This window comes from Mycobacterium sp. P2_H7 (genome assembly GCF_056403275.1).
On record NZ_JBFUFU010000024.1, the window covers coordinates 1 to 51768 of the forward strand.

Sequence of the window (51768 nt, forward strand, 5' to 3'; positions counted from 1 at the left end):
CGGCTGCGCCGGTGGCAGCGGTCGGCGGTGGGGAAGGTGCCGGTGGCGGAGGCGCCGCGGGTGCCGGTGGAGCGGGTGGAGCAGGTGGCGGCGGCGCTGCAGGCGGAGCCGGTGCGGTCGGCGGGGAAGCCGCGGGCGGCGGCGCGGTCGGCGGCGGCGGAGTGGAAGGTGCCGCGGTGCCCGCGGCCGCTGTCGTCGAAGGCGGCGGAGGCGGTGGTGGTGGAGGCGTTGCCGGGGGTGGCGCCGCTGGTGGTGGCACCGCCGGTGCCGTTGCGGTTCCGGCGGAGATCGCGGTGGCGGCCCCGCCCGTCGAGGTGGCTCTGCCGCCGGTAGAGGTGTCGGCGCCCCCCGTAGAGGTGGGCGCGCCGGGTGTGGCAATCGGTGGCGGTGCCCCCGGTGCTGCGGCCGCCGCCATTCCGGCGGCCATCGCCGTGGCCGTGCCCGGCGCCATCGCCGGTGGTGCGGCCGGCGGTGCTGCCGGTGCTGCCGGTGGCGCGGTGGCAGGTGGCGCGGCCGGTGCGGGTACCGGTGCCGCGATCGCGGCGGCGCCCCTGGCGGCTGCGGCCGCCGGAGCGGCAGGCGCAGGAGTTCCCGCGGTCGCGGTGGGAGGTGAGTCCGCTGCGATTGCGGCTCCGGTCGAGGCTGCTGCCTTGGTCCCGGCCTCAGGCGTGGTCGGTGGTGAAGGCGCCGTCGGCGGTGGCGGTGGCGCGGCCGGTGGTGGTGGCGCGGCCGGTGGTGGTGCAGGCGGCGCCGGTGCCGAAGGTGCTGCCGCGGGTGGCGCCGGTGGAGCGGGCGGCGCAGGTGCAGGAGCAGGTGCCGAAGGTGCGGGCGGCGGCGGTGGTGCGGGTGCCGGTGGTGCGGGCGGCGCTGGTGGTGCCGGAGCAGGTGGCGCGGGTGCGGGCGGTGCGGGAGCCGGCGGCGCGGGCGGTGCCGGTGGCGAAGGTGCGGGTGGCGCAGGTGGTGCGGGTGGCGGTGCCCCGGTCGCGACCGCAGCCGGCGCACCGGCCGGTGCAGGTGCCCCGATCGTCGGCGACATGCCTGCCGGGGCTGCCGCTCCGGCTGATGCGGGCGCGCCGGTGATGCTGGACTCGGGCTCGTTCGGCCCGTTGATGGCGACGACAGGACTCAACTCGGCGATGGTGCCCGAAGCAGCCGTGGGTGCACCCGGTGCCGGAGCGGGAGCACCCGCGATCGGCGGCCCGCCGGCAGCGGTCATCGATCCCGCCGCGGCCGTCGTGCCCGGTGTGGGTGCGGTCGGCCCGGTGCCGGACGCCGCCGCGGTGGTGCCCGCCGCAGGCGCGGGTGGTGCGCCCGCGGCAGCGGTCGGAGGCGGTGAGGCGGTGCCTGCCGCGGCGATCGTCGGTGGCGACGGTGCCGGCGGTGGCGGTGGTGCCGCAGGCGGTGGAGCCGGTGGTGGCGGCGGTGGTGCCGGAGCGGGTGGCGGTGGTGGTGCCGGAGCGGGTGGCGCTGCCGGTGGTGCAGAGGCAGGCGGAGCCGGCGGTGGTGGCGCGGGCGGTGCCGGAGCCGGTGGCGCCGGTGCGGGCGGCGCGGGCGGCGCAGGTGCCGGAGGCGGTGCGGCCGGTGGCGGCGGTGGTGGTGCCGGAGCAGGCGGCGGCGGTGCCGCGGGTGCGGCCGGTGGTGGCGGTGCCGGTGGTGGTGGCGCATCCGGTGGCCTGACCACCGGCGCGGTCGGGCCACTGATGGCCAGCACCGGTGCCCTGGGTATCGCCCAGACGGTGACGGCCCCCGCCGTGAACGTCGGCGGCGGTTCCGCTGCGGCGGGTGCCCCGGCCGGAGCGCTGGCGGCGCTGCCGGGCGCCATGGTTGCCGGTGCGGTACCGGGTGCCATCGCGGGTGCGGTGCCCGGCGCGGTCGCCGGTGCGATCCCCGGTGCGATAGCGGGCGCGGTGCCCGGACTGCTGATGGCTCCGATGGCCGGAGCCGCAGGCCTGATGGCCGACTTCATTCCGCAGCCGTCGCTCGCCCCGCCGACCGGAACCGGCGGCCTGACCGGATTCCTGCCGACACCGCAACTGACCATGCCCGGTCTCAGTGGACTCGGGGTGCCTGTTCCGACTCAGGTGTCCATGCCCACCGATCTGGTCTGCGAAGGTCTCGGTTGGTCGGCGTCCACGCCGGGCACCACGGGTACGAGCGGGCTGAGCCTGATGCCCGACGCGGCAGGCATCATCCGTCACGACCGCTGGTGAATGCGGGTCAGGCGTTGGACCACCGCAGCAGATAGCGGTAGTAGAGGCCGCGGCGGATGGACGCGCCCGGCAGAATCTGCGCGGCGGTGCGCCGGATCTCGCTCAGCGGTTCGCGGGGTTCGGCGACCGTCACGCCGATGTCACGGGTCTCGTGGCGCACCATGCCTGCCGCACGGACCAGCGGCAGCCGCAAGCCGGAGGCGACCCAGTCACCGAGGCTGTGATTCGGGGCCAGCCCCACCACGGCGAGGGTGCCGTTGGGGGCCAGCAGGGCGCGCGCCTTGGTCAGCGACGCGCGCAGGTCCATGTGGTGCAGGGTGGCGACGAAGGTGATGACGCCGAACCGCGACGGGCCGGGATCGAAGTCCTGGAACGAGGTTTCGGTCACGGTGACGTTCGGCAGCGACCCGACTCGTTCCCGGGCCCGCCGGATTGCGTCGGGGTCGGGATCGATGGCGGTGACCGAACGGGCCACCGGAGCCAACCGCTGTGCCAGCAGGCCCTCCCCGCAACCGACGTCGAGCACACCGCCGGCGTGTTCGGAGGCGATCCGGACCAACCACTTGTGATAGGCCGAGTTGTGGTTCCAATAGCTCTGTTCAGGCATGGGCCAACCGATCCGGTGGGACCGCCGCCAGCAGCGCACGAGTGTATTCGTGCTCGGGTGCGGCGAAAAGTTCTGCGGCCGGCCGGTATTCGACTTTCTCGCCGTCACGCAGCACCAGCACATCGTGGCTCACCCGCTCGATGACCGCGAGGTCGTGCCCGATGAACAGATAGGTCAGCCCCAGATCGCGCTGTAGTTCCAGCAGCAGGTCCAGCACCTTGGCCTGTACCGAGACATCCAAGGCCGCGGTGGCCTCGTCGAGGATCAGCAGTTCGGGCTGCACCGCCAGCGCCCGGGCGATGTTCACCCGCTGGCGTTGCCCGCCGGAGAGCTCGTGCGGGTAGCGGGAGGCGAACGATGCCGCCAGCCCGACGGAATCGAGCAGTTCACCGACCCGGCCGGCCCGTTTCGCCCGGTCGGGGACCAGGCCGTGGACCAGCAGCGGCTCCCCGATCGAAATGCCCACCGGCATACGCGGATTGAGTGAGGCGAACGGGTCTTGCATCACCAGACTGATGCGCCGCCGGACAGACTTCTGCGTCGCGCCCTTCACGTGCACCACGTCGGTGCCGCCCAGCAGCGCGCTCCCGGCGTCGAGGGCTACCAGACCGGTCAGCGCGGCGGCGACGGTGGACTTCCCCGAACCCGATTCGCCGACCAGTCCGAGGGTGTGGCCCCGGTTGATCCGGAACGACAGATCCCGCACCGCGTGCACGACGGACCGCCCGGCCGGTGTGGTGACCGGGAACCGGACGTCCAGGCCGTCGACCGCGAGCAGCACCTCGGACTCCGTCGCGGCCGGGGGTGGAATGCCGCCACCCAATACCGGACGGGCGCTGAGTAATTCGCGGGTGTAGGGCTCCCGGGGGTGGGCGAAGATGTCGTCGACGGTGGCCTGTTCCACCACTGTCCCGTCGCGCAACACGGTGACGGTGTCGGCGACTTCGCCGATGACCCCGAGGTCGTGGCTGATCCACACCACCGCGGTGCCGAAGTCGCGCTGCAGATCCCGGACCAGCGCGATGATCTGTGCCTGCGTCGTGACGTCCAGCGCGGTGGTGGGTTCATCGGCAACCAGCAGTTCCGGATCGCAGGCCAGGGCGATGGCCACCATCACCCGCTGGCGCTGCCCACCGGAGAGTTGGTGCGGATAGTTGTGCAAGCGCTGGTGCGGCTCGGGCAGGCCGACGGCTTCGAGCAGTTCGAGTGCCCGTGCGCGGGCCTGCCTGCGGGTCTGATGTTTGTGTGTCTCCAGTGATTCGGTGATCTGGCGTTCGATGGTCAGCAGTGGGTTAAGGGAGGTGCCGGGATCCTGGAAGACGAAACCGATCCGGCCGCCGTGCACGTGTCGCAGTGTCCGCGCCGACGCCCCGACCAACTCCTGCTCGCCGAGGGCACTGGATCCGCTGACCACCGCACCGGGTGCGTCGAGCAGGCCGGTGGCCGCCAGCACGGTCATCGATTTGCCAGACCCGGACTCGCCGACGATGCCGAGGGTCTGCTCGCGCTCGACCGACATCGACACCCCCCGCACGATCTCCCGGCGGCCGATTCGCACGGCGAGTTCGCTGATCGACAGCACCGATTCGCTCACCGCGCTCTCCGTGCTTCGATCATGGTGCGCTGCTTGGGATCCAGCACGTCACGCAGGCCGTCCCCCAGCAGGTTGAAGGCCAGCACGATGACGAAGATGGCCGCCCCGGGAAACACGGCCATCCACCACGCCAGCGTGACGAACCCCTGTGAGTCGAAGATCATCCGGCCCAGGGAGGGGTCCGGCGGCTGCAGACCCAACCCCAGGAAGGACAAGGCCGCCTCGGACAGAATGGCGAAGGCCAGGGACAACGACGTCTGCACGATGAGCGGGCCGGTGATGTTGGGCAGGATGTGCCGCGTCAGGATGTAGCCCGTGCCGGTCCCCATGGTGCGTGACATCGCCACGTAGGGCTCAACCCGCACGGACAGCGCACTCGCCCGTGCGACGCGGGCGAAGATCGGGGTGTAGACGACTCCGATCGCCAAAATCGTTGTGGTGAGCCCCGGTCCGAGAACGGCGACGATCGCCAGGGCGAGCAGCAGCACCGGGAACGCGAACATCACGTCGACAACGCGCATCACGACGGTGTCCAGCCAGCCACCGCGATACCCGGCGACCACCCCGAGCGTGACACCGACCGCGGCGGCGAAGGCCACGCTGATCACCGCGACCTTCATCGACGCCTGCACGGCGACCAGTACCCGGGACAGGACATCGCGGCCCAATTCGTCGGTGCCGAACCAATGAGCCCCGCTGGGTGGCCGAAGTGCCGACGGGACATCGACGTCGTTGATGCCGTACGGCGCGATCCACGGTGCGGTCAGGGCGATCACGACGACGACCACCAGCACGGCCGCGCTGACGACGGTGACGGGGTTGCCGGCCAGCAGGCGCCAGGCCTTGACCCTTTCGTCGTCGATTGTGTGGTCGGTCATGACAGCCGGATCCTCGGATCGACGACGGCGTACAGCATGTCGACCAGCAGGTTGACCGCGAGGAACAGGACTGCGATCAACAACACCGCTCCCTGGATCACCGGGTAGTCGCGCGCGGCCACCGAGTTGTAGACCAACCGGCCCAGGCCCGGCCAGGCGAATACCACCTCGACGACGATGACACCGCCAAGAATGGTGGCCAACTGGATGCCGGTGATGGTGAGGATGGGAACCAGCGCGTTGCGCACGGTGTGACGCATCGTCACGACCCGTGGCGCAAGACCTTTTGACCGCGCGGTGCGGACGTAGCCCATGGCGGTCACCTCCAGTACGGCGGACCGGACGTAGCGGGTCATGATCGCCGCGGCGACCAGTCCCACGGTGAGCCCGGGCAGGATCACGTGCCGCAGCCAGCCGCCGGGGTCCTCGAACAGCGGCCGGTACCCCGATGTCGGCAGCCAGCCCAGCACTAAGGAGAACAGCGAGATCAGCAGGATGCCCAGCCAGAAATCGGGGACCGACACCCCGAATTGACTCGTCACGCGCACGATGGCGTCGCTGAGGCGGCCCTCGCGCAGGGCGGCGTAGATACCGGCGGGCAGCGCGATCACCATGGCCACGACGATGCCGACGACGGCGAGTGACACCGTGGCGGGTAACCGTTGCAGCAGCACCTCGGTCACCGGGTCGCCGTTGCGGAAGCTCACCCCGAGATCGCCGGTGGCGGCATGCCCGAGATAGCCGAGGAATTGGCGCAGCAGCGGCTGATCAAGTCCGCTGGCCCGCCGCAGTGCGTCGTAAGCCTCTGGTGTGTAACGGGTTCCGAGCGCGATGCGGACCGGGTCGCCGGGCACCAGATGCACCAGCGCGAAGACCACGATCAGCACGCCGATCAGCACCACCAGGGAGTACGCGAGCCGGCGGGCCAGGAACTTGACGGTCGTCATCGGCTGTCCCCGCCGGTCTCCATGACGGCATCGCGGAACCGGATCGCCTTGTCACGGCGAGCCTCACACCCGGTCAGGTTCGGCGACCAGGCCTGGATGACCGCCGGGTTGTACAGGTAGATGTAGCTCACCTCGTCGGCGATCAGCGTGGCCGCCTGGGCGTAATCATCTTTGCGCCGTTGCTTATCCGTCTCGGTGCGGCCCGCGTCGAGAAGGGTGTCGACGCGCGGGTCGGAGAACTTCTGCGCGTTGCTGGTGCCGCCGGTGTGGTGCTGGGCGTAGTAGAAGTCGTCGGGGTCGATGTTGCCCAGCCAGCCCATCATCAGCATGTCGAAGTGCCCGCTGTTCTGCTCGTCGAGCCAGGTGGCGAAGTCGACGGTGCGGATGGTCGCAGTGATGCCCAGGGGCGCAAGGTTGTCGGCGATCACCTGGGCGGCCGTCACCGTCTGCGGGTACTCGCTGGTGACCAGCAGGTCCATCGTCTTCGGCGCGGTGCCGGCCTCCTGCAGCAACTGTTTGGCCTTCGCCAGGTCCTGTCCGTATCGGTCGTACGGCACGAACCACGGGTTGCCCTCGGGAATGGCGAGCTGATTCGCCTGTGCCGTGCCGTAACTGGTGGCCTGCACAATCGAGGGTCGATCCAGGGCGTAGGCCACCGCCTGGCGCACCCGCACGTCGTTCCACGGTGGTCGGGCCTGGTTGAGGGCCAGGTACCAGTAGTCGTTGCTCGGCGTCACGGCCAGATGTACCGAGTCGTCGTTGCGCAATTGGCTGACGCGCTGGGCGGGAACCGCGTCGGTCCAATCGATTTCACCGGCCTGCAGCGCGGACAACGCGGTCGACGGCTCGTTGATGAACCGGAACGTCACGCCCGGGATCTTCGCCGGTGTTCCCCAGTATCGGGGGTTGGCGCGCAGGGTGATCGAGTCGCCGCTCTTCTGACCGACGAAGGCGAATGGACCGGTGCCGATGGGGTGGGTGGCGATCTGGCCGTCCTCGACGTTGCGGCGCTGCACGATGGCCATGCCCTTGAAGCCGCCGAGGTTGGTCAGCAGGTTGGGTGTCGGGTGCGCGACGGTGATACGCACCGTCTGCTCGTCGGGGGCGCTGACATCGGTGACGGCGCTGAACTTGTCGGCGTTGGCCAGCTTGCCGTCGATGATGCGCCGGTAGGAGTAGACGACGTCGGCGGCGGTCAGCGGACTCCCGTCGTGGAAGGTCACACCAGGGCGTAGTCGAAAGGTCCAGACGAGTTGGTCAGGCGAGGTCTCCCAGGACTGGGCCAGCGCCGGGCGCATGGTGAGGTCGGCGCCGGGTTCCACCAGGGTGTCGAAGACGTTCTCCAGCACCTCGAACGAAAAGTAGGCACTGGTCTTCTGGGGGTCCAACTGATCGGGCTCCCCGGAGATCGCGGCGATGAGGTTGCCGGCATCTTGACCCAGGTCGACCCGACGGCCGGGTGAACACGCGGTGGACGCGAACACGACGACAGCGGCGAGCACGGCCGCAACCAGTCGCATATCCATCACTTTCCGCGGGGCCGTCCCGGGATGGGCATCGGCACACAGTTCCGTGGCGGGTACCCACGTCGGGCAGTGTCTACACCTCGGATCGATCCGGCCAGGTGCGACAGCTGCTGACCTGGTGCGAGGATGCTGTCAGGCAGGTAACACAGTGGGGGAGAACGCTAGCCTGCTGGGGATGAATGTCCACAGCGGTCCGCCGGCGGTGCGCCGTCGGCTCGAGGACCGCTACCGCAGGCTGGCCGAGGTGCGGCAGCTGCGTCTGGTCGCCGCGGTGATCGCCCGGTTCAACGAGATCGACGGTGGCACCTTGGGTGCGGTGGTGTCGGTGCAGCTGTTCACCACGGTCATTCCGTTGATGATCCTGGGGTTCAGTTATCTCACCGGGTTCGCCGACAACGCGAGCCCGGGCACCGCCGTCAGCCGGCAACTGGGTCTGGTGTCGCCGATGACCGAGCATGTGCGCGCCGTGTTCGGCCGGGCGTCGGGTCTGCGGTCGAGTTGGACGTTCCTGGGCGTCGCGGGATTCCTGGTGTGGGGCATCCCGATGTCGATGACCATCGCCGGGATCTTCGCGAAGGCGTGGCGCCGTGCGCAGTTGGGTTGGCTGGCCAAGCTGGGCCGCGGCGTGCTGTGGTTCGCGCTGTACCTGGCCATGATGATCGTCCGCGAACGGATCGCGTTCGGCGGCCACCACCACATGGGTTTGCGCACACTGCGGTTCGTGGCCTCGCTGGTGCCGGTGTGGATCTTCTGGACGGTCACCCCGGCGCTGCTGGTGCGGGACGGGTGGCGGGGACGCAAGTACCTACTCCTGGCAGGCCTGGCCGGGGTGTTGATCGACGGCACCGTGGTGCCGCTGGCCGCGCGGACGTTCTTCCCGCCCTTGCTCGACGGCTGGGACGAATTCGGCCCGATCGGCATCGCGATGGCGTTGCTCACCTGGTGCGGCGTCATCGGCGCCGGATGGGTGCTGACCGCGTGCATCGGCGCCGTGCTGTGGGAACGCAACGCCCCCACCGAGACGGTCATCGCCTCGGAGACCGACGAGGCGTCGGCAGTCGAGTCCTGAGTGGATCACTCGTGGTGTGAACCGGTTTCGTGCGCTGAGCTGGTCCGTGAAACTTTGCCGGATGGTTGTGCGGTGACCTTCTTGACCAGGTTGTGCACGGCGTCCCGCACGGGGTGCGGACGCTTGGCCGTGGCAGGTTTTGCCACGGGGGAGTCCGTCGCCGCCGACGCCCGAACTCTCGTGGGGAACTTCGTCGTGGTGGTCTTCGGTGCCACCCGGCTGGTGCTCGCCGTCCGTGCACCGGCGGCATCGCGCACATCGTGGACGGCGGTGCCGACGGCCTGGGCGACCACCTTGCCCGCCGCCGCGACCACGCCGGCCGCGGCCTTGATCCCGGCGGCGAGTGCGCGTACCGGGTTGCCGGTCTTCGCGAGTTCCTGCGCCACCGCGTCGGGCACTTCGAAGACGCCGGCCAGGACAGCATTGAAGGCCGGAAAGATCACGGCGCCAACCACATTGATGGCGCCTACCACGGCGACCTGGAACACCCCGCGGGGAGCCACCGTCGGCGTCGGGTTCTCGACGAACGGCAGGTTGAGTGCGTCGAAGGTGTCGTGGCGGGCCTTCTGCAGTGCCGTCGCGACACCGGGCAAGCCGTTCTGGACGGCGGGCAGCACGTTGAGCAGGCCGACCACGCCGACCTCGAACGCGTTGAGCGCCCGCTGTGCGGGGATCGCGGCGTCGGCGTCGATGGCCTTCTGGGCGGCAGCTTCGGTCGGTCCCGTCACCGACGCGGCCGCGGCGCCGATCGCCTTGAGCACATCGCCCGCCGACAGGTCGTCCAGGAAGGTGCGCGGCGCCCGCAGGGCGGTGGACACCGCGGTCACGCCGGTCTGGGCGAGCAGCGGGCAGATGATCGAGCAGTACACAGTCTGGTTGTGCAGGAAGCTGGTGACCAGACCGCCCGGCGGTACCGATGTCGCCGCCAGGCGCACCTCATGGACGACGGTCATGGACGGCGATACCGCTGTGATGGTGGGGAGCGGCGTGGTCAGCACCGCGGTGACGGTGACGGCGGCCATCCCGGCGGTGGCGAGATCGGTGCGCAGGTTGATGATTCGCGACATGGTCGGCCCCCTGTGTGTCCGGTGTTGAAAAGGACACGGTGCGCGGGTGCCGCGGGTTCAATGCGCGGCAGAGCCTCAGACGTCGCTGGTGGTGTACCGCGTCTTGACCGGCGGCTCGGCCACCAACCCGGGCACCTCGGTGAGCTTGCCCTCGCCGGCCCTGAAGGCGCGGTAGGCCTCGTCGGCCTCGACCGATTCCCACAGTTCGTAGATCACCCAGTGGCCTTCGTCGGCCTCATCGACCAGCACGTCGGTGCCGAGGTTGCCGGGGAATGCCCGGGTGTCTTTGAGTGCGCGGCTGAATACCTCCCGCGCGGTTGCCACGGACTCGGGCTTGAACTTCAGTTCCAGGATCACGGTGACCGGCATGGACGACAACATACCTCCGGTGTGCGAAGCGCAAGCATCAGAGGCGGCGCAGGGTGACGACGGTGACGTCGTCCTCGGTCCCCTCTTGTCCCATCGCCGCCGAGATCCCGGCCGCCGAGATGTCGTCGAGCCCAGCAAGTGTCGTGGCCAGACGCGCCAGCCCATCGTCGATGGTCGAGCCGCGGCGCTCCACCAGGCCGTCGGAGTACATCACCAGCGCCTCGCCGGGGTCGATGGTGAACGTGCTCGGCAGATACTGCGCACCGCGGACGCCGATGGGCGGCGACAGCAGCACCGGTGCCTCGGCCACGACCGTCGCGGTGCGCAACGGCATGAGGTGCCCGGCCGACGCCGCTTCGACGTGACCGGTTCCCAACTCGATCCGCGCGGCGATCACCGTCGCGAAGGTGCGCGGCATCAGGTGCAGGCTGAAGGCGTTGAGCTGGCTCAACGCCTCCGCCGGCGCGGCGCCGGCAAACAGCAGCGACCGCAAGGCATTACGGAGTTGGGCCATGGTGCCCGCCGCGGCCAGGCCATGCCCCGCGACGTCACCGAGCAGCACGATCAGTCGCCCGTCGGGCAACCGGAATGCGTCATACCAGTCGCCGCCCACCCGGCCGCCCGCAGCGGGTTGGTAGTCGGCGGTCAGCTCCCAATCCGGCACCGTCGGGATCGAGGAGGGCAGCAGACTGCGCTGCAGCACCTCGGCGACCCGCAGGGCACTTCGGGTGCGGCGGTACAACTCTTCGACGAGGTGACGTCGCAGCGATTCGGCCGACTCGATCTCGATGGGCGCCCACGGTTCACCGCAGTTGTCGACGACTTCGCGCCACCGTTCGAACGATTTGCGCGGGCTGAGCCGAACTCCGTCGCCCTCGCGCACGGCGATGGCCTTGTTGTGCGGATCGCCGCCCCAGTCGACCGCCCGCAGGGCCTCGTGCCGGAGCCAGATCACGTACTGCCCGTCGGGCAGGTTCAGCGCGAGCGCGCCCGCCGCATCGTGCAGATCCAGTCCGGGCAGTTCGTCGGACAGGCATTCGGTGCCGGCGATGTCGTTGCCGGTGTCGCGGGCCCAGTCTGCGACGGCCGCCACCACGGCGGGCGGCGGCACCGCGCCCAGCGTCCGGTACTCGTCGCCGATCTGGACGGCCGCTCCGGCGGCGGGCAGCAGATCGAGCAGCCCAGGGGATCGCAGCAGCGCATCCGCGAGCGTTTCGCTGTCGTTGAGGGTGGCACTGGTCAGTGCGGCCAGCGTCGACTGCGCGGTCAGCCGGTCGCGCAACTGATCCTCGTCGAACCGGTCGACCAGCCGCAGCGAGAGCGTCGACCCGAGGAACTCGGCGGCGGCGCGCGCGCCGTAGGGCGGTAGGTGCGGCCCGGCGTAGTGATGGCACGCGATCAGTCCCCACAGCCGGCCGTGGCGCAGCAGCGAAATCGACATGGAGGCACGGACTCCCATGTTCTGCAGGTACTCGATGTGGATGGGCGAGACGCTGCGCAGCGTGGCGTGTGTCAGGTCCAAGGGTGTGCCGCTGTCGGGGTCCATGGCAGGAACCAGCGGGGCCGGGGTGTAGTCGACATCGGAGATCAGACGCAGCCAGCTCTTCTCGTACATGGCGCGCGCCTGGGCGGGAATGTCGCTGGCCGGATAGTGCAGCCCCAGAAAGGAATTCAGGTCGTCACGTTTGCATTCGGCCACGACCTCACCGTTGTAGTCCCGGTCGTAGCGGTACACCATCACGCGGTCGAAGCCGAGGAGGTCCCTGACCGCGCGGGCGGTGGTGTCGTAGAGCTCGGTCATCGATTCGGACCGGTTGAGCGCCTCGACCGAATTACGCACGGCCTGATAGGTGTTGGGGAACGAGAAAGGTCGCTCGCCGTACGCGATTTCGAGCTCCACCAACAGCATCCCACCGGGCACTCGGTGCAACAGCGCATCGAACGGCCGCGGTGTGCCGGCGACGGCAATCTCCAGTTCCAGCGGGTTGCGCTGGCGCAGCTCGCCGAACGCCGACGCGGCCTGCGCAATCCGTGCGGCCTGTTCGTCGCCGATCACGACGGCCAACGGGCGGCCGAGCACGTCGTCCACCTCGTGGCCCAACAGCTCGGCGACGTTCGCGCTGATGTGACGGATGTCGAGACCCGGCTCCCGGACGACGGCGAGGACCCCGCGCGGCTGGATGCTGCCCGGAATGTGGATCGGTTCGCGGGCGCAGTTGTCCAGGTCGATGGGCGTGCCGGCGGGCAACAGCCCGGCCGTGTCGACGTCGTCGGTGGGACGCGAAATGAGAAAACCCCCAGGTTGTGGTGTCGAGACTTGGCTCGAGAGTGCCAGGTCGCTCCGTCCACAATCACATGGACATGCGTCCGTGGGTTAGGCTTGCTAAGAGTTGGCGTTTTAGCTTGTTTGGTTCAGACCACAGCCCGCGAGACACAGCGCCCCGAATCGAAGCGTCCGCGAGGTGTTCGATGTCCGACCAATTTGAATCCAATCCTTCCCCCTTGATGTGCGCCCAGACGTGGCATGACACGACGGTGGTCATCAGCTGTTCCGGTGTCGTGGACATGCTGACGGTCCCCGACCTGAACCAGCTCCTCACGACGGCGCTGGACAAACAGCCGAGCGCGGTCGTCATCGACCTGACGGATACCACGTTTTTCGCCTCGTGCGGCATGTCGACGCTCGTGGAGACGCAGGACCAACTGTCGTCCGAGGTTCCGCTGATCGTCGTCGCCGACGGACCCGTGACCCGCCGCCCGCTGGAACTGGTGGGCCTGGCGGCCGTCCTCACCATCCGTCCGACGCTGGACGTCGCGTTCGCAGAACTGGCACTCGTCGACAACTGAGCCGGATGTCTTGGCGGTCAGGCGAATTCACCAGTCGCTTGGCCGGTAATCCTTCAGGAAGCAGCCGTGCAGATCCTCGCCGGCCTCCCCGCGCACGATCGGGTCGTAGACCCGCGCGGCGCCGTCGACCAGGTCCAGCGGCGCGTGGAACCCTTCCTCGGCCAGCCGCAGCTTGGTCGGATGCGGACGCTCGTCGGTGATCCACCCGGTGTCCACCGCGGTCATCAGGATGCCGTCCTGCTCCAGCATCTCCGCGGAGCTGGTGCGGGTGAGCATGTTGAGCGCGGCCTTGGCCATGTTGGTGTGCGGATGTCCCGGGCCCTTGTAGCGGCGGCCGAACTGGCCTTCCATGGCCGACACGTTCACGACGTACTTGCGCCGGGCGGGGGAGGCGGCCATCGCCGGGCGCAGGCGGCTCACCAGGATGAACGGTGCGGTCTGGTTGCACAGCTGCACTTCGAGCAGCTCCATGGCGTCGACTTCGTGCACCCGCTGGGTCCAGCTGTTGACCGACGCGGTGTCGGGCAGCAGACCGCCCGCGTCGATGGCAGTACCGGCGGCGATCCGCTCCGGTGAGGCGCTGCGGGCGGTCAGGGCGAGTTCCATGATCCCGTGCGGGGTCTGATGCTCGGCGAGACTGCCCGCCAGTGCGGCCGGATGAGCGTCGCTGACGCGGTCGAAGGTCACCACGTCGACACGGGACAACTCCGGGGGCGGGGTGCGCTCGGCCTCGACCAGCGCCGAGTAGGAGCCGGGGGCTCTCCGCACGGTCTGCGCCGCGTTGTTGATCAGGATGTCCAGCGGGCCGTGCTCGGCCACCGTGTCGGCGAGTGCGACCACCTGGGCGGGGTCGCGCAGATCGATACCGATGATCCGTAGCCGGTGCAGCCAGTCGGCGCTGTCGGGCATCGCGGCGAAGCGCCGGACGGCGTCATTGGGGAAGCGTGTGGTGATCGTGGTGTGTGCGCCGTCGCGCAACAGCCGCAGTGCGATGTACATGCCGATCTTGGCGCGGCCCCCGGTGAGGAGCGCGGTACGACCGGTGAGGTCGGTGCGGGCGTCACGTTTGGCGTGGCTGAACGCCGCGCATTCCGGACATAGCTGGTGGTAGAAGGCATCGATGACGGTGTGATGCTTCTTGCAGATGTAGCAGGCCCGCGACTTCAGCAAGGTTCCCGCGGATGCCCCGCCGGCCGTGGACACCAACGGCAGGCCCGCCGTCTCGTCGTCGATGCGTCCCGGCGCTCCGGTGGCGGTCGCGGCGATCACGGCTCTGTCGGCCGCGGCCACCTCGTCGCGCTTGGCGTGCCTGCGGGCCTTGCGTACCGACTTCCAGATACCGGCGGTGGCGCGCCGAATGGCCACCGCGTCCGGGTGCTCGGGGGGCAACGATTCGACCTCGGACAGCACCTGCAGGCAGGCGCTGAGCTTCTCCGGATCGATCGCGGTCACCGTCAAAGGGTGCCAGGTTGCGCGAAGCCGCCGCAAATTTGCGGGGTTACACCCGTCCGGCGATGAAACCGGCAGCCTGGCCGGGGTACGGCGGGGCCTCGTAGTTGTTGTGGGCCGAGCGGTCGAACACCCGCGTCGAGCAGATCGGGTCACCATCGCTGCACAGGTCGATGGCGCGGCCCGCAAACTGCCCGTTGCTGGACAGCGGGGTGCCGAAGCGCGCGCCCGGATTGCCGAAGACGGCGACCGCGGCGACATTGGACGCCAGTCCCGGATCGAGTGCCGGGGCCGACCCGATGCTGCCGATCCTGTCGCCGACGGGCTGTACGCCGGCGAGCATCGACACCGCGGACGCCCCCTGGGAGAACCCGCCGAGCACCAGGCGGGTGTTCGGGCACTGATCGGTCATCCGGGCGATGTGGCCCCGGGCGTCATCGGCGCCGGCACCGGTGTTCAAAAAGTTATAGCTGGCAGGGTAATTCACGGCGTACGCGCCCAGGCTGCGGCCGCCCAGCATGGGTTGCAGCGCGCCGAACAGGGCATCGCCCACCCGGCCCATGCCGGGCGGTTCGGCGGTGCCGCGTGCGAAGATGAGTTCGACGTCGGGGCAGCCGTCTGCGGTGGCTGTCGGAGCTCCCGAGATCAGGGCTGCGGGCAAAGCCGTCGCGGCAACCAGACGAGCCAACGATGTACGGACATTCACGTGGTCAGCGTGACACATGGAGTGCCCGCAGCGATGCCCAAACGGGTTTGTCGGACCGTCGCGTTATGGTGCGCTCAACGGGAAACGGCACAGACATTTGATCGAGATTGGTACCCCCGACAGGACTCGAACCTGCAACCGACCGGGTAGAAACCGGATGCGCTATCCATTGCGCCACGGGGGCAAAGCACAGACCTCCGTAATTTACACGTCGCCGGCGCCATTTCTCACAGCAAGGCGCCCGCTGTGCAGGGACGCGTGGAAGCCGACCGACAGGGCGATCGATGACTCGACACCACACCAAAGACAAGGGCGACCTCGGCGTCGCCAAGGCGTATGCGGACCTCGTCGTCAAGGGGTTCGACGTCTTGCTTCCCACCACCGAACATGCGCCGTTCGACCTCGTCGCATACGAGGCGGGAACGTTTTACCGCATTCAGGTGAAGTACCGGTCGGCGCGGGCGGGTGCGGTCAGACTGGATCTACGGACCACATGGTCCGACCGCCATGGTGTGCACAGTTCGCCGATCGACAAAGAAGCCGTCGACGCACTGTGCATCTATTGCCCGGAGACCGACGAGTGCTACTACATCAGGCCGGCCGACCACAATGCCTCCGTCGCCCTCCGCATCACGCCGGCCAAGAACGGTCAGCAGAAGCGAATCCTGGATGCCTCGGCATTTCGCGACCTGCCTGAACCGATCCCGCCCATCGATGCGCATCGCGCCTCGGCATGACGCCAGTGTGATGCGCCCGTCGACAGCTACGAAACCCGCGCCACGCCACCGCACCGCGGACTAGCGTGGATGCCGTATGGCGGCCGCCGGGAGAGCGTCATACAGGAGGAGTACGCGCGATGAGCAATGTGCCGTTGGATGCGGCGGGGTTGCCCCAGAAATTGAACGGCATCGACACCCTGCTGCACCGCGGGGAGGCCAATCCACGGACCCGGTCGGGCATCATGGGCGTCGAACTGCTTGACGTCACTCCTGATTGGGAGCAGTTCCGCGCGGTGTTCGAGCAGGCGTCGCGCAAGGTTCTTCGGTTACGCCAGAAAGTGGTCATGCCGACGCTGCCGACGGCGTCACCGCGTTGGGTGGTCGACCCCGACTTCAACCTGGACTTCCATGTGCGCCGGGTCCGGGCCCCCGAACCGGGCACCTTGCGGCAGGTTCTCGACCTCGCCGAGGTCGCGCTGCAGACGCCGATGGACATCACCCGGCCGCTGTGGACGGCCACCCTGGTCGAGGGTCTGGCCGACGGACGCGCCGCGACCATCCTGCACCTGAGCCATGCCGTCGCCGACGGGGTCGGCACCGTCGAGATGTTCGCCAACATCTACACCCTGGAACGGGATACCCCCGTCGGTGAGCTTGCGCCCCTGCCGATTCCGCAGGATCTCTCCGCCACCGACCTGATGAAACTGGGCATCAACCGGCTACCGATGAAGATCACCAACAGCGTGCTCGGCCTGCTCGGCGGTGCCGTGCACGCGGTCACCAACGTGGTGCGTGATCCGGCCGCCACGGTCAGCGGCGTGGTGGACTACGCGCTGTCGACCGCCCGGGTGTCCCGCCCCGTCGCCGACCACTCGCCGCTGCTGCGCCGCCGCAGCCTCAACTCGCGCAGCGAGGCCATCGACATCGTCTTCTCCGACTTCCACCGGGCCGCCAAGGCCGCGGGCGGTTCCATCAACGACGCTTACCTCGCCGGCTTGTGCGGCGCGCTGCGGCACTACCACGAGGTCAAGGGCATCCCGATCGACACCCTGCCGATGGCGGTCCCGGTGAACCTGCGCGCCGACGACGATCCCGCCGGCGGAAATCGTTTTGCCGGAATCAATCTCGCGGCGCCGGTCGGTATCGCCGATCCCGAACGTCGGATCAAGGCGATCCGCTCACAGATGACCAGCAAGCGCGAGGAACGCGCCATGGACATGGTGGGCACGCTGGCGCCGTTCGTCAGCTTCCTGCCCGACGCCGTCCTGGAATCGGCCGCCGGCTCGGTGGTCAACTCCGACGTGCAGGCCAGCAACGTGCCGGTGTATCCCGGCGACACCTTCATCGCCGGGGCAAAGGTGTTGCGGCACTACGGCCTCGGCCCGCTGCCGGGCGTGGCGATGATGACGGTGCTGGTGTCGCGCGGCGGCTTCGTCACCGTCACCACCCGCTACGACCGGGCCGCCTTCGCCGACGACGCGTTGTGGGCCGACAGCCTGCTGCGGGGTTTCGACGAGATCCTGGCCCTCGGCGGCGAGAGTCGCGCCGTGGCGGCCTCCTTCACTGCATCCGAGACCGTGTCATCGAACGGAAGTGCCGATAAATGAGTGACGCACGACTGCCCGGGACGGTCGCCGAGATCGAGGCCAGCCCACCTGGACCGGGAATCGGCGCGTTCTTCGACTTGGACGGCACCCTGGTCGCCGGGTTCACCGGCGTGCTGATGACCCAGGACCGGCTGAGGCGCGGCCAGATGAGTGTCGGCGAGTTCATCGGCATGGTGCAGGCCGGGCTCAACCACCAACTGGGCCGCTCGGAGTTCGAAGACCTGATCGGCAAGGGCGCCCGGATGCTGCACGGAAACTCGTTGTCCGATCTGGACGAACTGGGGGAGCGGCTGTTCGTGCAGCACGTCCGCGACCGCATCTATCCCGAGATGCGGGCCATGGTCAAAGCGCACATGGCCCGCGGACACACCGTGGTGCTGAGTTCGTCGGCGTTGACGGTCCAGGTCGAGCCCGTCGCCAAATTCCTCGGGATCGACAAGGTGTTGTGCAACAAGTTCGAGGTGGACGACGAAGGCCTGATCACCGGTGAGGTGCAGCAGCCGATCATCTGGGGCCCGGGCAAAGCGCATGCGGTGCAACAATTCTCAGCCGCCAACGGGGTCGATCTGACTCAGAGTTATTTCTACGCCGACGGCGACGAGGATGTTGCGCTGATGTACGTGGTGGGCAACCCGCGTCCCACCAATCCGGCGGGCAAACTGGCCGCGGTCGCGCTCAAGCGTGGCTGGCCCATCCTGAAGTTCAGCAGCCGCAGCGGCAGCAGTCCGGTGGCGCAGCTGCGCACCCTGGCCAGCCTCGCCACCATCCCGACGGTCGCGGCCGGCGCGATCGGCCTGGGGCTACTCACCCGCAACAAGCGCACGGGCGTCAACTTCTTCACCTCGAACTGGAGCAGGTTGCTCATGGCCACCACGGGCATCGAGCTCAACGTGCTGGGTGAGGAGAACCTGACCGCCCAGCGTCCCGCGGTGTTCCTCTTCAACCACCGCAATCAGGCCGACCCGTTCATCGCGGGCCGGTTGGTGAAGGACAACTTCACCAGCGTGGGAAAGAAGGAGCTCGAGAAGAACCCGTTGATGGGGCCGCTGGGCAAGGTGATGGACGCGGCGTTCATCGACCGCGACGACACCCAGGCCGCTGTCGAGGGTCTGCGTAAGGTGGAAGAACTTGCTCGCAAAGGGCTTTCCATCATGATCGCGCCGGAGGGCACCCGGCTGGACACCACCGAGGTCGGCCCCTTCAAGAAGGGGCCGTTCCGGATCGCGATGGCCGCCGGTATCCCGATCGTGCCGATCGTGATCCGCAACGCCGAGGTGATCGCCGCCCGCGACTCCAGCACGTTCAACGCAGGCACCGTCGATGTCGCGGTGTTCCCGCCCATCTCCACCGATGACTGGACCCACGACAACCTGTCCGAGCGCATCGCCGAGATTCGTCAGCTCTACCTGGACACCTTGTTGTCCTGGCCGCATGACGAGCTTCCCGACGTGCCGTTGTACAGACGCACCACGCAGACGCCTTCCCCGGAAGGCCGTCCATGACAAGGCTTTCCGGCGACATCGACAGCTTCCACCCGACCGGGGACACCCTGGTGCTCGCCTCGGTCGGTTCACCTGCCGAGCAGGGGTTGCTCAAGGATTGGCTGCAGCAGCAGCGCAGGGACCGCCCCGACGCCCGTGTCGAGGTGCTGCACCTGCCCGCCACCGACGATCCGCCGCCCACCGTGCTGGCGCAACTCGTCGAGAAGCTCTCGGCCGGCCCGGACCGGTCGGTGGTTCCGGTGCGGGTGTTCTGGGTGCCCGGCGGACTGCCCACCCGGTCCAAGGTGGTGTCCCTCATCTCCGGCCGCGACACCTACCGGCCGCCCGAATTGTTGCAGCACCGCATCCTGCGCAAGGACCCGTCGCGGGCCCGCGTGGTGGCCGGCGAGCCGGCCAAGGTGTCCGAGCTGCGTCAGCAGTGGAACGACACCACCACCGCCGAGAACCCGCGTGAATTCGCACGTTTCGTCATCCGTCGCGCCATTCTGGCGATTGAACGGGTCGAACTGCGGCTGCTGGGCCCGGAGTACAAGTCGCCGCGACTGGTCAAGCCGGAGATGTTGGCCTCGGCCCGGTTCCGTGAGGGCCTGGACAAGATTCCGGGTGCCACCGTGGAGCAGGCCGGTGAGATGCTGGATGAGCTGTCCACCGGGTGGAGCCGGTTCTCCGTCGACCTCATCCCGACCATGGGCCGCGCCATCTTCAGCCGCGGTTTCGACCCCAACATCGACTACGACCGCGCCGAGATCGAGGCCATGCGCGGCTCGCTGGAGATCCATCCGGCAGTCCTGCTGTTCTCGCACCGTTCCTATCTGGACGGGGTGATCGTCCCGGTTGCCATGCAGGAGAACCGGTTACCACCGGTACACACCTTCGCCGGGATCAATCTGTCCTTCGGCTTCATGGGTCCGATCTTCCGGCATTCCGGGGTGATCTTCCTGCGCCGCAAGCTCGACGACCCGCTGTACAAGTACGTGCTGCGCCAGTTCGTCGGGTACATCGTCGAGAAGCGCTTCAACCTGAACTGGTCCATCGAGGGCACGCGGTCGCGGACCGGAAAGATGTTGCCGCCCAAGCTCGGTCTGCTGTCCTACGTCGCGGACGCCTACCTCGACGGCCGCAGCGAGGACATCCTGCTGCAACCGGTGTCCATCAGTTTCGATCAGCTGCACGAGACCCAGGAGTACGCGGCGTACGCACGGGGCGGGGAGAAGACCCCGGAAGGGGTCAGCTGGCTCTACAACTTCGTCAAGGCCCAGGGCGAGCGGAACTACGGCAAGATCTATGTCCGCTTTCCCGAGGCTGTCTCGATGCGCCAGTACCTCGGTGAGCCGGGCGGCCCGATCACCTCCAACCCGGACACCAAACGGCTGGCCATGCAGAAGATGGCCTTCGAGGTGGCGTGGCGCATCCAGTCGGTCACCCCGGTGAACGCGACGGGGCTGGTGTCGGCGCTGCTGCTGACCACCCGCGGGGTGGCGCTGACGCTGGGCCAGTTGCACCGCACTTTCCAGGACTCGCTGGATTACCTGGAGCGCAAGGGAACTCCGATGACCAACAGCCTGCTCCGGTTGCGCACCTCCGACGGGGTGCGGGCGGCGGTCGACGCGCTCTCCGGTGGGCACCCGGTCACCCGGATCGACAGTGGCCGCGAGCCGGTGTGGCTGATCGAACCGCAGAACGAGCACGAGGCGGCGTTCTACCGGAACACGCTCATCGCGTCATTCCTGGAGACCTCGATCATCGAGCTGGCGCTGGCACACGCGGCCCGCGCCGAATCCGACCATCTCGACGTGTTCTGGGCGCAGACCGCGCGGCTGCGCGATCTGCTGAAGTTCGACTTCTACTTCGCCGACTCCGCGACGTTCCGCGACAACCTGACCAAGGAGATGTCGTGGACGCAGGACTGGGAGGAGCAGATCGCGTCGGGCCGTGAGGGCATCGAGGCGCTGCTGCGGGCCAAGCGTCCGCTGCTCGGTTCGGCAATGCTGCGCCCGTTCGTGGAGGCGTACGAGATCGTGGCCGACGTCCTGCGCGACGCCCCGGCCGACCTTGCCGAGAAGGAGCTGACCAAGCTGGCGCTCGGCGTCGGCCGCCAGCAGGTGGCCCAGGGCAAGGTGCGCAGCAATGAGTCGGTGTCCGCGCTGCTGTTCACCACCGCCCGCCAGGTGGTTGCCGACCAGAAGCTGTTGGGCCGCGCCCCCGACCTGTCGCAACGGCGTGCGGAGTTCCTTCGCGAGTTGCGCGACATCCTGACCGACATGGACACCGTGGAGGCCGGATCACGGGCGCAGTTCTACGAGCGGGAGCAGGCGGCCCGGCACACAGCTGACGCTTGAGGGTCACCCCATACGCTGGTGGGATGACTGCCCCCACGCCCCGGAGTGCCGCGTGGCCCGTTCTGTTCGGCGTCGCGGTACTCGCCGGTGCCGTGGCGGCGGGTTTGGGCGGGCTGTCGCTGGCCGACGCGCTGACAGCGACGGGCCTTCCGGACCCGGGTCCCGTCACCACGTATGGGCTGCCGTTCGTGCGCGCGGCGGGGGAGATCGCCGCGGCCGTCGCGGTCGGCTCGTTCCTGTTGGCCGCGTTCCTGGTGCCGCCGCAATCCAGTGGTGTGCTGGACGTGGCCGGCTACCGGGCCCTGCGCACGGGCACGCTGGCCTCCGGCGTGTGGACGGTGTGCGCCGTGCTGCTGGTGCCGCTGACGGTGTCCGATATCACCGGTCAACCGCTGGCCAGCCGGCTCAGCCTGTCCGATATCTGGTCGGTCGCCAGCTTGGTGGAGACGGCGGGCACCTGGCGGTGGACGGCCCTGTTCGCCGCCGTCGTCACCGTCGTGAGCATCCCGGTGCTGCGCTGGTCGTGGACGCCGCTGCTGTTCGCCGGGTCGGTGTTCACGCTGGTGCCGCTCGCACTGTCCGGGCACTCCTCGGCTGGTGGCTCGCACGACCTGGCCACCAACAGTCTGTTCATCCACCTGGTCGCCGGCGTGGTGTGGGCCGGTGGGCTGCTGGCCCTGTGGGCGCTGGCGTTCCGCGGCGGGGCGCACACCGATCTCGCGGCGCGGCGCTTCTCCGCGATCGCGCTGTGTTGCTTCGTCGCGATGGGGTTCTCCGGGGTCATCAACGCCTTCGTCCGGATCCGCCCGGCCGACCTGCTGCACACCAATTACGGCTGGCTGGTCGTCGGCAAGGTCACGGCCCTGCTCGCGCTCGGGGTGCTCGGGTTTGTGCAGCGCCGCCGCTCGGTCAGGGCGCTCACCGAGGATCCTGACAACCGGCGTCCGCTGATCCAGCTGGCCCTCGTCGAATCGCTGGTGTTCGGCCTCACGTTCGGCATCGCCGTCGCACTGGGTCGCACCCCGCCGCCCCCGCCGCCTGTGTTCAACCCGTCGGTCACCGCCGTCGAGATCGGCTACGACCTGGCCGGCCCGCCAACCGTCGCGCGCATCCTGTTCGACTGGCGCTTCGATCTGATCTTCGGCACCGCCGCGATCCTGTTCGCCGCCGTGTACGTGGCCGGCGTGATCAGGTTGCGGCGGCGCGGTGACGCGTGGCCGGTCGGGCGGACCATCGCCTGGCTGTGTGGGTGCGCGGTGCTGTTGTTCGCGACGTCGTCGGGGCTGGGCCGCTACATGCCGGCGATGTTCAGCATGCACATGGGCGCCCACATGCTGCTGTCCATGCTCTCGCCGGTGCTGCTGGTGCTCGGTGCGCCGGTGACGCTGGCGCTGCGCGCCCTTCCGGCCGCGGGGCGCGCAGGACCGCCCGGTATGCGGGAGTGGCTGCTGGCTGCGCTGCACAGTCGGGCTTCACAGATCCTCACCAACCCGTTCGTGGCGACCGCGCTGTTCGTCGGCGGCTTCTACGGGCTGTATTTCGGCGGGATCTTCGACGCGGTCGCGGGTCTGCACGCCGCGCACGTCGCGATGAACCTGCACTTCCTGCTGAGCGGCTACCTGTTCTATTGGGTGGTCATCGGCATCGACCCGACGCCGCGACCCATCCCGTCGCTGGCCAAGCTCGGGATGGTGTTCGGGTCGCTGCCGCTGCACGCCTTCTTCGGTGTCGTGCTGATGGGCACCCAGACCGTGATGGCCGAGGGCTTCTACAAGTCACTGCAGCTGTACTGGCACACCGACCTGCTCGGTGATCAGCGACTCGGCGGCGGCATCGCCTGGTCCGCGGGCGAGGTGCCGCTGGTCCTGGTGATGCTGGCGCTCTTGATCCAGTGGCGGCGCAGTGACAACCGCACCGCCACCCGACTGGACCGGGCCGCCGACCGCGACGACGACGCCGACCTGGCCGCCTACAACGCCATGCTGGCGAAGCTGGCCGAGCAGGAGTCCGGTCGCAGTTAGCCCGGCAGTCCCTGCTCTTCGGACGGCAGCGGCGCGGGGCCGGTGATCTGCGGGGCCGCGCTCACCATCGGCGGGCGCACGTCCTGCGGTGCGGACGGCGAGTTGGTGACCGTGACGCCGGTCTCCATGCCCGCGGCGGAGTGCATCGGGTCATCCGTGCTCAAGGTGGTGCCCACCAGACCGGTCAATGCCACGGCGGCGCAGGACAGTCCGATCAGCGATGCACAGGTCAGGTTCTTCATATTCATTCCCCTATGTATTTTATGTCGACCACGGTGGGTCCCTGCCAGTGAATATTGCCGCTGCGCAGGCCCTTTAAACATTAATAGTTATATAGGGTAACGATGAGAGAGTCCAAACCGTCGGCCGGTCACGTGTCGCCGGGGTGCCTGCGGTCGGCGAAAAACCCACTGCAGGCGTTATTTACGCGCGTGGCGGGTGTTCCCAGCGAATTGGCAGGTTGTATGTGTCTGCCTATGTAAATGCCGGTGAGTGCTCAGGATCCGTAGTTCACCGTGACGGTGCCGTCACGATTCACCCCGGTCTTGGGCGCCGGGTCCTGCTGCACCACCTTGGCGCGGCTCTGCCCGCCCGCGTCGACGTCGGGACCTTTCTGGAAGTTCCCGGTGAAGCCGAGGGACTGCAGCTGCTGCAGCGCGTCGCCGTAGAACAGTCCCCGTAGGTCGGGCATCTCGAGCTGATTCCCGCGGGAGACCTTCAGGGTGACTGGCGCGTCGGAATCCATCGACGTGCCGGCGGGCGGGTCGGTGAGAGCAACCTGACCCGCGGGCAACGTGCCGTCGGTGTCCGCCTGAAGGATGGTGGTGAACCCCGCGATGCCCAGGTTCTGGGTGGCCTGCTGCACTGTCTGCCCGGTGACGTCGGGAAGTTGCCGTGCGGACGGTCCGGAGCCGACGAGGATGACGATCTCGTTGCTGGTGGCCGAATCCTGTTGTGCGGCAGGCATGGTCCCGACGACCTTGTCCAACTCGGCGGCCTTGGAAGCCTGCGGCATCCGCCGCACGTTGTCGAATCCGGCGTCGTGCAATGTCTGTACCGCGTCGTCGTAACTCAGCGTGGCGACGTCCGGGATGCGGCGCTGCTCGGGCCCGGTCGACACGTTCACGGTGACGTCGCCGCCGGAGGAGACGGAGTCCCCGGCCGCGGGATCGGTGCCGATCACCCGGCCGGCCTCGACGGAGCCGTCGGGGTTGGTGTCGACGTGTGGGGACAGGCCGCGGTCCTGCAGCTGGGTCAGGGCGTCTTGGCGGGTCAGCCCGTGCACGTCGGGCACCTGGACCCGGCTCATGGTGCCCACGATGAACACCCCGGCGATCACCAGCACGATGACGGCCGCGAGGGCGCCGCCGATGAGCCAGCGCCGCGACGTGTTGCGGGGCTGCTGGACGGGCAACTGCAGGGTGTGCGGGTGCTGCGGATCACGGGCCGTCGGGGCTTCGTCGACGTCGTCGGGCTGCTGCGCCGGCGCCTCGGGTGCGTTCCCGGTGCTGACCCGGATGAGATCGGCGTGCAGTTCCGCGGCGCTCTGGTAGCGCTTCTCGGGTTTCTTGGCCAGAGCCTTGAGCACCACCGCGTCGAGTTCGGGGGAGATGCCCGCATGTCGCTGCGACGGCGGGATCGGCCGTTCCCGGACGTGCTGGTATGCCACGGCCAGTGGGGTGTCACCGGTGAACAGTGCTTGACCGGTGAGCATTTCGTACAGGACACAGCCCAGTGAGTACACGTCGGTGCGGGCGTCGACGTCCTGGCCGCGGGCCTGCTCGGGGGAGAAGTACTGCGCGGTGCCCACCACTGCGGACGTCGCGGTGAGGCGGTCCCCGGTGGTGGCGTTCATGGCATGCGCGATGCCGAAATCCATCACCTTCACGGTGCCCGTGGGGGTGATCATGATGTTGGCGGGCTTGATGTCGCGGTGCACGATGCCGCGGCCGTGGCTGAACTCGAGCGCCGTGCACACGTCACCGATGATCGAGATGGCGCGCTGCGGGGGCATCGCGCCGTGCCGCTGGATCAACTTGCCGACGGTCAGCCCCTCGACGTACTCCATCACCAGGAACGGCAGTTTCCCGTTGGGCGTCTGAGCCTCACCGGTGTCGTACACCGCCACGATCGACGGGTGGTTCAGCGCGGCGGTGTGCTTGGCCTCCCGGCGGAACCGCTGATAGAAGCTCGGGTCGCGGACCAGGTCGGCGCGCAGGATCTTGATCGCGACCTCGCGGTGCAGCCGGACGTCACGCGCCCGGTGCACCTCCGACATGCCACCGAAGCCCAGGATCTCGCCCAGCTCGTAGCGGTCGGTCAGCTGTTGCGGCACCGTCATCGCGAAGTACATCCCACGCCATTGATCATCTCTCAACCTGGAAGCGGCGGGCCCGACACCCTTGCGGAAAAGCCGTCGGACCCGCCCTACCTGCTGCGCTACGCCTGTGCGGGCAGCGCCTCGGTGTCTGCGTCGCTGGTCGGCGGGCGCTTGGGCTGCGGCGGCAGGAACTGGTAGTCACCGCGCGGATAGACCACCTGCGGCCACCAGAACCACCGGCCCAGCAGCGTGGCGATGGACGGCATCAGCAGCGACCGCACGATCAACGTGTCCACCAGCAGGCCGATCGCGATCGTCGAACCCATCTGGGCGAGCACCACCAACTGGCTGCCCAGCATCGCCGCCATGGTGGCCGCGAACACCAGACCCGCCGAGGTCACCACGCCACCGGTGCCTGCCATCGACCGGATGATGCCGGTCTTGAGCCCGGCGTGGATCTCCTCGCGGAACCGGGACACCAGCAGCAGGTTGTAGTCGGCACCGACCGCCAGCAGGATGATGACCGACATCAGCATGACCAGCCAGTGCACGTGGATCCCGAGCAGGTTCTGCCAGATCAGCACCGAGATGCCGAACGAGGCGGCGATCGAGCTGCCCGCGGTGGCGACGATGACCAGTGCGGCCACCGCACTCCTGGTCAGGATCAGCATGATCATGAAGATCAGCGTCAAGGCGGACACGACGGCGATCATCAGGTCGTAACGCGCGCCGTCGGCCATGTCCTTATAGGTGGCGGCCACCCCACCCAGATAGATCTTGGCGTCCGACAACGACGACATCTTCAGCGCCTCTTGCGCGGCCTTGCGCTCGGAGCTGACCCGCGCGATCCCTTCCGGTGTGGCCGGATCGGTCTCGTGGGTGATGAACATGCGCGCCGACTTGCCGTCGGGCGACAGGAACATCTTCAGACCGCGCTCGAAGTCCGGGTTCTGGAACGCCTCGGGCGGCAGGAAGAACAGGTCGTCGTTCTTCGCCTCGTCGAAGCTCTGCCCCATCGCCAGGGCGGTGTTGTTGGTCGCCTCCATCTGGTCGAGCAGGGCCTTCTGCGAGTTGTACGACGCCAGCGACAGGTCCCTGCTGGTCTTCATCGACGCGATGGTCTGCGGAAGCAGCGCCGTCAGTTTCGGCGCGAGGTCGGCCAGTTGGTCGGTGTTGACCTGAACGGCCCCGGTCTTGTCGGTCACCTCGTCGATCGAGTCCAGGGAATCGAAGACGGACCGAAGGGCCGCGCACATCGGGATGTCGAAGCAGTGCGGCTCCCAGTAGAAGTAGTTACGGATGGGCCGGAACTGGTCGTCGAAGTTGGCGATGTTGTCGCGCAGTTGCTCGGTGACCTTCAGCAGCTCCTGCGACTTGGCCGCCGAGTCCAACGTCAACTTGGTCTGCTGCAGGGATAGTTGGTACTGCTGCTCCAAGATCGAGATGGACGTATTCGTCGCATCGATGGTCTTGAGCTGGTCGGCCAGCTGCTGCCGCTGGAACGGCAGGTTCATGTTGCTGGTCTGGCCCTGCACACTGGTCTGGAACGGAATCGAGCTGTGCTGGATGGGGATTCCCAGCGGCCGGGTGATGTTCTGCACCATGGCGATGCCCTCGGTGTGCATGACGTTGCGCGCCACGGCGTTGAGCACCAGCATGTCGGCGGGGTTGCGCATGTCGTGCTCGGACTCGACCATCAGGATGTCGGGATTCATCCGGGCCTGCGAGAAATGCCGGTCCGCGGCGGCGAACCCGATGTTGACCGGCGCGTCGTCGGGCAGGAAGTAGCGGTCGTTGTAGGCCGCCTTGTAGCCGGGGATCGCCACGATGCCGATCAGCACGACGAACAGGCTGGCCACCAGGACGGGCGCCGGCCAGCGCACCACGGCCGTGCCGACACGACGCCAGAAACGGCTCTGCGGAGGACGTTTCGACTCGTACCAGCCGGCCCGGCTGCCGAGGAACAACACCGCGGGGCCCAGGGTGACGGCCGAGGCCACCACCACGACCATGCCGATCGCCACCGGGGCGCCCATGGTGCTGAAGTAGGGCAGCCGCGAAAAGCTCAGGCAGTACGTCGCACCCGCGATCGTCAGGCCCGAGCCGACGATGACCGGAGCGACCGATTTGAACGTCGTGTAGTAGGCGCTGTCGCGATCCTCACCCATCCCGCGGGCCTCGCGATAGCGGCCGAAGATGAAGATGCCGTAGTCGGTGGCGGCCGCGATCGCCAGCATGGTCAGGATGTTGCCGGCGAACGTGGTCAGCCCGAACACATCCTGCATGGCCAGCACCGAGATGACGCCGCGCGCGGTCAGCAGCCCGATGAAGGTCAAGAACAGCTGCACCAGTGTGGTTTTGATCGATCGGTAGACGACCAGCAGCATGCCGGCGATCGCGATCAGCGTGTACAGCGTGATCTGTCCCAGGCTGGCGTTGCCGATGACGTGCATGTCGTTGGTCAGGGCCGCGGGACCGGCGACGTAGGCCTTGACGCCCGGCGGCGCCTTGGTCTCCTCGATGGCCTTGCGGACGGCTTCGACGCCTTCGTTGGCCAGGGTCTGGCCCTGCTCGCCCGCCAGGTTCAGCATCACGTAGGACGCCTTGCCGTCGGCGCTCTGGGCGCCGGCAGCGGTCAGGGTGTCGCCCCAGAAATCCTGGATGTGCTGGATGTGCTCGGGGTTCTCCTCGAGCTTCTTGATGATCTCGTTGTAGTAGTCGTGGGCGTCGGGACCCAGCGGTTTGTCGCCTTCGATGACGACCATCACCGTCGCGTTGGAATTGAATTCCTTGAAGTTGTCGCCCATCCGCTTCATGGCGATCACCGACGGCGCATCATCCGGTGTCATTGGCGCCGAGTGCAATTCGCCGACGACCTCGAGCTGCGGGGCGATGACATTCACCAGTACGGCGATGGCCAGCCAGGCCAGCACGATCGGCACCGCGAGGATGCGGATCGCGTGCGGGAGGACGGGGTGCTTCTGGGTGCCTGCCGGCTCGGCGGTGGCGGTTGCGTGGGTCATGCGGTCTCCTCGCAGGCTCGGATCCCGCATGTCGGTCGTTGATTCGCTCCGCAAGCGTCGCTCATGCGGACTTCACCAGGCAGTAGGTCTGGGCGTCGACACCATCGGCTGTTTGCTCCTCACGAACGGTTCCATTCACGGTGACCCGGCAGCCGATCTGTTGGCCCTCGGCACGCGCCATCAGGCTGGCGCTGACCGTCGGCAACGTGGTCGACAAGGTGATCGACCACGGCAGCGTCGCGGTCACCGAGTGCACCTTGGCATCTGGGTCGAAATAGCTGATCTGCGCGGTGTCACCCGCTGCGCCGTACACGTCGTAGACCAGAACCTTGGGATTGAACTGGACGATCTCGATGCCTGCGCCGGCGTTGGCGTTCAGGTCCTCGGAGGCGAACATCTTGTGCAGCCGCGAGACCACCAGACCCGAAACGGCCAGCACCACGATGAGGACCAATGGGATCCACGCTTTTTTCAGCCAGCGGCCGACTCGAATTTTCTGCACCCCAACCTCTTTCAGAGATCAATCGGTCGTCTCGACCGCAAAACACATGTGCCCGTCGACTCAGCCGCGCACGGCGTCATCCGTTCCGTCTGCGTCGTCCGCATCGGCGGCCAACCGGGTCAGGATCGGGCCGGCGACACTGGCGGCCAGGGACAAGGCGCGTTCCTCTTCGGGCGTCAACGTCGCCAACAACTCGCGCAGCCGCTCCCGGCGCGTGCGCCTCCGATTGTCGAGCAACGCCTGACCTTGCTCTGTGATTCCGATCAGGCAGGCGCGGCCGTCATCGGGGTCGGCGACCCGGGCCACCAGATCGGCACGTTCCAGGCGCTGCATCAGCTGCGTCATCGACGGCTGGCTCACGCCTTCTTTGGCGGCCAGGGCGGTGAGCCGGATCGGCCCTTCCCGGGACACCCGATTGATCGCGTACGCCGCCGACGTGCTCAGTTCGGCGCGATCGGACAAGAAGCGTGCGGTCAGATCTGTCGCATCGTCGAGCATGTTGCCGATGCACTCGCGCGCGAAATCGTCGGACGGTCGCGGAGTCACCAGGTATCTATATCACGAAGCTTATCTAATCGATAGCTGAAGCACAGGTTCGAGCTGTCAGTTTGCTGTCAATGCTCTCGAATGAGGGGTGATTGGATGCTTTGTGTGATGTAGATGCGGTTACACCGCACCGGCGGCGATGGCGGCGGGCCAGCTTCCGTAACCGCTGATGTCTGCACCCGTCGCCGCGGAGGCGTCCGCGGCGAATGCGGTGCGCCACGTCCCGTCGCTGAATTCGACCTTGCCCAGCTGCATGGGTGCGGGCAGCGCGGCCAGGAAGCGGCCCAGCGCGGCGGGGGAGAGCAGCCACCGGTGCCCCAGCAGCGCGGCGCCGTCGCTGCCTTCGGCGACGCGGGTGATGGCCGGCTTGGGCGGGGTCGTCGGGAGCACCGTCATCCGGTACCTCGGCGCGGTCGTCAGCTCACCGTCCCAGCGGGCGCCCAGATCGGTCAGCTGTGACACCAGCGGGCCGCCGCGCAGGTGTGCGCCGAACACCACGAGTTCGGTGTGGTCGGCCACGGCCAGCGGCCAAACCTGTTGCGGTGCTTCGGCATCTGCGGCGATGGCCGCGATATCCATGGCGACGGCATCATCGAAGGCGCGCGCCAGCACGGTGACCCCGAACTGCGCCTCGCCCGCGGTGCCGGTGGGCACCGCGACACCACACAGATCGAAGAGGTTGCAGAAGTTGGTGTAGGTGCCCATCGCCGAGTTCACCCCGATCGGGTCCGTGGCCACCTCGTCCAGGGTGGGGTGCAGGGGCGCGGTCGGCACCAGCAGCGCATCCACGCCCTCCAGGGCGGACATCGCCACCCCGCGCAGCCGGGCCACCTCGCGGCGGTCGGCGACCAGTCGGTGCGCCGGGATGTCCCGGGCCCCGGTGACGATGCGCGCCACCGTCGGATCGATGTCGGCGCCGGGATTGGCATCGATGAATTCGCCCACCGCGGCGTACCTTTCGGACACCAGCGCACCGTTGTACAGCAACCGGGCGGCCGCCAGGAACGGATCGATGTCGACGCGGACGACGCGCACACCGGCTTTCTCCAGAGTGCCCACCGCGGCCTCGAACGCGGCCTGCCATGTCTGGTCGAGTCCAGGCAGCGTCGACGGCACGGCGACAACGGGATTCGGCGGCGCGGACAGGCGGGTGTCGGCCGGCCACGCGCGGTCCCCGGCGGCGGCCATGGCCGCCATCGCCGTGTTGGCCTGCGCCAGGTCGCGGGCGAAAATCGTGACACAGTCATAGGATTCGCATGCAGGTATGACACCGTCGGTGCTGATCACCCCGAGGGTCGGTTTGATGCCGACGATGCCCTGCAAGCCGGCCGGGACCCGGCCCGAACCTGCGGTGTCGGTGCCGATCGCGATATCGGCCACGCCTGAGGCGACCGCCACCGCGGAACCCGAACTCGACCCCCCGCTGATGTAGGCGGGCCGGCGGGAGTCGGACACGGCGCCGTACGGCGAGCGCGTTCCGACCAGGCCTGTGGCGAACTGGTCCAGGTTGGTCTTGCCGATCACCACGGCGCCGGCCGCGCGCAGGGCCGCGACCGCCGGGGCGTCGGACCCGGGCTGATAGGCGAACTGGGGGCAGCCCGCGGTGGTCGGCAGCCCGGCGGCGTCGACGTTGTCCTTGACCGCCAGTCGCACCCCGGCCAGCGATCCGCCCGCCGCCCGGCTGGCGGCCAGATCGGCATCGATATCGGCATCGGGTCGTCGGCTGATCCACACAGTCATGGGCCAAACCCTAGGGCCCGGTTATCCACAGTGCCCGATTGATCCACAGGCGTGGCTCCGGTCGCGGCGGCGCGTGGCGTCCTGTCGGTGGCGGTCGGCTCAATGGATGCACAGGCCGGCTTTCGCACACATCAACTGCCGGCACCGGAGAAATGACGAAAGGCAACGCCATGTTCGAGACACCCTTTTCCGTGGTCGGCACCGTGATCACCGACCCCGTCCCGCGCCGCGTCGGCGAGCAGGACTTCACCCGGTTCCGGGTGGCCAGCAACTCACGCCGGCGCACCGCCGAGGGCACCTGGGAAGCAGGGAACTCGCTCTACCTCACCGTCAACTGCTGGGGAAAGGTCGCCGACGGGGTGGTCGGCGTGCTGTACAAAGGCGACCCGGTGGTCGTCGTGGGGCACATCTTCACCAACGAATACGAGGACAAGGAAGGCAACCGCCGGTCCACGACCGAGGTGCGCGCCACGTCGGTGGGTCCGGATCTGACGCGCTGCCGGATGAAGCTCGACAGGACCCGGCCGGCCTCCGAACCGGTGGCGACCACCGGGCCCGACGCTGACCAGAGCGCCGAACACACCGATGAGCCGGAGGAGCTGTCGATCTCGGCGTAGCGGCGCATCCCTCGTTGCCTAGGATGGGTCCGCGAGACTTCTTGCGGACGAAAGGCACGACGAGGCAATGGCCGAATTCATCTACACGATGCGGAAGGTCCGCAAGGCGCACGGCGACAAGGTCATCCTTGACGACGTCACCCTGAACTTCCTTCCCGGCGCGAAGATCGGCGTCGTCGGCCCCAATGGGGCCGGTAAGTCGAGCGTCCTGAAGATCATGGCCGGGATCGACCAGGCCAACAACGGCGACGCCTTCCTGGCGCCCGGTGCGTCGGTGGGCATCCTCATGCAGGAGCCGCAGCTCGACGAGACGAAGACCGTCCGGGAGAACGTCGAGGCGGGCGTCGCCGTCAAGGCCAAGCTCAACCGGTACAACGAGGTCGCCGAACTGATGGCGACGGACTACACCGACGAGCTCATGGACGAGATGGGCCAGCTGCAGGAGGAGCTGGACGCCGCCGACGCGTGGGATATCGACTCCCAGCTCGAGCAGGCCATGGACGCATTGCGCTGCCCGCCGCCGGACGACCCGGTGACCCACCTGTCCGGTGGTGAGAAGCGCCGCGTCGCGCTGTGCAAGCTGCTGCTGTCCAAACCCGATCTGCTGCTGCTCGACGAGCCCACCAACCACCTCGACGCCGAGAGCGTGCTGTGGCTGGAGCAGCACCTCGCCGCCTACAAGGGCGCCATCCTGGCCGTCACCCACGACCGGTACTTCCTGGACAACGTGGCCGAGTGGATCCTCGAGCTCGACCGCGGCCGTGCCTACCCGTATGAGGGCAACTACTCCACCTATCTGGAGAAGAAGGCCGAGCGCCTCGAGGTGCAGGGCAAGAAGGACCAGAAGCTGCAGCGCCGCCTGAAGGAAGAGCTCGCCTGGGTGCGCTCGGGCGCCAAGGCCCGGCAGGCCAAGAACAAGGCCCGCCTGGGACGCTACGAGGAGATGGCCGCCGAGGCGGAGAAGACGCGCAAGCTCGACTTCGAGGAGATCCAGATCCCGGCGCCGCCGCGACTGGGCAACCTGGTGGTCGAGGTCGACCATCTGGACAAGGGCTTCGACGGCCGCATCCTGATCAAGGATCTGTCCTTCACCTTGCCGCGTAACGGCATCGTCGGCGTCATCGGACCCAACGGCGTCGGTAAGACGACACTGTTCAAGACCATCGTCGGCCTGGAACAGGCGGACAGCGGCGAGGTCAAGGTCGGCGAGACGGTGAAGCTCAGCTACGTGGACCAGAGCCGCGCCGGCATCGACCCGAAGAAGAACGTCTGGCAGGTGGTCTCTGACGGGCTGGACTACATCGAGGTCGGCCAGAACGAGATTCCGTCGCGGGCGTACGTATCGGCGTTCGGGTTCAAGGGCCCCGATCAGCAGAAGCCCGCGGGCGTGCTGTCCGGCGGTGAGCGCAACCGCCTCAACCTCGCGCTGACGCTGAAAGAGGGCGGCAACCTGATCCTGCTCGACGAGCCGACCAACGACCTGGATGTCGAGACGTTGAGCTCGCTGGAGAACGCGCTGGAGAGCTTCCCGGGCTGCGCCGTGGTGATCTCCCACGATCGCTGGTTCCTGGACCGCACCTGCACCCACATCCTGGCGTGGGAAGGCGACGACGACAACGAGGCCAAGTGGTACTGGTTCGAAGGCAACTTCGGCGCCTACGAGGAGAACAAGGTCCAGCGACTGGGCGCCGATGCGGCTCGCCCGCACCGGGTCACGCACCGCAGACTCACGCGCGACTGATCCGGCGGTGCAGGGCCACAGCGCCGAGCGGGGCGACTAGTCTCGCTCGTGCGTACAGCCGACGACGACGTTCGCCGGTGCGCAGCCGTCTTTGAGGAGCCTTCAACTATGACGTTGAATCCATCAGCCCCCCAGCAGTTACGCCTGAGCGAGGAGGCCGTCGGGCTCCTCGCGGCGGCGTACCTGGCCACCCATCACGGACCGCACGGCGACGCGCCGTCCAACGAGGTCGCGGTGACCGTTCCGGTGGATCGGGCCATCACCGGCAAGGTGATGTCCCCGGAGCTGTTGGCCGCGCACACGCAGCTGGGTCAGCGCCGGGCGCCGGGGCAGACACTGGTGGCGGTGTACCCGGCCGATGCACCTGGGGCGAGCACGGGCGGATTCGGTCCGGCGTTGCAGGTGGTCACCGACCACAGCCCGATGCTGATGGATTCGGTCACCGTGCTGCTGCACCGGCTCGGGGTCAGCTACGTGTCGATCATGAACCCGCTGCTGCTGGTGCAACGCGGGCCGAACGGCGAGTTGCTCGACGTGGCCCCGTCCCAGGGGCCCGGGGCGCCCGCGCACGGCATCTACGAGACCTGGATCCACGTTCGGCTCGCACCGACCGCCGATCCTGCCGCGGTCAACGAGGCGGCCGCCCTGCTGCCCAGCGTGCTGGCCGATGCGCGCCAGATCGCCACCGATTCCGCTGCACTCAACGCCACCCTCGTCGGGCTGGCCAATGCGCTGGACGCTGACCACGCAGGCCACTTCGCCGGTCCCGACCGCCGCGATGTCGCGTCGCTGCTGCGCTGGCTGGCCGACGGACATTTCGTGCTGCTGGGCTATCAGCGGTGCGGGGTGCGGGGTGGCGCGGCCACCGTCGACCCGGCCAGCCGGCTGGGCGTGCTGCGGACGCGCAACGACGTCTTCCCCGAGCTGACCGCTCCCGGTGACCTTGTGCTGTTGGCCCAGGCGACGATGCCCAGCTTCCTGCGTTACGGCGCCTACCCCTACATGGTGGTGGTCCGGGAGAATCCGGGTGGCCCGCAGGCCGTCGAGCACCGCTTCGTCGGGTTGTTCACGGTGGCCGCGATGAATGCCAACGTGCTCGAGATCCCGCTGATCGCGCGCCGCGTCGACGAGGTGCTGGCCAGGAGCCAGGGCGATCCCAGCCATCCCAGCCAGCTGATGCTCGACATCATCCAGACCATCCCGCGCTCCGAGCTTTTCGCGCTGACCGGCGCGCAATTGCTGGACACCGCACGGGCTGTCGTCGACCTCGGTTCACTGCGCCGGGCGCTGCTGTTCCTGCGCGCCGACCAACTCGGGCATTTCGTGTCGGCCCTCGTTTATCTGCCACGCGACCGCTACACCACCGCCGTGCGGCTGGCCATCCAGGACATCCTGGTGCGCGAAACCGGTGGCGTCAGCATCGACTACGCCGCCCGGGTCAGTGAATCACCCTGGGCTGTCGTGCATTTCACCATCAAGATGCCCGAGGGTGTGCGCCGCGCCGACATCGACACCAGCACGGCGAACGAGAGCCGGATCCAGCAGCTGCTCACCGAGGCGGCCCGAACCTGGGCCGACCGGTTGATCGGATCGGTCAAGTCCGGTGCGATCAGCCAGCCGCTGGCCGAGCACTACTCGTCGGCGTTCCCCGAGGTCTACAAGCAGGCGTTCACGCCGCGTGAGGCCATCGGCGACATCGCCATCATCGAACAGCTGCAGAACAATTCGGTGAAGCTGGTGTTCGCGGAGGGCACCGCGGACGACCGGGTCGCGAAGCTGACGTGGTACCTGGGCGGGCGTTCGGCCTCGCTGTCCGAACTGCTGCCGATGCTGCAGTGCATGGGCGTGGTGGTGCTGGAGGAGCGGCCGTTCACGGTGACCCGCGCCGACGGTCTCCCGGTATGGATCTACCAGTTCAAAGTGTCCCCGCACCAGTCGATCCCGGCCGACGAGGATCCCGAAACCACCGCGACACTGTTCGCCGACGCGGTCACCGCCATCTGGCACGGCCGCGCCGAGATCGACCGCTTCAACGAACTGGTGCTGCGCGCCGGGCTGACCTGGCAGCAGGTCACCATCCTGCGCGGGTACGCGAAATACCTGCGCCAGGCCGGATTCCCGTACAGCCAGTCCCATATCGAAACGGTGCTCAACGACAACGCGGGCACGGCACGCTCGCTCGTGGAACTGTTCGAGGCTCTGTTCGACCCAGCAACCGAACCCGCGCGCGACGCCCAGGCCGCCGCGGCTGCGGTCGCCGCCGATATCGACGCCTTGGTCAGCCTGGACACCGACCGGGTGCTGCGCGCCTTCGCCAGCCTGGTGCAGGCCACCCTGCGCACCAACTACTTCGTCACCAGCCCGGACTCGGCACGCGCTCAGGATGTGGTGTCGTTCAAACTCAATCCCGGCCTGATCACCGAACTTCCGTTGCCCCGGCCCAAATTCGAGATCTTCGTCTACTCGCCGCGGGTGGAAGGCGTGCATCTGCGATTCGGCTTCGTGGCCCGTGGCGGGCTGCGGTGGTCGGATCGCCGCGAGGACTTCCGCACCGAGATCCTGGGTCTGGTCAAGGCGCAGGCGGTGAAGAACGCCGTCATCGTGCCGGTCGGCGCCAAGGGCGGGTTCGTCGTCAAGCATCCGCCGCTGCCCACCGGTGACGGTGCCGCCGACCGTGATGCCCAGCGCGCCGAGGGCGTGGCCTGCTATCGGCTGTTCATCTCGGGTCTGCTCGACCTCACCGACAACGTGGAGAAGGCGAGCGGAAACGTCGTCACCCCAACGGATGTGGTGCGCCGCGACGGTGACGACGCCTACCTGGTGGTCGCTGCGGACAAGGGCACCGCGACCTTCTCCGACATCGCCAACGACGTCGCGCAGTCCTACGGCTTCTGGCTCGGCGACGCGTTCGCCTCCGGTGGTTCGGTGGGTTATGACCACAAGGCGATGGGCATCACCGCCAAGGGCGCCTGGGAATCGGTCAAACGGCACTTCCGGGAAATGGGCGTGGACACCCAGACCGAGGACTTCACCGTGGCCGGCGTCGGCGACATGAGCGGTGACGTGTTCGGCAACGGCATGTTGCTGTCCAAGCACATTCGGCTGATCGCCGCCTTCGACCACCGGCACATCTTCCTGGACCCCGACCCGGACACGGCGGCCTCCTGGGTGGAGCGGGACCGGATGTTCGCGCTGCCCCGCTCCAGTTGGGACGACTACGACCGCTCGCTCATCAGCGAGGGCGGCGGCGTGTACAGCCGGGAGCAGAAGTCCATCCCGATCAGCCCGCAGGTGCGCACCGCGCTCGGCCTGGCCGACGACGTGACCGAGATGACCCCGCCCGCGCTGATGAAGGCGGTGCTGCTGGCACCCGTCGACCTGTTCTGGAACGGCGGCATCGGCACTTACATCAAGGCCGAGACCGAATCCGACGCCGAGGTCGGCGACCGTGCCAACGACCCGGTGCGGGTGAACGGAAATCAGTTGCGGGTCAAGGTGGTCGGCGAGGGCGGCAACCTCGGCGTGACGCAGCGCGGCCGGATCGAGTTCGACCTGGCCGGCGGCCGGATCAACACCGACGCCCTGGACAACTCCGCCGGGGTGGACTGCTCCGACCATGAGGTCAACATCAAGATCCTGATCGACTCTCTCGTCACGGCGGGCAAGGTCAGTGCGGGGGAGCGGACCGCGCTGCTGACGTCGATGACCGACGAGGTCGGCGAGTTGGTGCTGGCCGACAACAAGGATCAGAACGACCTGATGGGCACCAGCCGGGCCAACGCGCCCAGCCTGTTGTCGGTGCATGCCCGCCAGATCAGGGAACTGACCGAGCAGCACGACCTCAACCGGGAACTGGAAGCGCTGCCGTCGGAGAAGGAGATCCACCGCCGCACCGATCTCGGATTGGGTTTGACCTCACCGGAATTGGCGACGCTGATGGCGCACGTCAAGCTGGCGCTCAAGGACCAGCTGCTGGCCAGCGACGTACCCGATCAGGAGGTGTTCGCCGCCCGGCTGCCGTCGTATTTCCCCGCCGAGCTGCGCGACCGGTTCGGCGGCGACATCCGCAGCCATCAGCTGCGCCGCGAGATCGTCACCACCATGCTGATCAACGACCTCGTCGACACCAGCGGCATCACCTACGCCTACCGGATCAGCGAGGACGTCGGCGTCAGTTCGGTGGACGCGGTGCGCAGCTACGTCGCCACCGACGCCATCTTCAAGGTCGGCGAGGTCTGGCACGCCATCCGCGCGGCCGGGGTGGCGGGAGTGCCTGTCGCGGTGACCGACCGGATGACCCTGGATCTGCGCCGCCTCATCGACCGGGCCGGACGCTGGCTGCTCAACTACCGTCCGCAGCCGCTGGCCGTGGGCGCGGAGATCAACCGGTTCGCCGAGAAGGTGGCCGCCCTGACCCCGCGGATGTCGGAGTGGCTGCGCGGCGACGACAAGGCGATCGTGGAGAAGGACGCCGGCGAGTTCATCGCCCAAGGCGTACCGCGGGAGTTGGCATACATGGTGGCCACCGGCCTGTACCAGTACAGCCTGCTCGATGTCATCGACATCAGCGACATCCTGGAACGCGACGCCGCCGAGGTGGCAGACACCTACTTCGCGCTGATGGACCACCTGGGTGCCGACGGTCTGCTGACCGCCATCTCTCAGCTGGCGCGTGACGATCGCTGGCATTCGCTGGCGCGCTTGGCTATTCGCGACGACATCTACGGGTCGCTGCGGGCCCTGTGTTTCGACGTGATGGCCGTCGGCGAACCCGACGAGAACGGTGAGCAGAAGATCGAGGAATGGGAGATCACCAATACCTCCCGGGTGGCCCGCGCGCGCCGCACCCTCGACGAGATCTACGCAGAGGGCGAGCGGGACCTGGCCACCCTCTCGGTGGCGGCCCGCCAGATCCGCAGCATGACACGAACGAGTGGAACGGGAACAAGTGGCTAACGGGTTCGTCACACCGGTGCCGGTGCGATGGTCGGATATCGACATGTACCAGCACGTCAATCACGCGACCATGGTGACCATCCTGGAGGAGGCCCGCGTCCCGTTCCTGCACGAACCGTTCGTCGGTGACATCGAGACCACCGGATTATTGATTGCCGAGGTCAACGTCAAATACAAAGGTCAACTGCGGCTGGTGGATTCGCCGCTGCAGGTGACCATCTGGGTCAGCAGGCTGCGGGCGGTGGACTTCAACCTCGGCTACGAGGTGCGCTCGGTGCACGCCGATCCGGACTCCAAGCCGGCCGTCATCGGCGAAACCCAGTTGGCCGCGTTCAACATCGAAGAGCAGAAGTTGGTGCGCCTGGCGCCGCACCATCGGGAGTACCTCCAGCGGTACCAGCGATGACCGAGCGCGGTATCTGGCTCGACGGCGCGGACGGCCGCGCCGACCTGCGTACCTTCGCCGAGCGGACGTTGCGTCTCGACGATGCCGCCGTCATCCGTCTGCGGGAGCGGGCGGACGGTAACATCGTCGCTTGGGTGACAACGGGTTTCGACGTACTCGCCAGCCGGGTGGTCGGCGGCCGGGTCCGGCCCGCGGACCTGTGCGTGGGCGCCGACAGTCTGGTGGGGGCATTGCCCGCGATGGCGGAAACCGGATTCGTCGAACCCGGTTTCGCGATGGATTCGGCCTGGCGCGGTGCGCTGCCGCCGGATACCGGGTTCGTCCACCTCGACGACGTCCCAGCCAGGGCAGTGCTGGATCTGGCCGATCGCGGTGCCGCGCTGGCCAAGGAACACAGCAGCGCGCACGGCCCACCGGCATCGCTGCTCGACCAGGAGGTCCTCGCGGTGACCTCCGGCAGCACGACGGTCGGCATCCCGATGCGGTGTGTATTCGCTTTGACGGCAATGGGTTTCCTGCCGCAGAGTGGCAGCGAGGTCAGCGCCGAGGAGATCGTGCGGGTGCGGGTGCATCCGGCGTGGCTACGCGTCGACGCGCGGTTCGGCACCGTGTACCGGCGCATCGGGGATCCCGCGCTGGTGTTGCGCTAGACCACCCAGGCAGCCGAATCCGGCGGCAGAAGCCCGTCCTCCAGAGGCGCACTGGTCAGCAGAACCTCACCGGGCGGCAGCGCCACCGCCCCATCGGCCGTGTTCAACACGCACACCAACCCACCGGTACGCCGGAAGATCCCGTCGGACAACCATGTCAGGTCACCGTCGAATTCGGCACGCGCCGAACGTAACTCGATGGCACGCCGGAAGAAGTGCAGCGTGGAAGACGGATCGGCCTCCTGGTGGGCCACCGTCAACCTCGCCCAATCGGCAGGCATCGGCAGCCAGGTATCGGGATCGGCGGAGAAGCCGTACGGCGGCGCCGCGCCGGACCACGGCAGCGGCACCCGGCAGCCGTCCCGGCCGCGTTCGGTACGGCCCGAGCGTTCCCACACCGGGTCCTGCAGCACCTCGTCGGGCAACTCCACCTGCGGCAGCCCGAGTTCCTCGCCGTTGTAGACGAACGCAACCCCGGGTAGCGCCAGCATCACCAGCGCCATCGCCCGGGCGCGGGCCAGGCCCCGTGCGCCTCCGCCGTAGCGGGTGACTTCACGCTCCACGTCGTGGTTGGACAGCGTCCACGTCGGCACCGCGTCCGCGAGCTCGGCTGCGGCCAGCGAGTTGTCGATCGCCACCCGCACCTGCGCTGCGTCGAAATCGGCTTGTACCAAACGGAAATTGAAGCCCAGGTGCAGTTCGTCGGGCCGCAGATACTTGGCGAACCGCTCGTTGCCGTGCACCCACACCTCGCCGACGGCCACCGATTCGGGGTAGTCGTCGAGGACGCGGCGGATGAAGCGGTGGATGTCGTGCACGCTCTCGTTGTCGAAGCGCGGATCGCCTTCCTTGTTGCGCAGCAGTTCGTTGTCGGCCAGCGACATGTCCGGCAGCCCAGCCGGTTTCGCCATTCCGTGCGCGACATCGATGCGAAACCCGTCGACCCCACGGTCCAGCCAGAACCGCAGTGTCTTCTCCACGTCGTCGAACACCTCGGGGTGTTCCCAGTTCAGGTCGGGCTGGGCGCTGTCGAACAGATGCAGGTACCACTGCCCGTCGGGCACCCGGGTCCAGGCCGGCCCGCCGAACACCGACACCCAGTTGTTCGGCGGTGCATCACCGGCAGACCCGAGCCCGTCACGGAAGATGAACCGGTCCCGGCGGGCGGGATCGGCCAGCGCCTCCAGGAACCACGGATGCGCCGAGCTGACGTGGTTGGGCACCAGATCCATCGTCACCCGGATACCGCGCGCATGCGCCGCGGCAATCAGCTGGTCCAGCGCGGTCAGATCGCCGAACAACGGGTCGATATCGCGCGGGTCGGCGACGTCATAGCCGTGGTCTGCCATAGGCGACACCATGACCGGATTGAGCCACAGGGCGTTCACCCCGAGCGCGGACAGATACTCGAGCTGATCGGTGATGCCGTCCAGATCGCCGACCCCGTCGCCGTTGCTGTCCCGGAAGGAGCGCGGGTAGAGCTGATAGAACACGGCGTCGGCCCACCAGTGACGGGAGATGGGATCCGCCATCAGAACGCCGAATTCACCATCGACTCGGCGGCCATGTTCAGGTAGTTCAGCAGCAGCTGCCGGTGGGCGTCGTCCAGGGTCTGGGAATCGATGGACGCCACCGCGGTGTGCATGCAGCGCAGCCACGCATCGCGCTCCAGAAAACCGATCCGGAACGGCGCATGGCGCATCCGCAACCGCGGATGGCCACGCTGGTCGGAGTAGGTGCGCGGGCCGCCCCAGTACTGCTCCAGGAACATCCGCAGCCGCTCCTCGGCCCCCGGCAGATCGTCCTCGGGGTAGAGCGGCAGCAGGATCTCGTCGTCGCGCACGAGTTCGTAGAACCGCGACACGATCGCGGCGAACGTGTCGTGGCCGCCGACTTCGTCATAGAACGAGCGCTCCGGTTGGGTCACGGCTCCCATTGTCCAGCACGGCCGGGGATCGGCAGCGGCGCGCCCTACGGCTAGCCGGGCTAAACAAGCCGTCATCCGTTGTTCATCGGACTGACCAGCGAACACCCGCCAAATTACCGTGCGGGCGTCGCCGATCCATGGTGGACTGTGCACCGGAGGACGAATGTCGCAGCGCAAGAAAAGCCCTGCTCGACGACAGGGTTACCGGTGCCCCACGGCCGCGGTCGCTCCTGTCGCTGCCCATTCACCGCAGTTCGCTGAGGTCCCGCCCGCCATCCATCCCGCCACGGTGTGGGGCCGGCGCCGGGTGCTGCTGCTGAACTCCACCTACGAACCGCTGACCGCCCTGCCCATGCGCCGCGCCGTGATCATGCTGATGTGCGGCAAGGCCGACGTCGTCCATGACGATCCGTCCGGGCCGGTCATCCACTCCGCAACGCGCACCATCGTGGTGCCCTCGGTGATCCGGCTGCGCACCTTCGTGCGGGTGCCGTACCGGGCCCGCATCCCGATGACCCGGGCCGCGCTGATGCACCGGGACCGCTTCCGTTGCGCGTACTGCGGGCAGAAGGCCGACACCGTCGATCACGTGCTGCCGCGCAGCCGTGGAGGCGAGCATTCCTGGGAGAACTGCGTGGCGGCCTGCTCGTCGTGCAATCACCGCAAGGCCGATCATTTGCTGAGCGAGCTGGGCTGGGCGCTGCGTTCGGCGCCGATGCCGCCCAAGGGGCAGCACTGGCGACTGCTGTCCTCTGTCAAGGAACTCGACCCGGCATGGGTCAGATATCTGGGTGAGGGCGCGGCGTGAAACACGCTGCGCTACGGTTTGCGTCGTGAGCATTGCACTGACCCATTCCCTGCTCGGTGGGGTCCCGCTGGTGGTGTTCCTGCTGCTGGCCGTCTGGACCCTGGGCCGCAAGGGCCCGCATCCGGCGACGTACAACCTGTCCGAGAAGTGGACGCACGACCCCATCCTGTGGGCGTCGGACGAGCCCGCCGACCACGGCCACGGTGGCCACGGAACGCATGTGAACGTGGGAGGTTCCGCAAGTGGCAAGTGGTAGTGAGGTAGCGACCACCTCCAAGGAAGCAGTAGATCTGCCCTACGGTTCTGCGCTGACCTACAGCGGCCGGATCTCGGCCGTCACCGAGCCGGGCGAACTGTCGGTGCACTACCCGTTCCCCACCAAGGATCTCGTCGTCCTCGACGACGCGCTGAAGTACGGATCGCGGGCGGCCAAGGCGCGCTTCGCGGTGTACATCGGTCCGCTCGGCGAGGACACCGCTGCCTCTGCGCGCGAGATCCTGGGCAAGGTGCCCACCCCGGACAACGCCTTCCTGATCGCGGTGTCCCCGGATCAGAAGGCCATCGAGGTGGTCTACGGCGCCGATCTGAAGGGGCGTGGCGCCGAGACCGCGGCGCCGCTCGGCGTCTCGGCCGCTCTCGGATCCCTGCGGCAGGGCAACCTGATCGACGCCCTGGTGAGCGCCGTGCGCGTGGCGTCTGCCGCGGTATCCCCGGCCTGACAGCTTCTTCAGATCGTCCCGGTACCGGCCTCTACGGCTTCGGTGCCGGGACGCTCTGTATTCGGGGTGGTGGCATTCCGGATGGCGACGTAGCGCTCCAGGAAGGTGCGCTCGTCCAGCCGCTTACGCCGCATCCAGCTGGTCACCTCGTCATTGCACTTGCTGGCGTTGCACGCCGCGCAGGCCGGAACCACATTCTCGACGGTGTAGCGGCCACCCCGGGAGATGGCCATGACACAGTCCCGCTGCAACGGCTTGCCGGTGACGCCGCAGTAGGCGCAGCCCTCCCAGGCGATCTTCAGCGCGGCCCATTGCTCTTCGGTGAGGTCATTGACCACCGCTTTGACGCGGCGGGTGCGCCTGCGCGCCGCGCGGGCTCTCCGACTGTTGGTGGCCGCCATGGCCAGAGCGTAAACACCGCCGGCGAGCGTGCGCGTGTGCACAGTTTGTACGGCGTGTCGGCGGACAGACGCGCACGCTCGCGGCATCAGGCAATGTCGAAAGTGCGGGCTTTCAGGGCTCGCTCGACGCCGGCCCGGCCTTCCAGAACCAACCGGCGCAACGCGGGCGGCAGGTCCGGGTCGGCCAGGAATGCCTCGGCGGCCTCCACGCCGCCCTGGCTGACATCCCAGGACGGGTACAGGCCGATCACCACTGTCTGGGCGACCTCGCTGGAACGCCGCTCCCAGACGCCGTTGATGGCGGCGAAGTAGAGGTCGCGGAACGGGGTCAGCAACGCCGTCTGGCCGGGCGCGACGATACCGCCGACGATGGCCCGGGTGGTGATGTTGGGCAGGGTGTCGTCCTCGATGACCTGTTGCCAGGCAGCCTCTTTGACCTCTTTCTGCGGGCGCGCGGCGGCAGCGGCGGCCGCGTTGCGCCTGCCGGCCGCGGTCGGGTCATTGGCCGCCTCGGTATCGATGAACGGCGACGCGATCCCGTCGGCGTCGATCGCCCCGGCCGCCGCCAGCGCGGTCACGATGCGCCACCGCAGGTCGGTGTCGATGACCAGGCCGTCCAGGTTCACCGCTGCCGGCTCGTTGTCCAGCAGGGTCGACAGCACCGCGACGTGATTGGGCGACAGCACCGACGTGCACAGCGCGTTGACGAACGCCAGCTGGTGGTCCGAACCCGGCGCGGATTCGCGGGCCAGGTCCAGCAGCGCATCGCCGAAGGCCGGCCAACCGTTCTCCTTGGCCCACACCGGGTCGGCGTAGGCGTTCAGCGCGGTCTGGGCTTGCAGCAGGATCCGCTGTGCCACACCCACTTCGGATTCCGCGTGGATGCCGCTGATGACGAGTGCGACGAAATCGCGGGCCTTCAACTCGGCCTCGCGGGTCATCTCCCAGGCTGCCGACCAGGCCAGCGTGCGGGGGAGCGGGTCGGCGAAATCGGCGATCCGGCTCAGGGCCGTCTGCAGCGATTCCGGATCGAGGCGCACGGCGCAGTAGGTCAGGTCCTCGTCGTTGACCAGGATGAACTTGCCGCGCGGGACGCCAACCAACTCGGGCACCTCGGTGGCGTCGCCCTCGACGTCGAGTTCGATCCGGTTGACCCGCACCAGCTTGCCGGTGGTGGCGTCGTCGTCGTAGATGCCGACGGCCAGCCGGTGCACCCGGGTCTCGCCCGCGCCCGGCGCGGCGCCGGACTGGGTGATGGCGAACCGGGTGAACTTCCCGTCACCGTCGACGTCGAAATCGGGGCGCAGCGTGTTCAGGCCGGTGGTCTTGAGCCACTGCCTGCCCCACTGCGACAGGTCGCGTCCCGACGACTTCTCCAGGGCGCCAAGCAGATCCCCGAACGTGGCGTTGCCGAAGGCATGATCGCGGAAGTAGTCGCGCAGCCCGGCGAGGAACGCCTCCAGGCCGACATAGGCCACCAGCTGCTTGAGCACGCTGGCGCCCTTGGCGTAGGTGATGCCGTCGAAGTTCACCTCGACGGCGGCCAGGTCCGGGATGTCGGCGGCGACAGGGTGGGTGGACGGCAGCTGGTCCTGGCGGTAGGCCCAGGACTTCTCCACATTGGCGAAGGTGGTCCACGCCTGCGTGTACTCGGTGGCCTCGGCCTGGCACAGCACCGAGGCGAAGGTCGCGAAGGATTCGTTGAGCCACAGGTCGTCCCACCACTGCATGGTGACCAGGTCGCCGAACCACATGTGTGCCATCTCGTGCAGCACCGTCTCGGCGCGCCGCTCGTAGCTGTACCGCGTCACCTTGGACCGGAAGACGTAGTCCTCCAGGAAGGTCACCGCGCCGGCGTTCTCCATGGCGCCCGCGTTGAACTCCGGCACGAACAACTGGTCGTACTTGCCGAAGGCATACGGGAGGCCGAAGTTGCGGTGGTAGAAGTCGAAACCCTGCTTGGTCTCGGTGAACAGCCGCTCGGCGTCCATGAATTCGGCCAGCGAGGAGCGGCAGAAGATGCCCAGCGGGATCTCGCCGTGCTCGTCGGTGTACACGTCGTCCCACCGGGCGTACGGCCCGGCGATGAGCGCGACCAGGTAGGTGCTCATCTTCGGCGTGGTGGCGAAGGTGTGCAGACCATCCTTGGCGGAAACCGTTGCGCCGTTGGAGATCACCTGCCAATGTGCTGGTGCCTTCACCGTGATGTCGAAGGTGGCCTTGAGGTCGGGCTGGTCGAAACCGGCGAACATCCGCTTGGCGTCGGCTGTCTCGAACTGCGAGTACAGGTACACCTCGTCGTCGACCGGGTCGACGAACCGGTGCAGACCCTCACCGGTGTTGGAGTACAGGCAGTCGGCGTCGACGACGAGTTCGTTGTGCTCGGCCAGTCCCGTCAGCGCGATACCGGCCGATTCGTCGTAACCGGACACGTCGAGCGCGACACCGTTGAGGGTGGCGCTGCGCACCGTGTCGGCGGCGATGTCGATGAAAGTGTCGGTACCGGCGAGCGCGTCGAACGTCACGGCGGTCACCGACCGGAAGGTCTTGCCGTCGCCGCCCGTGAGGTCGATGTCGATCCGGTAGTTGTCAACGGTCACCAGCGCGGCGCGCTCGGCGGCCTGGTCGCGTGTCAGATTGGGGAGTGCCACGCGTCCAACCTAGCCGGATCCGCCGGGGCCGGGGGATTGGAATCGGCACGGGCGGGAACATCGACTACACACCCGAAGTTGTGTTGGGTGGACGTGCTGTGCACACATCGAGAGGACACATCGCAATGGCGCAAAAAGATGTCGCTGACTTCTGGTTCGACCCGCTGTGCCCGTGGGCGTGGATCACGTCCCGTTGGATCCTGGAGGTCGAGAAGGTCCGGGATATCGACGTCAACTTCCACGTGATGAGCCTGGCCGTGCTCAACGAGGGGCGCGACCTGCCCGAGAACTATGTCGAACTGATGCAGAAGGCATGGGGGCCGGTACGCGTCGCCATCGCCGCCGAGCAGGCCAAGGGTCCGGAGATCCTGGCTCCGCTCTACACCGCCTTGGGCACCCGGATCCACAACGAGGGCAACAAGGACTTCGCCGTGGTGATCCGCGAGTCGCTGGAAGAATTGGGCCTGCCCGCGGAACTGGCCGAGGCCGCCACCTCCGACAAGTTCGACGAGGCGCTGCGCACCAGCCACCACGAAGGCATGGACCCCGTCGGACCCGACGTCGGCACGCCCACCATCCACGTCAACAAGACCGCGTTCTTCGGCCCGGTCCTCTCGCGCATACCGCGCGGTGAAGAGGCAGGCAAGTTGTGGGATGCCTCGGTGATCTTCGCCGGCTACCCGCACTTCTGGGAGCTCAAGCGGACCCGGACGGAATCCCCCGAGTTCGACTAGGGCTGACGTGCGGAATCGGTCGCGATTCCGGATGTTCACCGAGGTTTCGGCCGCAGGGGCTGGCAGGTAACTCACCGATCCGAACTGCACGCCGCGGGGCGGGATGAGAGGGTACCTCTCATGACAGCGGCCGAACCCTCCACCGACGGGTCCTACAGAGACAAGATCGCAGCCGTCGAACCGGGCGGGAACGAGTTCATTGCCGAGGCCGACCGGCACGGCAAGCCCAGCCAGCTCTTCTGGACATGGACCTCGCCCAACCTGGAGTTCGCCACCATTTTCGTCGGCGTCCTGGCCGTCGCCTATTACGGCATGACGTTCTGGCAGGCCGTCGGCGGCATTGTGCTGGGCACCGCGTTGGGCGCCATCGCGCACTACTTCCTGTCCGCGCGCGGACCCTTGCACGGTGTGCCGCAGATGGTGCTCGGCCGGTTGCCGTTCGGATTCAAGGGCAACGTGGTGCCCGCGGTGCTGATGTCGATCACCGCCGGGGTCGGGTGGTTCGCCACCAACAGCGTCAGCGGGGCGTTCGCCCTCTCGACGCTGTTCCACATCGGGCCGCTGCTGGCGCTGGTCATCATCGTGGTGCTGCAGACCGCGCTGGCCTTCTTCGGGCACAACCTGGTGCAGGCGTTCGAGAAGTGGGCGTTCCCGGTGCTCGCGGTCATCTTCGCGATCACTTCGGTGGCCATCCTGGCCAAGTCGCAGCCCGGCGCACCGGCCCTCGAAGGTGGCATGGGCGGGCTGGGCGGCTTCCTGCTGACCGTCGGCACGGCCTTCGGCTACGCCGCGGGCTGGACCCCGTACGCCGCCGACTACACCCGCTACCTGCCGACCGGCATCAACACCAAGCTGACCGGGTTCTTCGCGGCGGCAGGGCTTTTCGTGTCGTGCGTGCTGCTGGAGGTAGTGGGCGCGGCATCCGTCACCATCGGGCCCGCGCTGTCGGAGAACCCCACCGAGGCGTTCACTTCGGAGCTGAGTTCCTGGCTGGCCAAGCTGACGCTGCTGGCCATCGCCATCGGTGCGGTCGCCGCGAACGCGATCAACGTCTATTCCGGCGCAATGGCTTTCGTCACCATCGGCATCAAACTGCCCCACCACGTGGCGCGCGCGCTGGTCACGGTGTTCTTCGGAGTGGCGGGCTTCCTGATCGCCTGGTGGGCGCTGGCCGACGCCGCGGCCAGCTACGAGGCGTTCCTGCTGATCATCGCGTACTGGATCGGGCCGTGGCTGGGGGTGGTGTTCGCCGATCAGTACCTGCGCCGCGGACAGCCGGTGGCCGGCTTCCTCTACGACCGCTCCTACGCCAACTGGACCGGGCTGCTGGCCTTCCTGCTCGGCCTGATCGTGTCGGTGGTGCTGTTCTCCAACCAGGCCAAGTTCGTCGGTGTCATCGCCGAGGCCGTCCCGCAGCTCGGTGACATCACCTTCTTCGTCGGCTTTCTGATCGCCGGCGCAAGCTATCTGGTGTTGTGCCGCAGCAAGATCACCGCGGAGCGTGCCCTGGTATGACGCCGGAACGGATGCTCGACATCGCCGTCGAGGAAGCCCGACGAGGATTGGCCGAAGGCGGGATACCGATCGGCGCCGCCCTGTTCAGCGCCGACGGTGAGCTGCTCGGTGCGGGGCACAACCGCCGCGTGCAGAACGACGATCCGTCGGTGCACGCCGAGACCGACGCGTTCCGCGCGGCGGGCCGCCAGCGCGGGTACCGGTCCACGGTGATGGTCACCACGCTGTCGCCGTGCTGGTACTGCAGCGGATTGGTGCGGCAGTTCAACATCGGTGCCGTGGTGATCGGCGAGGCGCGTACCTTCCATGGTGGCCATGACTGGCTGGCCGAGCACGGGGTGGCGGTGACGCTGCTGGACGACGAGCGCTGCGTGACGATGATGGAAGACTTCATCGCCGCGAAGCCGGAATTGTGGGCGGAGGATATCGGCGAATGAGCGCCATTGCGACAGTGGATATTTCCCGGTGGTATGCGGGCGGCGCCGGGGCGGACGCGTTGGCCGCCGAGGTCGACGAGGGTCTGCAGCGGGCCGGGTTCATCGTCGTCACCGGGCACCGGGTGGACACCGGTCTGGCGGCGCGGGTGCGCGCGGCCAGTCGAGAGTTCTTCGCGCTGCCCGACGAGGTCAAGGCGCGTTACTCGGTGCCGGTGGGCGGCCACGGCTGGATCGGCCCCGGCGCGGAGGCCAACGGTTACGCCGAGGGCACCGAGACCCCACCGGATCTCAAGGAGAGTTACAGCCTGGGCGCCGAAACCGCCACCGGGGATCCGGAGGTGGACCGCGTCTGGTTCGCGCCCAACGTGTGGCCGGCCGAGGTGCCCGCCCTGCAGGCGCTGGTCGCCGAGTACACCGAGCAGATGCGCAAGGTGTCCGACGACCTGTTGGCCCTGTTCGCCCACGCGCTCGGGCTATCGGTGAATCCTTTTGTCGCCCTGGCTGATCAGCCCACCTGGACGATGAACATCAACCACTATCCGCCGGTGAGCGTGGTGGGTGAGCCCGAGCCCGGCCAGTTCCGCATCGGCCCGCACACCGACTTCGGCACCGTCACCGTGCTCGACCGCGAACCCGGGGCCGGCGGACTGCAGGTGTATTCCGAGGCGGCGGGCTGGGAGGACGCACCATGGGAACCGGGTGCGCTGACGGTGAATATCGGTGACCTGCTGGAGTATTGGAGCGGCCGGCGCTGGCCGTCGGGACGCCACCGCGTGCTGCCACCGCAGCCGCACGCCCCCGAAGAGGATCTCGTGTCGCTGATCTACTTCTACGAGGCCAACCACGACGCACTGGTGACGCCACTGGAGCCGCCGGTCGGCAAGGTGTCCGGGCTGGACCCGGTGACGTCATCGGCCTTCATCAAGGAACGCCTCGACGCCATCACCATCGGGTAGCGCCGAGGGCACCGCGTCAAGCGCCGACAGCTGCTCGGCGCTCAACGTGACGTCGCCGGCGGCCAGGTTCTGTTCCAGGTGCGGGACCGAAGTGGTGCCGGCGATCAGCAGGGTGTTGGGCGCGTGCGTCAGCAGCCAGGCCAGGCCGACCTGCGCGCCGGTGGCGCCCGTCTCCGTCGCGATCTGTTGCACCACAGCGTTTTCCGTGACCTTGGGAAGGCTGGGGAACGACGAACCCAGGGGAAAGAACGGCACCCAGGCGATGCCGTGGGCCGCGCACAGCTCGAGTTCGTCCTCGTGCGTGCGGTCGAGCAGGTTGTAGGCGTTCTGCACGCAGACGATCCCGGCGGGCAGCGCGCGGCGCAGGGTGGCGACGTCGATGTTGCTGATGCCGATGGCGCCGATCTTGCCCTCGTCGCGCAGTGTGATCATCTCCGCCAGCTGATCGTCGAGGTCGACGATCTGTTCGCCCTCGGCGACCAGCCCGGGCCCCAGATCGGCGCGCCGCAGGTTCACCACCGGGATCTGCTCCACGCCCAGGCCGGCCAGGTCGAGTTCGACGGCGGCGCGCAGATCGGCCGGATGCTGGGCCAGTGCCAGCGGGATCGGGCCGCCGGCGACCGACCGGGCGCCGACCTTGCTCACGAGCACCAGGTCGTCGCGGTAGGGGGCCAGGGCGTCGCGGATGCGCCGGTTCACCACCCCGTCGTCGTAGAACGAGGCGGTGTCGATGTGGTTGACCCCGAGTTCGACGGCCCGGCGCAGCACCGCCGTCGCGTCGTCGTGGGGGAGTTCGTGGCCTAGACCCATGGCGCCGTAGCCGACGCGCGCGACGATGTGTCCGGCCAGCGTGCCGGTGCCACCGGGATGCGAAGTGCTCATGGCCAACTCCTGAAATGTCATACTCGACAGCGATGCGGAGGAACCTCCGTTTTCTACCGTAGCAAAACGGAGGAGCCTCCGCTATGGCCGAACGTGCCGACGCGCGACGCAACCGGGAGCGCCTGCTCGCTTCCGCGGCGACCGCGTTCGCGGCCGCCGACGGGCCGGTGTCGCTGGAGGGCATCGCCCGCGACGCCGGCGTCGGCATCGGCACGTTGTACCGGCACTTCCCGAACCGTGAGGCCCTCGTGGAGGCGGTCTACCGCACCGAACTCGAGGAAGTGGCGGCGTCGGCGGCCGACTTGGCGGGGCGCCACCCTCCGGCGGTGGCGCTGCGCCGCTGGATGGACCGCTACGCGGAGTTCGTCGCGGCCAAACGGGGGATGGCCGAGTCGCTGCACGCGATGTTCACCGCGGGTGTCGTGCAGCCCAGTCAGACCAGGGACAGCGTGGTGGGGGCGGTGACGATCCTGCTGGAAGCCGGTGCCGCAGACGGCAGCCTGCGCGCCGACGTCACGCCCGATGACGTCGTATCGAGCCTGCTCGGGATCTTCCTGGCGAGCCAGTCCGGCGAGCAGGCCGCGCGGCTGCTCGACCTCCTCGTCGCGGGTCTGGTGGCGACGCGCTGACACGTTGATATGACTTGAGTTAGTCCTTCACAAACGCCTCCGGGGGTGTCAGGAAGGGATTGTCAAAGATTCCTTTCGAGGACCTGAGCGTTGGCGCGCTCAGGTTCGCCTGACACACCCCGGAGGTGTTGTTGTGTCTGTGCAGAATGCT

The 51768-nt window shown here is 68.0% G+C and carries 44 protein-coding genes and 1 tRNA gene; 23 read left to right on the forward strand and 22 right to left on the reverse strand.

The window, feature by feature from the left end:
• From AC1DY7_RS28585 to AC1DY7_RS28595, 3 genes are all read left to right on the forward strand, one after another.
• The coding region (locus tag AC1DY7_RS28585) for a hypothetical protein (protein ID WP_477497133.1) at positions 1–333 on the forward strand (333 nt) is incomplete at its 5' end.
• 36 nt (positions 334–369) lie between these two features.
• Complete coding sequence (locus AC1DY7_RS28590; protein WP_477497134.1) at positions 370–1080, forward strand: hypothetical protein; 711 nt, start codon at positions 370–372, stop codon at positions 1078–1080.
• Complete coding sequence (locus AC1DY7_RS28595; protein ID WP_477497135.1) at positions 1035–2210, forward strand: hypothetical protein; 1176 nt, start codon at positions 1035–1037, stop codon at positions 2208–2210. The genes AC1DY7_RS28590 and AC1DY7_RS28595 overlap by 46 nt, the downstream gene beginning before the upstream one ends.
• Positions 2211–2217: 7 nt before the next feature.
• On the opposite strand, the gene AC1DY7_RS28600 is transcribed toward AC1DY7_RS28595, so the two are convergent.
• The 5 genes from AC1DY7_RS28600 to AC1DY7_RS28620 are packed head-to-tail and all read right to left on the reverse strand — an operon-like array spanning position 2218 to position 7756.
• Entirely contained in the window at positions 2218–2817 is a 600-nt protein-coding gene (locus AC1DY7_RS28600; protein ID WP_477497136.1) for a class I SAM-dependent methyltransferase, read from the reverse strand.
• Complete coding sequence (locus AC1DY7_RS28605; protein ID WP_477497137.1) at positions 2810–4411, reverse strand: dipeptide ABC transporter ATP-binding protein; 1602 nt, start codon at positions 4409–4411, stop codon at positions 2810–2812. Before AC1DY7_RS28605 ends, AC1DY7_RS28600 begins: the two co-directional genes overlap by 8 nt.
• Complete coding sequence (locus AC1DY7_RS28610) at positions 4408–5289, reverse strand: ABC transporter permease (protein ID WP_477497138.1); 882 nt, start codon at positions 5287–5289, stop codon at positions 4408–4410. Before AC1DY7_RS28610 ends, AC1DY7_RS28605 begins: the two co-directional genes overlap by 4 nt.
• Positions 5286–6236, reverse strand: a complete 951-nt coding sequence (locus AC1DY7_RS28615) for an ABC transporter permease (protein ID WP_477497139.1) — start codon at positions 6234–6236, stop codon at positions 5286–5288. The genes AC1DY7_RS28610 and AC1DY7_RS28615 overlap by 4 nt, the downstream gene beginning before the upstream one ends.
• The gene (locus AC1DY7_RS28620) at positions 6233–7756 is read right to left on the reverse strand and encodes an ABC transporter substrate-binding protein (RefSeq protein WP_477497140.1); all 1524 of its coding nucleotides are present in this window, start codon (positions 7754–7756) and stop codon (positions 6233–6235) included. The genes AC1DY7_RS28615 and AC1DY7_RS28620 overlap by 4 nt, the downstream gene beginning before the upstream one ends.
• Before the next feature lie 181 nt (positions 7757–7937).
• On the opposite strand from AC1DY7_RS28620, the gene AC1DY7_RS28625 reads away from it, so the two are divergent.
• Positions 7938–8831, forward strand: coding sequence for a hypothetical protein (locus AC1DY7_RS28625; protein WP_477497141.1), 894 nt, complete (start codon positions 7938–7940; stop codon positions 8829–8831).
• Positions 8832–8836: 5 nt separating this feature from the next.
• Here the strand turns inward: AC1DY7_RS28625 and AC1DY7_RS28630 are convergent, their stop codons facing one another.
• The 3 genes from AC1DY7_RS28630 to AC1DY7_RS28640 all read right to left on the reverse strand — a co-directional run bounded on the left by AC1DY7_RS28630 (position 8837) and on the right by AC1DY7_RS28640 (position 12515).
• Positions 8837–9898: a hypothetical protein gene (locus AC1DY7_RS28630; protein ID WP_477497142.1), complete on the reverse strand. Its 1062-nt coding sequence runs from the start codon at positions 9896–9898 to the stop codon at positions 8837–8839.
• A 75-nt stretch (positions 9899–9973) separates the two neighbouring features.
• Positions 9974–10267: a putative quinol monooxygenase gene (locus tag AC1DY7_RS28635; protein WP_477497143.1), complete on the reverse strand. Its 294-nt coding sequence runs from the start codon at positions 10265–10267 to the stop codon at positions 9974–9976.
• Between the two features lie 37 nt (positions 10268–10304).
• Positions 10305–12515: a SpoIIE family protein phosphatase gene (locus AC1DY7_RS28640; protein ID WP_477497144.1), complete on the reverse strand. Its 2211-nt coding sequence runs from the start codon at positions 12513–12515 to the stop codon at positions 10305–10307.
• 221 nt (positions 12516–12736) lie between these two features.
• Here AC1DY7_RS28640 and AC1DY7_RS28645 point away from each other — a divergent pair, with 221 nt between their 5' ends.
• Positions 12737–13114 carry an STAS domain-containing protein gene (locus AC1DY7_RS28645; RefSeq protein WP_477497145.1) on the forward strand — a complete coding sequence of 126 codons (378 nt, stop codon included), beginning with the start codon at positions 12737–12739 and terminating at the stop codon, positions 13112–13114.
• A gap of 27 nt (positions 13115–13141) precedes the next feature.
• Here AC1DY7_RS28645 and AC1DY7_RS28650 read toward each other — a convergent pair whose 3' ends face one another.
• The 3 genes from AC1DY7_RS28650 to AC1DY7_RS28660 all read right to left on the reverse strand — a co-directional run bounded on the left by AC1DY7_RS28650 (position 13142) and on the right by AC1DY7_RS28660 (position 15453).
• Positions 13142–14566 carry an SDR family NAD(P)-dependent oxidoreductase gene (locus tag AC1DY7_RS28650; RefSeq protein ID WP_477497146.1) on the reverse strand — a complete coding sequence of 475 codons (1425 nt, stop codon included), beginning with the start codon at positions 14564–14566 and terminating at the stop codon, positions 13142–13144.
• Positions 14567–14612: 46 nt separating this feature from the next.
• Entirely contained in the window at positions 14613–15287 is a 675-nt protein-coding gene (locus AC1DY7_RS28655; protein ID WP_477497147.1) for a cutinase family protein, read from the reverse strand.
• A gap of 90 nt (positions 15288–15377) precedes the next feature.
• A tRNA-Arg gene (locus tag AC1DY7_RS28660) sits at positions 15378–15453 on the reverse strand.
• A gap of 100 nt (positions 15454–15553) precedes the next feature.
• Here AC1DY7_RS28660 and AC1DY7_RS28665 point away from each other — a divergent pair.
• From AC1DY7_RS28665 to AC1DY7_RS28685, 5 genes are all read left to right on the forward strand, one after another.
• Complete coding sequence (locus AC1DY7_RS28665; protein ID WP_477497148.1) at positions 15554–16006, forward strand: group I intron-associated PD-(D/E)XK endonuclease; 453 nt, start codon at positions 15554–15556, stop codon at positions 16004–16006.
• Positions 16007–16125: 119 nt separating this feature from the next.
• Positions 16126–17595 (forward strand): wax ester/triacylglycerol synthase family O-acyltransferase, encoded by a 1470-nt coding sequence (locus tag AC1DY7_RS28670; RefSeq protein WP_477497149.1) that lies wholly within the window; start codon positions 16126–16128, stop codon positions 17593–17595.
• A complete protein-coding gene (locus AC1DY7_RS28675) occupies positions 17592–19097 on the forward strand; it encodes an HAD-IB family hydrolase (protein WP_477497150.1) in 1506 nt (501 codons plus the stop codon). The genes AC1DY7_RS28670 and AC1DY7_RS28675 overlap by 4 nt, the downstream gene beginning before the upstream one ends.
• Entirely contained in the window at positions 19094–21436 is a 2343-nt protein-coding gene (locus tag AC1DY7_RS28680; RefSeq protein WP_477497151.1) for a glycerol-3-phosphate 1-O-acyltransferase, read from the forward strand. Before AC1DY7_RS28675 ends, AC1DY7_RS28680 begins: the two co-directional genes overlap by 4 nt.
• Positions 21437–21459: 23 nt before the next feature.
• Complete coding sequence (locus AC1DY7_RS28685; protein ID WP_477497152.1) at positions 21460–23457, forward strand: bifunctional copper resistance protein CopD/cytochrome c oxidase assembly protein; 1998 nt, start codon at positions 21460–21462, stop codon at positions 23455–23457.
• Here AC1DY7_RS28685 and AC1DY7_RS28690 read toward each other — a convergent pair.
• The 6 genes from AC1DY7_RS28690 to atzF all read right to left on the reverse strand — a co-directional run bounded on the left by AC1DY7_RS28690 (position 23454) and on the right by atzF (position 31588).
• Complete coding sequence (locus AC1DY7_RS28690) at positions 23454–23699, reverse strand: hypothetical protein (protein ID WP_477497153.1); 246 nt, start codon at positions 23697–23699, stop codon at positions 23454–23456. The genes AC1DY7_RS28685 and AC1DY7_RS28690 overlap by 4 nt on opposite strands.
• Before the next feature lie 254 nt (positions 23700–23953).
• Positions 23954–25798: a Stk1 family PASTA domain-containing Ser/Thr kinase gene (gene pknB, locus AC1DY7_RS28695; RefSeq protein ID WP_477497154.1), complete on the reverse strand. Its 1845-nt coding sequence runs from the start codon at positions 25796–25798 to the stop codon at positions 23954–23956.
• A 98-nt stretch (positions 25799–25896) separates the two neighbouring features.
• Entirely contained in the window at positions 25897–28800 is a 2904-nt protein-coding gene (locus tag AC1DY7_RS28700; RefSeq protein WP_477497155.1) for an MMPL/RND family transporter, read from the reverse strand.
• A gap of 61 nt (positions 28801–28861) precedes the next feature.
• Positions 28862–29302 carry an MmpS family transport accessory protein gene (locus AC1DY7_RS28705; protein WP_477497156.1) on the reverse strand — a complete coding sequence of 147 codons (441 nt, stop codon included), beginning with the start codon at positions 29300–29302 and terminating at the stop codon, positions 28862–28864.
• 60 nt (positions 29303–29362) lie between these two features.
• Positions 29363–29848: a MarR family winged helix-turn-helix transcriptional regulator gene (locus tag AC1DY7_RS28710; protein WP_477497157.1), complete on the reverse strand. Its 486-nt coding sequence runs from the start codon at positions 29846–29848 to the stop codon at positions 29363–29365.
• A 120-nt stretch (positions 29849–29968) separates the two neighbouring features.
• Entirely contained in the window at positions 29969–31588 is a 1620-nt protein-coding gene (gene atzF / locus AC1DY7_RS28715) for an allophanate hydrolase (protein ID WP_477497158.1), read from the reverse strand.
• 170 nt (positions 31589–31758) lie between these two features.
• Between atzF and AC1DY7_RS28720 the strand changes: the two genes are divergently transcribed.
• The 5 genes from AC1DY7_RS28720 (at position 31759) to AC1DY7_RS28740 (ending at position 39958) form a co-directional block, all read left to right on the forward strand.
• A complete protein-coding gene (locus tag AC1DY7_RS28720; protein ID WP_477497159.1) occupies positions 31759–32205 on the forward strand; it encodes a single-stranded DNA-binding protein in 447 nt (148 codons plus the stop codon).
• 67 nt (positions 32206–32272) lie between these two features.
• Positions 32273–33946: an energy-dependent translational throttle protein EttA gene (gene ettA / locus AC1DY7_RS28725; RefSeq protein ID WP_477497160.1), complete on the forward strand. Its 1674-nt coding sequence runs from the start codon at positions 32273–32275 to the stop codon at positions 33944–33946.
• 108 nt (positions 33947–34054) lie between these two features.
• A complete protein-coding gene (locus AC1DY7_RS28730; protein ID WP_477497161.1) occupies positions 34055–38902 on the forward strand; it encodes an NAD-glutamate dehydrogenase in 4848 nt (1615 codons plus the stop codon).
• Positions 38895–39308, forward strand: a complete 414-nt coding sequence (locus tag AC1DY7_RS28735; RefSeq protein WP_477497162.1) for an acyl-CoA thioesterase — start codon at positions 38895–38897, stop codon at positions 39306–39308. The genes AC1DY7_RS28730 and AC1DY7_RS28735 overlap by 8 nt, the downstream gene beginning before the upstream one ends.
• Positions 39305–39958, forward strand: a complete 654-nt coding sequence (locus tag AC1DY7_RS28740; protein ID WP_477497163.1) for a DUF8010 domain-containing protein — start codon at positions 39305–39307, stop codon at positions 39956–39958. The genes AC1DY7_RS28735 and AC1DY7_RS28740 overlap by 4 nt, the downstream gene beginning before the upstream one ends.
• On the opposite strand, the gene AC1DY7_RS28745 is transcribed toward AC1DY7_RS28740, so the two are convergent.
• Both AC1DY7_RS28745 and AC1DY7_RS28750 read right to left on the reverse strand, forming a co-directional pair.
• Complete coding sequence (locus AC1DY7_RS28745; protein WP_477497164.1) at positions 39955–41490, reverse strand: glycoside hydrolase family 13 protein; 1536 nt, start codon at positions 41488–41490, stop codon at positions 39955–39957. The two genes, AC1DY7_RS28740 and AC1DY7_RS28745, sit on opposite strands and share 4 nt — an antisense overlap.
• Entirely contained in the window at positions 41490–41894 is a 405-nt protein-coding gene (locus tag AC1DY7_RS28750) for a globin (RefSeq protein ID WP_477497165.1), read from the reverse strand. Before AC1DY7_RS28750 ends, AC1DY7_RS28745 begins: the two co-directional genes overlap by 1 nt.
• Before the next feature lie 154 nt (positions 41895–42048).
• Here AC1DY7_RS28750 and AC1DY7_RS28755 point away from each other — a divergent pair, with 154 nt between their 5' ends.
• From AC1DY7_RS28755 to AC1DY7_RS28765, 3 genes are read left to right on the forward strand one after another with little or no spacing between them, the layout of a single operon-like run.
• Complete coding sequence (locus AC1DY7_RS28755; protein WP_477497166.1) at positions 42049–42693, forward strand: HNH endonuclease; 645 nt, start codon at positions 42049–42051, stop codon at positions 42691–42693.
• Between the two features lie 25 nt (positions 42694–42718).
• Positions 42719–42949 (forward strand): aa3-type cytochrome oxidase subunit CtaJ, encoded by a 231-nt coding sequence (ctaJ, locus tag AC1DY7_RS28760; RefSeq protein WP_477497167.1) that lies wholly within the window; start codon positions 42719–42721, stop codon positions 42947–42949.
• Complete coding sequence (locus AC1DY7_RS28765; RefSeq protein ID WP_477497168.1) at positions 42936–43412, forward strand: DUF5130 domain-containing protein; 477 nt, start codon at positions 42936–42938, stop codon at positions 43410–43412. The genes ctaJ and AC1DY7_RS28765 overlap by 14 nt, the downstream gene beginning before the upstream one ends.
• 8 nt (positions 43413–43420) lie before the next feature.
• Here the strand turns inward: AC1DY7_RS28765 and AC1DY7_RS28770 are convergent, their stop codons facing one another.
• Together AC1DY7_RS28770 and pepN are read right to left on the reverse strand one after the other, a co-directional pair.
• Positions 43421–43813, reverse strand: a complete 393-nt coding sequence (locus AC1DY7_RS28770; protein WP_477497169.1) for an HNH endonuclease — start codon at positions 43811–43813, stop codon at positions 43421–43423.
• Positions 43814–43899: 86 nt separating this feature from the next.
• Positions 43900–46464: an aminopeptidase N gene (gene pepN, locus AC1DY7_RS28775; protein WP_477497170.1), complete on the reverse strand. Its 2565-nt coding sequence runs from the start codon at positions 46462–46464 to the stop codon at positions 43900–43902.
• 125 nt (positions 46465–46589) lie between these two features.
• On the opposite strand from pepN, the gene AC1DY7_RS28780 reads away from it, so the two are divergent.
• From AC1DY7_RS28780 to AC1DY7_RS28795, 4 genes are all read left to right on the forward strand, one after another.
• The gene (locus AC1DY7_RS28780) at positions 46590–47198 is read left to right on the forward strand and encodes a mycothiol-dependent nitroreductase Rv2466c family protein (protein ID WP_477497171.1); all 609 of its coding nucleotides are present in this window, start codon (positions 46590–46592) and stop codon (positions 47196–47198) included.
• Positions 47199–47318: 120 nt separating this feature from the next.
• On the forward strand, positions 47319–48713 hold the full coding sequence (locus AC1DY7_RS28785; protein WP_477497172.1) for a purine-cytosine permease family protein: 1395 nt from the start codon (positions 47319–47321) through the stop codon (positions 48711–48713).
• Positions 48710–49150 (forward strand): nucleoside deaminase, encoded by a 441-nt coding sequence (locus AC1DY7_RS28790; RefSeq protein WP_477497173.1) that lies wholly within the window; start codon positions 48710–48712, stop codon positions 49148–49150. The genes AC1DY7_RS28785 and AC1DY7_RS28790 overlap by 4 nt, the downstream gene beginning before the upstream one ends.
• Positions 49147–50106, forward strand: coding sequence for an isopenicillin N synthase family dioxygenase (locus AC1DY7_RS28795; RefSeq protein WP_477497174.1), 960 nt, complete (start codon positions 49147–49149; stop codon positions 50104–50106). The genes AC1DY7_RS28790 and AC1DY7_RS28795 overlap by 4 nt, the downstream gene beginning before the upstream one ends.
• Here AC1DY7_RS28795 and AC1DY7_RS28800 read toward each other — a convergent pair.
• Positions 50059–50988 (reverse strand): aldo/keto reductase, encoded by a 930-nt coding sequence (locus AC1DY7_RS28800; protein ID WP_477497175.1) that lies wholly within the window; start codon positions 50986–50988, stop codon positions 50059–50061. The two genes, AC1DY7_RS28795 and AC1DY7_RS28800, sit on opposite strands and share 48 nt — an antisense overlap.
• A gap of 83 nt (positions 50989–51071) precedes the next feature.
• Between AC1DY7_RS28800 and AC1DY7_RS28805 the strand changes: the two genes are divergently transcribed.
• Positions 51072–51617, forward strand: a complete 546-nt coding sequence (locus AC1DY7_RS28805; protein WP_477497176.1) for a TetR/AcrR family transcriptional regulator — start codon at positions 51072–51074, stop codon at positions 51615–51617.
• Positions 51618–51768: the final 151 nt, after the last annotated feature.

What these genes read in the sequence shown, in the direction of transcription:
- AC1DY7_RS28595 (WP_477497135.1), top strand. Translation starts at nt 1,035, where the DNA reads ATGCCTGCCGGGGCTGCCGCTCCGGCTGATGCGGGCGCGCCGGTGATG.
- AC1DY7_RS28600 (WP_477497136.1), bottom strand. Translation starts at nt 2,817, where the DNA reads ATGCCTGAACAGAGCTATTGGAACCACAACTCGGCCTATCACAAGTGG.
- AC1DY7_RS28610 (WP_477497138.1), bottom strand. Translation starts at nt 5,289, where the DNA reads ATGACCGACCACACAATCGACGACGAAAGGGTCAAGGCCTGGCGCCTG.
- AC1DY7_RS28615 (WP_477497139.1), bottom strand. Translation starts at nt 6,236, where the DNA reads ATGACGACCGTCAAGTTCCTGGCCCGCCGGCTCGCGTACTCCCTGGTG.
- AC1DY7_RS28620 (WP_477497140.1), bottom strand. Translation starts at nt 7,756, where the DNA reads ATGCGACTGGTTGCGGCCGTGCTCGCCGCTGTCGTCGTGTTCGCGTCC.
- AC1DY7_RS28625 (WP_477497141.1), top strand. Translation starts at nt 7,938, where the DNA reads ATGAATGTCCACAGCGGTCCGCCGGCGGTGCGCCGTCGGCTCGAGGAC.
- AC1DY7_RS28630 (WP_477497142.1), bottom strand. Translation starts at nt 9,898, where the DNA reads ATGTCGCGAATCATCAACCTGCGCACCGATCTCGCCACCGCCGGGATG.
- AC1DY7_RS28635 (WP_477497143.1), bottom strand. Translation starts at nt 10,267, where the DNA reads ATGCCGGTCACCGTGATCCTGGAACTGAAGTTCAAGCCCGAGTCCGTG.
- AC1DY7_RS28645 (WP_477497145.1), top strand. Translation starts at nt 12,737, where the DNA reads ATGTCCGACCAATTTGAATCCAATCCTTCCCCCTTGATGTGCGCCCAG.
- AC1DY7_RS28655 (WP_477497147.1), bottom strand. Translation starts at nt 15,287, where the DNA reads ATGTGTCACGCTGACCACGTGAATGTCCGTACATCGTTGGCTCGTCTG.
- AC1DY7_RS28665 (WP_477497148.1), top strand. Translation starts at nt 15,554, where the DNA reads ATGACTCGACACCACACCAAAGACAAGGGCGACCTCGGCGTCGCCAAG.
- AC1DY7_RS28670 (WP_477497149.1), top strand. Translation starts at nt 16,126, where the DNA reads ATGAGCAATGTGCCGTTGGATGCGGCGGGGTTGCCCCAGAAATTGAAC.
- AC1DY7_RS28675 (WP_477497150.1), top strand. Translation starts at nt 17,592, where the DNA reads ATGAGTGACGCACGACTGCCCGGGACGGTCGCCGAGATCGAGGCCAGC.
- AC1DY7_RS28680 (WP_477497151.1), top strand. Translation starts at nt 19,094, where the DNA reads ATGACAAGGCTTTCCGGCGACATCGACAGCTTCCACCCGACCGGGGAC.
- AC1DY7_RS28685 (WP_477497152.1), top strand. Translation starts at nt 21,460, where the DNA reads ATGACTGCCCCCACGCCCCGGAGTGCCGCGTGGCCCGTTCTGTTCGGC.
- AC1DY7_RS28690 (WP_477497153.1), bottom strand. Translation starts at nt 23,699, where the DNA reads ATGAAGAACCTGACCTGTGCATCGCTGATCGGACTGTCCTGCGCCGCC.
- pknB (WP_477497154.1), bottom strand. Translation starts at nt 25,798, where the DNA reads ATGACGGTGCCGCAACAGCTGACCGACCGCTACGAGCTGGGCGAGATC.
- AC1DY7_RS28700 (WP_477497155.1), bottom strand. Translation starts at nt 28,800, where the DNA reads ATGACCCACGCAACCGCCACCGCCGAGCCGGCAGGCACCCAGAAGCAC.
- atzF (WP_477497158.1), bottom strand. Translation starts at nt 31,588, where the DNA reads ATGACTGTGTGGATCAGCCGACGACCCGATGCCGATATCGATGCCGAT.
- AC1DY7_RS28720 (WP_477497159.1), top strand. Translation starts at nt 31,759, where the DNA reads ATGTTCGAGACACCCTTTTCCGTGGTCGGCACCGTGATCACCGACCCC.
- ettA (WP_477497160.1), top strand. Translation starts at nt 32,273, where the DNA reads ATGGCCGAATTCATCTACACGATGCGGAAGGTCCGCAAGGCGCACGGC.
- AC1DY7_RS28730 (WP_477497161.1), top strand. Translation starts at nt 34,055, where the DNA reads ATGACGTTGAATCCATCAGCCCCCCAGCAGTTACGCCTGAGCGAGGAG.
- AC1DY7_RS28740 (WP_477497163.1), top strand. Translation starts at nt 39,305, where the DNA reads ATGACCGAGCGCGGTATCTGGCTCGACGGCGCGGACGGCCGCGCCGAC.
- AC1DY7_RS28745 (WP_477497164.1), bottom strand. Translation starts at nt 41,490, where the DNA reads ATGGCGGATCCCATCTCCCGTCACTGGTGGGCCGACGCCGTGTTCTAT.
- AC1DY7_RS28750 (WP_477497165.1), bottom strand. Translation starts at nt 41,894, where the DNA reads ATGGGAGCCGTGACCCAACCGGAGCGCTCGTTCTATGACGAAGTCGGC.
- AC1DY7_RS28755 (WP_477497166.1), top strand. Translation starts at nt 42,049, where the DNA reads ATGTCGCAGCGCAAGAAAAGCCCTGCTCGACGACAGGGTTACCGGTGC.
- AC1DY7_RS28770 (WP_477497169.1), bottom strand. Translation starts at nt 43,813, where the DNA reads ATGGCGGCCACCAACAGTCGGAGAGCCCGCGCGGCGCGCAGGCGCACC.
- AC1DY7_RS28780 (WP_477497171.1), top strand. Translation starts at nt 46,590, where the DNA reads ATGGCGCAAAAAGATGTCGCTGACTTCTGGTTCGACCCGCTGTGCCCG.
- AC1DY7_RS28785 (WP_477497172.1), top strand. Translation starts at nt 47,319, where the DNA reads ATGACAGCGGCCGAACCCTCCACCGACGGGTCCTACAGAGACAAGATC.
- AC1DY7_RS28790 (WP_477497173.1), top strand. Translation starts at nt 48,710, where the DNA reads ATGACGCCGGAACGGATGCTCGACATCGCCGTCGAGGAAGCCCGACGA.
- AC1DY7_RS28795 (WP_477497174.1), top strand. Translation starts at nt 49,147, where the DNA reads ATGAGCGCCATTGCGACAGTGGATATTTCCCGGTGGTATGCGGGCGGC.
- AC1DY7_RS28800 (WP_477497175.1), bottom strand. Translation starts at nt 50,988, where the DNA reads ATGAGCACTTCGCATCCCGGTGGCACCGGCACGCTGGCCGGACACATC.
- AC1DY7_RS28805 (WP_477497176.1), top strand. Translation starts at nt 51,072, where the DNA reads ATGGCCGAACGTGCCGACGCGCGACGCAACCGGGAGCGCCTGCTCGCT.